This window comes from Clostridium sp. UBA6640, assembly GCF_002455975.1.
In the GTDB taxonomy this organism is placed as follows: domain Bacteria; phylum Bacillota; class Clostridia; order Clostridiales; family Clostridiaceae; genus Clostridium_J.
In genome coordinates, this window is sequence record NZ_DKLM01000143.1 from 1 (window position 1) to 57,671 (window position 57,671).

Genomic DNA, 57,671 nt, shown 5'->3' on the forward strand with positions numbered 1-57,671 from the left:
CGAATCCCTTAAAACGCACCATTTTTTATTAATATATTAATTGAGTGATAAATTCAAATATCGGGGTGTGGCGCAGATGGGAGCGCGCGTGGTTTGGGACCATGAGGTCGCAGGTTCAATCCCTGTCACCCCGACCACTTAATTTTAAACTTGATATGCGGGTGTAACTCAATGGTAGAGTGCTAGCCTTCCAAGCTAGTTACGAGGGTTCGATTCCCTTCACCCGCTCCAATTATTTTTTGTACTAAAGATAAATTTTAAAGCATACCAATTACTAAATAGTGTTCATAAAAACACAAATATATTTAGTAATTTTTTTGTATAAACTAAAAATTATGCACCTATAGCTCAGCTGGATAGAGTGGTGGACTTCGAATCCAACGGTCGCAGGTTCAAATCCTGTTAGGTGTACCAAAATCATTGAAAATGGGGGATTTATGAAAAGATAAATTTCCTATTTTTTTATTTTCACACACTTTTCCCACATTAAAAGTTAAAAAAACAAAAGCATTATCAGAGGAATTAAAGTTAAGTATTGACTCTATATATGACTTAATATATTCAAAATTAACGCTTTTTATAGACAAGGTTACAAAGGAATATTAGCAGACAGAAGAATATAAAACCCATGAAAAACATGAAAATATAATTAAAAAATATTGGGAGAATAAAAAAAGCATTTGAAAATAAATATAGTAAGGATACTTATGATAATTACCATGATGTGTTTGGAGTATTAGGGGAAGAGGAAAAGCTAAAAGAGTTTAAGAAACAATATAGAAAAACAGGAATGTCAAAGTAGTTACTATGAGAACTACCAAAGTAATTACAGCTATAATAATAGCAGTTACTGCATATCAGAACAAAGTAACTACACAGATAAAGAGAAAGAATATCTAAAAAAGATTTATAAAGCATCAGCAATGAAATTACACCCCTATATTGTTAAAGATGATGGCGAAGCAATGAAGTTCTTAAATCAACTAAAAGAAAAATGGGATATATAAATTTAATTAATAGATTCTTTGAATAAAAAATATAAAAGAGGTTCAAATTTACACATGAACCTCTTTAAATTGCACATTATCTAATATAACTGCTAAATAGCCATACAATTAGCAAGTATAATTTAAGCTTCTATATTCAATTGTTTATTATTATTATCATTTTTTTCATTTGATGTATTATTTTCTTCTTGATTTTCAATATTAATTTCTTTATTATAAACTTTATTTGTATTTGATTTACTAATTTCAGAATTAATTTTTTTATCTAGCCCTGATATTCCATGTCTAAGCTTTTTCATTTGCTTAGCTATATATGAGTCTTCAGCAATGTCTATATTCTCAATGGTTTCTAAATAGCTTAATTCTAATTTTAAAGTAGCTTTTGTTGATTTTAGTGCTTTTGCATTTTCTAACTTACTATTTGACTCTATAAGTTCAATAAGTGAGCCAGATACTATAACACCGTCTTTTTCTTCATCATTATATTCATTTTTGGTATTCGCTTTATTTTTTTCCTCTAACTTTTGTTTTTCTTTCTCTTCTTCAATAATTTGAGCCTCTAGAATTTCTCGTTCTATGTCCCTTATTTCTTCATTTAGAGATTTTAATTTTTCTTTTAACTCTTCAGGTTCTAATTGTTTCTCTTGTAATTCTTGTTTTTGCTTTAATAAGTTTTCTTTTACTTTATTTAGGTTGTCAAGAATACTATTCCTATTTTTAGTATTCATTTTAAGTGATTTTGAATTATGTTCGTCATTATCATTTAACTTCTTAGTGTCATCATTATATTTATGTCCAAATTTTGTGTAATTGTTTAAATTTAAATTTAAATCTATTCCTCTAATATTCATAAATACTCACCTCCATAGATATTTTCGTATATATTCCTTTTAAATTAATGCATTTAATATATTTATACTAAATTATTCAAATGTATAAATAGCTTTCTAAGAATCTTATAATGCAATTGAATTATTTAAGAAAAATAAAGTGTAAAAGTGTTGGCTAAAATTATTAGCTATAATCATAGATAAAACAATAGTAGATTAATTGATTTAGGTATACAAATATGTACAATAAAAGAAAACCATAAGTGTGAGGATATTCTAGTTTTATAAATTAAATGTATGAAGGTATGTTAATTATTGACAGGTATGATATCCAGATATATAATAAAACTAATCTATATCAAAAAAAGTTGATATAGATTAGGAGGTGTAGATATGCATCAAGATAAATGTACCACAGGGGCACCTAGAATATTTAAAAATGATGTTAGTTATTTTGATATAAATAAGCTAAAGCAGGTGTCAAGGATAACAAATGCTTTAAGTGACCCTATTAGATTACAAATGATTTATTTACTAGAGCAACGGGAAGATATTTGTACTTGCGAGTTTCAAGAATTACTAGATTTGACCCAACCAAAGGTTTCATATCATCTTAAGGTTTTAATGGATGTTGGCATAATTGAAAGAAAGGTCGTAGGGAACTGGAGATATTATAGCTTAATTAAAAAAGACATATTAAAAAAAGTAAAACTTCTATTAGATTAATTTTTTAAAGTCTATATCAAAAAAAATTGATACAGACTAGGATACTACTATAGTTATTCTTTTATGGAGGGGTAATAAAATGAAAGAAAATATTTATATTAAAGGCATTAAAGAAAGCATACAAATGGCTATAGAGCTTCCAAAGTGTAGAAAATGTGGTTGCATGAAAGAATCTTTAGAGAATATGAAAAATAAGCTTTCAAATACTAAGAAAAATGAACTTTCGGAGCTTTTAAAGGAGGTGGAAAATTCAATAAATAAAATGGAGCCTACCAAATATACTTGACTAGGATGCAAACAATGCTGGTCAGCAGATATTATAAATGCTTTCGATGAAACTTTTACCGAATTAATTAGTATCTATTCCATAGAAACTAATTTAATTAATGGTGATGAATTGGATATACTTCCTGCTGTTGGTGAGTATCATGTATTGTCATTAGAGCTAAGCAATACTATAGCAATATCTACATTGGGAAACGCAGAATTAGCAGACAAGATAGCTAGATTAAAACCAAATGGATTAAGTATCGTAGGAAAAACAGAAACAGAAAATATAGGTGTTGAAAAGATTATAAAAAATGCACTTTCTGTACCTTCAATAAAGTACCTAATACTTTGTGGAAAGGATTCCGAAGGACATTATAGTGGAAATACAATAGTATCTCTTTTAAATAATGGTATCGATAATAATATGAGAGTTATTGGTGCTAAGGGAAAGAAACCGGTGTTATCTAATACAACAAAAGAACAAGTAAATGCTTTCAGAAAACAAATAGAGGTTACTGATATGATTGAATGTGAAGATTTAAATAAAATTTTAGAAAAAATACAAGAGCTTTCTGAAAAAGTCATATCTAATTGTTGTTGCGAGGGAAAGTATCCTTTATATAATAAAAAGCCAATAATCTCAACAGTTGATATAATAAACGCTGAAGAAAAGGACCCTAATAAAGTTAAATTAGACAAAGAAGGATATTTTGTAATTGTGCCTAAAGTCGAAAATAATGCAATTCTAGTTGAACATTACAGTTACAACAATCAATTACTTCGTATAATCAAAGGAAAAGATGCAAGAAATATCTATTGGACTATAATTGAAAATAGATGGGTAAGTGAAATGAGCCATGCAGCTTATCTAGGCAAAGAACTTACAAAAGCTGAATTATCAATTGAGTTAGGGTTTAAATATATTCAGGATAAAGCATAACTTAAAACTAATAATACATAATTTGCTAAAATTATTCCATAATATGGATTAGAATAAAATATTATTTAGTTAGGAGCATGAATAGTGAATAAGATAGCAAATATTAAAATGTTGGAGATAATAAATGTTAAAATTATAGAGTGAGTTATAAAGGAAGTTGAAAATAATTGTAAATATAAAAATAATCAATGGAGGCAAAAAAGATGAGTGATTTTAAAAAGGTAGATGTTAGAGATGCTGTTCGTGATAGTTATAAGAAAATAGCTATAGGAAATTTAAAAGAGAATGGCTGCTGTAGTGGAGGCCTTAATATTAAAAAATCTTCGATAGAGATATCACGTAAAATTGGATATTCTGATGAAGAAATATCAACTGCTCCAGAGGAAGCTAATATGGGATTGGGCTGTGGAAATCCACAGTTGATAGCTAATCTTAAAGAAGGTGAAACTGTTATAGACCTTGGAAGTGGAGGAGGATTCGACTGTTTTTTAGCTTCAAAGAAAGTTGGGGCTAAGGGATATATTATTGGAGTTGACATGACTCCAGAGATGATTAATAAATCAAGAGTTATGTCTAAGAAGTATAAATATAGAAATGTAGACTTTAGATTAGGAGAAATTGAAAATCTTCCTATAGCAGATAATACTGCAGATGCAATTATTTCAAATTGCGTTATAAATTTATCTCCAAATAAACAAAGGGTATATAATGAAGTTTATCGTGTATTAAAAAATGGTGGTAGAATTGCTATTTCTGATATAGTTCTTATTAGAGAATTAACAGAGGAAATGAAGCAAGATGAGAAACTTTATTGTGGATGAGTTACTGGAGCATCTTCAGTTGAAGAATTAGAATCATATTTAGAAAAGGCTGGCTTTAATGATATTAAAATTGAAACTCAAGAAGTACCAAAAGAATATGCTGAAAAATGGGCACATAACTTAAAAGTTGGAGAATATATTATGTCTGCATCAGTAAGAGCAATAAAATTATAAAATTTGATATTAGTTATATTTATGATAAGAACTAAAAACTGAATAATTTACTTGAACACCACAAAATTCAAATATGAATTTTGTGGTGTTTTTATGTCGTATTTCAAATATTTTGTGAAGCAAGAAAGGAAAATATAAAGTGAATAAGATAAAAAGATAAACTAAAGAGCTAGTCTATGAATTAGCACATGAAGAAGCTAATAAAACAGGTAAAAGCTATAGTGGATGTATATCTAGAGATCTATGTAGCCCAAATAAACTTAGTTCTATTTTAAGAAAATAATACTTATATTATAGAAAATATACCCAAAAGCAAATAATTATAGGATTATATCTTAAATGGCTATAGAAGGAGTATCTACTTTAGAAAAATTTAAATAGAAAAGATAAATAGTTAGAGGTAGTAAAGAAATATAATTTTACTATCCCTACATTTTTGTTATCAATAATCAATTACTTACATAATATAAAAATATATAGATAATGATGTATGTATTTAAATTTTATATACTAATTTTCAATATATATATTGACAACATATAGATAATAGTCTATATTATACACATAGACAGTCATCTATATGTAACTAATTAAAATTAATTTAGTGTATGAATAATACTCAAAAATAGCTAAAGTATTATCTTATTTAAACAAACATTGCTACTTACAGATGAAAATACATCTGTAAAAATAAATTTTATTTAATAGAAGGAGTGAATTAATATGAAAAAAATGATTATATTTGATCCAGCTATGTGCTGTTCAACAGGAGTTTGTGGCCCAAGTGTAGATCCAGAATTATTAAGAGTTGCAACTGTATTAAACAATTTGAAAGACAAAGGAATATTAGTTGAGAGGTATAACCTTACTAGCAATCCGCAGATATTTGTTGATAATAAAGTAATAAATGAAATTTTAAACAAACATGGAGTAGAAGTGCTTCCAGTAATAATGGTGGATGGTGAGATTGTAAAAACAAAAGCTTATCCAACTAATCAGGAATTTTCTAAATTACTAGATATACCAGAGGATTATTTAAAAACTACAATCAAAATAAAATCTAATAATTGTTGTTGTGACGGTGGATGTTGTTAGTATAGAAAAGAGGGATACGAATGTTTAAGGATTTTAATATATCAGATATAAATTTAACTAAATATTTATTTTTTACTGGAAAAGGTGGAGTTGGAAAAACTTCGACAGCTTGTGCAACAGCTGTTTCATTAGCCGATGAAGGCAAGAAAATTATGCTTATAAGTACCGATCTAGCTTCAAATCTTCAAGATGTGTTTAACACTAAACTTACCAATAAAGGTGTTGCTATAAAAGAAATACCAAATCTAGTAGTAGCAAATTTTGATCCTGAGGAAGCGGCAACTGAATATAGAGAAAGTGTAATTGCTCCATACAAAGGTAAATTACCACAAGCTGCTATAAATAATATGGAGGAACAACTTTCAGGATCATGTACTGTTGAAATAGCTGCATTTAATGAGTTTTCAAGTTTTATAACAGATGAAAAAGCAGCAAAAGAATATGATCATATTATATTCGATACAGCTCCAACAGGTCATACACTTAGGATGCTACAACTTCCTTCTGCTTGGAGTAATTTTATTAGCGAAAACGTCCATGGTGCATCATGTCTTGGACAACTTTCAGGCTTAGAAAGTAAAAAAGAGATTTATAAAAATGCTGTTGCTACTTTAGCTGATAAGGAAAAAACTACCCTTATTCTTGTATCACGTCCAGAGGTTTCGCCATTAAAAGAAGCCGAAAGAGCATCTATAGAACTTCAGGATATAGGGGTCAACAATCAAATTTTAGTTATAAATGGACTTCTTAAAGAACATGATGACTCCCTTTCAGCTGCTATTTATAATAAACAACAGGATGCATTAAAGGATATACCTGAAGGAATTAAAAATATCGAAACCCTTGAAATTCCATTAAGGCCTTATAATGTAACAGGTATTGAAAATGTAAGAGCATTTTTAAAAGAAAGCAATGTTAGATTTAACAGTGAAGAGTTAAATGTTACTGATATTTCTAATTTAAATAATGTAATAGAGGACTTATATACTAGTGATAAAAAAGTAATATTTACGATGGGGAAAGGTGGAGTAGGTAAAACTACTATAGCTGCTACAATTGCATTAGGACTTGCTAAAAAAGGTAAAAAAGTTCATTTGACAACTACTGATCCAGNNTCCAGCAGCACATCTAAAATTTGTATTAGAAGAAAGTCATGGCATTACATTAAGTAATATTGATGAAAAGGAAGAACTTGAAAAGTATAAGGAAGAAGTACTAAGTAAAGCTAGGGAAACCATGGGTGAAGATGATCTTGCTTATATACAAGAAGATTTAAGATCTCCTTGTACTCAAGAGATTGCAGTGTTTAGGGCTTTTGCTGAAATAGTAGAAAGATCAGAAAATGAAGTTGTAGTTATTGATACTGCACCAACTGGTCACACACTATTACTATTAGATTCAACTCAAAGCTACCATAAAGAGATACAACGCTCACAAGGAGATATTCCAGAGTCTGTTAAGAAACTTTTACCTAAATTAAGAGATGAGAAGGAAACAGAGGTTATTATTGTAACACTTGCTGAAACAACTCCAGTTTATGAGGCTATGAGATTGCAAAAGGACTTGGAAAGAGCTGACATATATAGTAAGTGGTGGATAATTAATTCAAGTTTCTATGCAGCTAATACAACTAATAATATTTTAAAAGTAAAAGCAAGTAATGAGGTGCAATGGATAAATAAAGTTAATGAAATATCAAAAGGAAATTTTGCACTTATAGAATGGAAACCGGGAGAAATAAAAGGAGATAAACTTTATCAGTTAATCGATTAGAACCAAAATTCCACTACAAAACAATAAAAAATCTTTGTAGTGGAATTTTAAAAATAATAAATCAGATAGGAATTATTTTATAGGAATATAATTATATAAAAAATAAAATGTTTGAGTAAAAGGAGTGATAAGTATGAGTAAAGAGAACGCATCTGGAATAGGATTTTTTGAAAGATATCTAACAGTATGGGTTATAGCTTGTATGGTTTTAGGTGTGCTTATTGGAAAGTTTATTCCTGCTATTCCAGACTTTTTAAATAAGTTTGAGTATGCTAATGTCTCTATTCCGATAGCAATACTTATTTGGTTAATGATTTATCCTATGATGATGAAAGTAGACTTTCAAAGTATTAAAAATGTGAGAAAAAATCCGAAGGGGCTATTTGTAACATGGGTTACTAATTGGCTTATTAAGCCATTTACTATGTTTGGTATAGCATCACTGTTTTTTTATGTAATATTTAAAGGATTAATTCCTGCAAATCTTGCAAAGGATTATCTTGCAGGAGCAGTATTATTAGGAGCAGCACCATGTACCGCTATGGTTTTTGTATGGAGCCACCTTACAAAAGGAGATCCTGCATATACAGTTGTGCAAGTAGCAACTAATGATCTTATTATTCTTATCGCATTTATACCTATTGTTAAATTCCTACTAGGAATAAGTGATATATCAGTACCATGGAATACACTTATTTTATCAGTTGTTCTTTTTGTAGTTATTCCATTATTGGGAGGTATTTTAACAAGAGTATTCACTACTAAAAACAAGGGAAAAGAGTATTTTGAAAAGGAGTTTATTCCTAAATTCAATAATGTAACAGTGATAGGATTACTTTTAACTTTAATAATTATATTCTCATTCCAAGGGGATGTAATTATTGAAAATCCATTACACATTATTTTAATTGCAATACCACTTATTATACAGACTTTTTTAATTTTCTTTATTGCTTATATAGCAAGTAGAATACTAAAGCTACCACATAATGTTGCAGCACCTGCAGGTATGATTGGAGCATCTAATTTCTTTGAGTTATCTGTAGCAGTAGCAATTGCATTATTTGGAACAACATCACCAGTAGCACTTGCTACAATTGTGGGAGTTCTTGTAGAAGTACCTGTAATGTTGATACTTGTTAGGATTGCTAATAATACAACTGAATGGTTCCCCAAATAAGTAGGTCATAACAAATAAGATATAAATTATAATTAAAAGCCCCCTGTTTAATACAGTGGGGTTTTATCCAAGGATTATTGACACAATATATATGAAAGTATATATTGTGAATAGACAAACATCTATATAAGGAGTGATTAAATGAGTTTAAATTACGAAGAAAATTCAAAGATTATGAAGGCTGTGTCTGATCCAAATAGATTAAAAATAATTGATATTCTATCCTGCGGAGAGAGATGTGCTTGTGATATATTAGAGTACTTTAATTTTACACAACCAACACTATCACACCATATGAAAGTATTAATTGATTGTGGTATTGTAGATTCTAGAAAAGAAGGTATATGGAATTATTATTCATTAAATAGGTCTAATTGTAATAAATTAGTGCTATTCCTTATGAATCTTGTAACAGATACAGACGATTGTATATGTAAAGATAAATCAAAGTGTGAATGTAAATAAAAGGAGGAGAATTCTATGAGGATTTTAGTTATAGGGGCTGTAGCAGCAGGAACTTCAGCAGCAGCAAAGGCTCGTAGAAACGATGATAAAGCCGAAATAATTATATACGAAAAAGATAAAGATATATCTTTTTCAGGCTGTGGACTTCCTTATTACATAGGTGGAGAAATAGAAGACATTGCTGAACTTACGCCAAGAGATTCAATATTCTTTAAGAAGAAATATAATATTGATATCTTTACAGAGCATGAAGTATTAGATATAAATTCGCAAACTAAAGAAATTACAATTAGAAACTTGCACACAAATAAAGTGTTTATAGATAACTATGATAAGTTAGTTATTGCTACAGGTGCAGAACCTTTTATGCCTAATATAAAAGGTATAGATAGAGAGAATGTATTTTTCTTAAGAAATGTTCAAAGCGCTAGAAATATTAAGAGCTTTATAGAGGCAAAAAAACCACAACATGCAATAATTGCTGGAACAGGTTTTATTGGCTTTGAAATGCTAGAAAATTTAATGTCTGATGGGATAAATGTAACTATTGTAGAAAAGGAAAATAAAATAACACCTAGTCTTGATGAAGATATGGCTGCTTTTTTAGAGAACACTTTAAAGAAAAGAAATATTAATATTATAAAAAATGCTAGCATTGTTGAAATAAGTGAAGGTAAAGCTATTTTAGATAATGGAAAAGAATTAAAATGTAATATGACCATTATGGCTACAGGTGTAAAACCTAATATTAAATTAGCAAAGGATACTGGAATCGAAATCGGGATTACTGGCGCCATCAAAGTGACCACGAAAATGGAAACAAATGTAAAAGATATATATGCCTGCGGTGATTGTATAGAAACTTTTTCAATGGTTACAGGGAAGCCAATTTATAGACCATTAGGTTCAACGGCTAATAAGACAGGAAGAATTGCAGGAGATGTAGTTACAGATGGTACTTTAGAATATAGAGGAAATTTAAGTACAGGGATATTTAAAATTTTTGATGTCACAATTGCAAATACAGGATTATCTGAAAAGGAAGCAATATGTGAAGGATATGATATAGCTATATGTCATAATATTAAGCCTGATAAACCAACATATTTTAATGGTAGAGAAATGATTATTAAAGCCATTGCAGATAAGAAAACAGAGAGAATATTAGGAGTACAAATTATAGGTTATGAGGGTGTTGATAAGAGAATAGATGTATTTGCCACATTAATAACATATGGAGCAAAGATTGATGAACTTTTCCACTTAGATTTAGCTTATGCACCGCCTTTCTCAACTACTAAAGATCCTGTTCACTATACAGGTATGATATTAGATAATGCAATTAATAAGGGAAGACCGATTATTACTAGTAAAGAGGTTGAAAATCTAATAAATAAGGGAGAAAGGGTTCAGATTATTGATGCAAGAGTACATAAACAATATAATGAGGCGCATGTAGATACAGCAATAAACATATCACATAATAATCTTAGAGAAGAACTTCACACATTAGACAAGGATGTTTTAACTATAACATATTGTAATAAAGGTGTAACTGGAAATGCAGCTCAAAATATATTGCTTAATCATGAATTTAAAAAAGTTTATAATCTTTCAGGAGGACATAAATTTTATAATGCAATTAAAAATAAACAGTAACTTATATTAATGCGAGTTAACCTATATTATCTTATAATATGGGTGTTTATAGAATATAATCTCAGTGCTAAATAATGATTTAGGGGGTAAAGTAATGAATAGTATTGATTTTGATAAGGTAAGAGAAATTGCTGAAAACTATTATAGAAATGGAGATTTTTATTGCTCAGAGGCAGTAGTTAAAACTATTAGAGATGAATTTGAGCTAGAAATTTCGGATGATGCTATAGCTATGGCATCAGGGTTTCCAGTAGGAATGGGAGGATCAGGATGTACTTGTGGGGCTATAACAGGTGGAATAATGGCACTTGGGATGGTGTTCGGAAGAAAAGAAGCAAAAGACCCAAGAGTTGGAAAGGCTATGGAACTTAGTAAAAAGCTACATGATGATTTTAAAGGAAAACACAATAGTCTTTGCTGTAGATTTTTAACAAAAGGTATGGAATTAGGGTCAAGAGAGCATATGAATCAATGCATAGCCTTTACAGGAGAAGTAGCGGAAAAAGTAGCAAGAATAATAGTAGAAAATAGATAAGTAATATAAAAAAATATTATATCTATAGATGAAGAAGTTATTGATGATAAGAAAAATTAATCACATTAATTTATAGCTATGATGAAAATATAGAGGGGGATAAATAAAATGGTTGGGGATAAAATTAACTTATATGTTTTAACTGGATTTTTAGGTTCTGGTAAGACTACTCTTCTTTTAAGGTTACTGGAGCTTTTAAAAGAAGAGAAAGTTGGAGTTATTCAAAATGAATTTGGAAAGCTAGGTATTGATGGAACTATATTAAAAAGAGATAATATTGAAATGGTGGAAGTAAATAGAGGCTCAATATTTTGTTCTTGTTTAAAGGCATCTTTTACACAGGCATTAGCTGAGATGTCTAAATTAAATTTAAAATATTTATTTGTAGAGAGTTCAGGACTTGCAGATCCTTCTAATGTAGAAGAAATACTTGAACAGGTTAAGGTTTTAGAAGGAGATGTTTATAATTTTAAAGGGGTACTATGCTTAATTGATGGAGTTAACTTTATAGAACAACTTCAAGATTTAGAAACTGTTAATCGTCAATTAAAGCATTGTCATATGGCTGTAATAAATAAAGTAGATTTAATTAGTGAAAGTGAATTGCAGAAAGTAATAGAAGAGATTAGAAAAATAAATCCAATATGTGATATAGTAATATGTTCATTTGGAGAATTTAGTATGGACTTTTTAAAGAAAGATTTATTAAAAAATAAATGGATTGAAGGAGAAGAAAGTACTAACACTGTAGAGACTAAGCCTAAAAGCTTAACTATGAATTTTAATGGAATAGTTAAAAAGGGTGAGCTTGAGAAATTCTTAGATATTATAAAAGTAGACAGTTATCGAATTAAAGGTTTTTTTCACTTAGAAGAAGGATGGAATCAAGTGGACGTAGTTGGTAAAAACATAGATTATAAATCCTGTGAAGCTAAAGAAAGTTCGCAATTGGTATTTATATCAAAAATAGGGCCTAATATAATTAAACCTATAATTAATAATTGGAATGAGATTATAGGAGAAAAAATGGAATTAAAGAATTAAATCTCAGAATTATTATATAGAAACAGAAGTTGGAAGCGGCTTCTGTTTTTTATTTTCCAATAAATATTTGCATAATTGTTTCTAATGTACTTAAAAATGATAAAGATATTACAATTAACAGAAATATTTTTTAAGATACTATATGATTATAAATTATTCACATAGGAGGATGTAATATGGATTTAATACAAGTGATAAAGTCACTTGGTGATGAAACGCGTATGAGAATATTAAATATACTTAAAGACGGTGAACTATGTGTATGTGAAATAGAAGTCTTATTGGAGATTAATCAATCTAATGCATCAAGGCATTTAAATAAGTTAACTAATGCAAAAATACTTGATTATTATAAAGTAGCTAAATATGTTTATTATAAATTAAATGAAAATACTACAAAGGAATATGAGTTTATAAAAGAAATTATAGAAAAATATGCACTAGAATCAAAGGATTGCCAAAACGATTATAAAAGATTAAATAAATATCGAGATAGTGGTCTAAATTGTGATGAATTAAAAGAAGGAAAATTAATCTTTGATAAATAAAGATATATATTAACAAAAAGTCAGGTTATACTGACTTTTTTTATTTAAATAAGCTAATAATAAATTAACTAAATAAAAATATAATACTAAGATATAAATTAATTATGGATATTTACAAGTATTTCCTTAAAAAATATAATGTTAAAAAATAAATAAAGGGAGGATATTTAAATGAAGTGGGAATATAAGGTTATAAAGATTGAAGAATTTCAATCTTTAAAAGACTCTACTCAATTACAACAAACACTCAATAATTATGGTTCAGAAGGATGGGAACTTATAGGTATCTTACAGCAAAAGGATGGTGGAGGATGGGTATCAAAACCACATACTGATATGGTAACTTTCAAAAAACAAATAGAAGATTATTAATAATTTTTATATAATATATGGTATTGTTAAGGTCAATAATAATTAAAAGGAAACTAATAATATCTTTAAGATGTAAAAGTTATAATAGTCAAAAAAGATTAATAAACGCTAAAAAAGTAAAGATAAGTATAACTGCATATAGGTAACTAGGTGCTTCTTTATTTCCCTTTTCTATAGTACTTAGAAAACTAGGTGTTATTTTTAGAAAAGTGTAAAAGCTTAAAGGAACAAAAGTCATTATAGCTTGAGCAGAGCAATGCAAGTATAAATAATACATAATTTAATAAAATAGTTAGCATACTAATGCATAAAAAGAGGTGAGCATATGCCAAGTGAAGATAAATGGGAATTTTATAAAGATAATGATGGAAAATGGAGATGGAAAAGAACTGCTCCCAATGGAAGAATAGTCGGTGCTTCTGATGAGGGATATGTAAATAGATTAGATTGCATAGGAAATGCTAAAAGACATGGTTACAAAGGTTAAGTATTAAAAGGGATTTTAAGAAAGCTCTTTTTTAGTGCATAAAATGAGCTAATAGATAAGGAAAATTATAAAGATGTTATTGTAAAAGATACTATATATATGAAAAGATAAATTAATAGCAATATATAGCATTAAATAGAGAGTCGATAGAATAGAAGTTAAGTTGCATTATGAAGTAAATACATTAGAGTGCATTGAAGAGCACCCAGATATGTTTAAGGATAAAATAGAGTTAAACAGAAATAATTATACGCTATGACCCTCCTATATTTTTAGTAGTATAGCTATTATGAATATAATTGGACATTGATGAATAGTATGTTATAGAAATACTTTATAGGAGGATTGAATGAGTTATACTAATCCACATGGGCAACCACAGGGAGTTGCTATACTTGATACAAATAGATTAAGAGAGATATTGATAGCTGAAATTTATGCGATAAATGGATACGCTCACCATATTGCCAATTCAAATATGGAAGATGTCAATGAAGCGTGGAGAAGTATTATGAGAGATGAGAAAAAACATTATGGTATGATTCTTTCATTGCTTCGTAAATATGATCCAGCACAATACCAAGCATATTTAGATCATATTAACGATGAGTCAGGACCTAAATCGCCTATGCAAACATATAAACCAAACTATGATAAGCAGATAATCTTAAATAATATAAGAGAAGACATAAAAGGTGAACTTGAAGCTATTGTCTTATATGAACAGCATTTAGCTATTATACCCTATGAGGATGTAAGGCGTGCATTGTACTCAATAATCAATGAAGAGAAGGGTCATGTTGAGCATTTAACACAACTATTGCTAAAATATGATACAGACAAATATGATGGTCTTAAATAAGATATATTAAATTAGATGGAGTCCCTAACAAGGCTCTTTTTTGTAAAAAATAAACGAATAGCAATTAGCAATAGGATGGTGGCATGACAGATATTAGAGTTCTAAATATGAAGGAATAGGATAAAAGGATTATTTAAATGATATAAAATATAAAGATAGCTTAAAAAGTTTATCAGTACCTAATTTTAAAAACCGTTTAAAAATCAGATAAAGGATATATGTATAATACACCCCTTATCATATTATTTAATAATAGCTTTTAGTCAGTAAAATAAGAAAAACACATTAAAGATTTCACTATTATAAGTGAATACAAATTTATATCTTTTTAATTTATTTTTAGTTGCAATCAATTGCAGGTGGTATACTTTGTGGGAATCTAAAGACATTCTCTGGATCGTATTTAGCTTTCACTTGAGTTAATTGATAGAAGTTTTTACCGTAATAGGCGTCAGGCCAGTTCACGATAGAAAGATCAGGTGTATTGACGTAAACGCCTTTGGTATATGGTAACATAGCTCGATGAAAGTCCTCGACCCAACGTATGCCAGCAGCAGCTTCTTCAGGCTTACTCCAAGTAGCAAATAATGACATGTTCGAAAAAGCACGACGATAAAAATAGGCTGTACACCAATTCGGCACCCTGGCCACTGCTCCTCCTAAGCCATGGAAAAAAACAAAAGCAGAGGAGGTGGCTGGATGGTCGATGAAACTACGAATTACTTCAATGCCTTTATCTGGTAGTAGATCATAAACGTATGGCCCAACACTCTTGAAAGGTAAAGGTGTTGCTGGCTGAAGAGCTGTTATTCTGTCTACAGCTTCAAGCCAGGGCATTTCTTCAATGGTCACTTTCTGTGGGGAACCAGCTTGAAGTAAAGGCTGAAGTAAGTGACGTAGCTCTTTAGCTGAGCCGAGGAAAACTCCTTGCATTATAAGTGCAGATTGTTGTCCTGAGCCAATAAATAGTGTTGGAGTGAGTCGTTCATCAGCACTAGGTGTGGTATAGTTCTGCCAAGTTCTAAGAACTGGCTCCAAGTCTTTTAGATCCCAGCTGATTTCAGCAAATCCAACTGTATCAATACGGTGTGTACGGAAACAGAAAGAGGTACATACACCGAAGTTGCCGCCACCACCTCCACGAGAGGCCCAGAATAGATCGGCATTGTAATCGGCACTGGCGTGGAGTACGCAGCCATCAGCGTTAACCAATTCCAGTTCAAGCAGATGGTCGAGAGTTAATCCCCATTGTCTTGATAGAATGCTGTGTCCACCACCTAGAGTTACCCCACCAATGCCTGGAGTCGGACACACGCCACTTGGCACAACTAACCCTTCAGCTCCAAGTATCTGATATAAGGCAAAGTTCCTTATACCAGTTTGCACTGTGACAGTACCTAACTTATGATTTATTTCAACTTTGTTCATATCGCTTACATCGATTACTATACCGGCATCAAGAACTGACAAAGCCTCATAGCTATGACCACCAGAACGTATACGTATAGGTACTTTCCAATAACGTGCCCATTGCACGGCATTTACTACTTCTTGCGTCTCTTGGGCATAGACAATAACTAATGGAAATTTATTAAAAAAGATATTAAAATCTTGACGATCTACGTTATATTGAGGATCTTCGGGTGTAACAATACGCCCTGCAAGTTTAGGCTCTTTACAGTGGTACATAAAACATCTCTCCTTATCTCTTGTATAATTTGTTTGGTAATCATAGAATATATTATGCTAATAAAGATATAGATGACTCGAATATAGCAAAAAATTAGATAAAGCAAAGCAGCAATAATCTATTATTATCTAACTTATAGTATTTTTAGGGTATATTTCTTTTTTATAAATCTACATTATAGAATTAAGTTAATCTTCTAATAGATGAATTAAGTATATTTAGATGTGGAATCGATGATTAAATCCAAATTAATTGTATGGGGTTTATATGAATAAAAGTAAGCATATTGAATAGTTAAAATCAGAATATGAGAAGGCAGAACAGAAGATATGAATAAAATTTTTAAATTAATAGAAAGTAAAAAATGTCCTTATGCCCTAAATTTTTGATATTAAACGTATACTATATATAGCTGTGCTTCAAATAGCTCCTCTGGAGCTTTTATTTGAGTATTTTTCTAGAGCGTGTGTTCATTCAATTTTCTATAAATGCAATATCATCGGAACTATAATTTTACATATGTTTTCACTTTGGGATAAATCAACGGAAGATCGTTATGACGTTCATTAGTTCCTTTCTCAAAGTGTGATATAAGGATGAGTAAATGTATACCTTTGTATTAGTATTAGTTTCAATTGTAGATAGATTGGCAAATTCAGGGTCATTGTCACTAGTTATTGTTTTGAATACTTGGTTAAAGTAGCCTCTGTATAAGCTACGGACACTTTTAAGATTGGAATCATTATATTAAAAGCATATAAATATAGGATTTATCTAAATGAGCAACAAAAACTATATTTATCAAAGATTTTCCATTGTATTAGATTTATTTATAATAAAATGTTAGGACATAGGATAGAACATTATAACTAAACTAGTGAAATGCTTAAAAGTTCTCTTTTAGAGAATAAATTTGTCCAAACTATAGAACACATCATGATAGAGATTATAATGCCAGTAAGAACTTAGAAAACTTGATGGCCTAATTAGGCAACGTTGAGGTAAGGACTACCTTGTAAGCTTGGACAAACTTGTTTTGTGAAGAATATTGACCAAGAAGCTCACACTTCTAAAGTGGGAGTAGTTCACTATAAAAATAGCCAATAGATACGGAGGAATATATTATGAAATCAACAGGAATAGTAAGAAAAGTAGATGAGTTAGGTAGAATGGTAATACCGAAGGAGTTAAGAAGAACTTTAGATATTAATATTAAAGATGGCTTAGAGATATATGTAGATGGAGAACAAATTATATTAAAAAAATATGAGCCAGCATGTGTATTTTGCGGAGAAGCTAGCAACATTAAAAATTATAAAGATAAAAATATTTGTAGTGGCTGCTTGGATAATTTAAGAAGTAGATGTTAATAGAAATCTTTTAATCCAAAGGTCGTGAGTTCCAATCTCGCTAGGTGCATAATAGATAAAGCTAGAGAAACCAATGGTTTTCTAGCTTTATTATTTTGTAAAAAACTAAGAAAATTTTTAGAAAGCATCTAGGTAACTAGATGCTTTCTAAATGTTATCAACTATTTATATTTTTAAATGAGGATAAAAAGATCTCTCCATTATATTATTAACTCGACGGAGCTTCAATAAGAGTAGTAAAAATAAAATGATGAATATGTCCATCATCTAATGTTGTAGTACCTGTTGTTAAGTGAATATGTTTACCATTGCCAACATCGATAGCTGGTCCTGTAACTACATCTATTTCATGATAGTGATCTGAGAAAAAATCAGTATTAGCTAAGATAGCATGAACGTGAGAATTACCCATAGGAATAACTGGCCCTGAAACACCAGCAAATCTATGATTATGTCTATCATTTCCTTGTTCAGCTAATTTATCGCTTCCTAAGAACTCGTGAACATGAGTTTTACGACTATTAAGATTTTCAGCTCTTAAGTATTCATCTAACATAATAACACCCCCTTATACAAAATATTCAGGAGGTCAAATATTTATACTATGCAATAATTTTCAAAAAGGTAAGTGCATGAATGTAAGAAAACACAAGGCTTTATTAGAGCCAAAAATAGGGAAATCATTTTGAATCAATTCATAACCGTATAGCTTTTGATAGAAGGGTAACAGAGACACTTTGTATGTTAAGAAGATAAAATTAGTAGTTCAAAGTTATATTAAAGCAGTTACTTATGTAGATGTTTTTTACGCTTAAAAAGAATTAGAGAAGCAGAGTGTAAATAATAGTTTAAAAGAGTAAATGTAACTTTTAGAAGAAGTAATTTAGAATTATATATTGCTAAAATCACCAATTGTTAAAGAGCTGAGTACAATAATCATATAACTACTAAAAAGGAAGAGATTAACATAATGAATGATTTTTATTACAAATTATGGGATGATTATCTAGGAAGTTATAGAATCAGTCCAAAAGAAGCTGTTCAAATTGCGTTACAATATATTCCCTATCAATTGGTGGAAATTGGTTTAGGTTCCGAGAACGAAATATTAATTTATAAAGTTACTGTAAGAACTCCTATTGGAGTGTATGAGGTAAAAGTAGATACTAGGACCGGGGAGGTACTTGGAGTCAGCAAGAAGCGTGGATAAAGTTAAAGACCTTAGGAATTTAATAGAAAATACTAATATAAAAATTATTAAAGAAACGTATTATTCTAATAGTATCATAAAGAAATATCCATTAGGATATCTAGATGCTTTTAAAATTTTATTAAGCATTTATATTTAAAAAGGGAGATAAAAAATCTCCCCCATTTTATTATTAAGTCAACGGACTTAGAATAAGAGTTGCAAAAATAAATTGATGATTATGACCATCAACTAATGTTGTAACACCTGTTGCTAAGTGAACATGCTTGCCATTACCAACATCGATAGCTAGTCCTGTAATTACACCTATTTCATGATGATGGTTTAAGAAAAAGTCAGTATTAACTAAGATAGCGTGAACGTGAGAATTACCCATAGGAATAACTTCGCTTGTAACGCCAGCAAATCTATGATTATGCCTATCATCGCCTTGCTCAGCTAACTTGACACTCCCTAAGAATTCATGAGTGTGAGTTTGAATTTGGCAATTGTTAGGGTCTTCAGGTTTTAAGCATTCATTTACCATAATAGCACCTCCTTATATACAATATTCAATAAAGGAAATACTGACATCATGTAAAAAATTAGAAAAGAGTGAAGTATATGAATGTAAAAAAAGAAGAAAAACTTTATTAGAGCTAAATAAAAGCTAGATAGCTATGTGCTTTTCATTTACATATGAAACAACATTTATATACATTTATGAATAAGCTTTATATTATATTTATAGAAAGCCAAGTCCTTTAAGAAAAACATTAAAAAACTTGACTTGAGAAATAATAGTGGCAATAGGAATTAGAGGTTTTTGTGAACTTTGTGGTGAATTTATTAGAAAAATAATGGAAATATTTTACTTATTAAGAAGATAAAAGAGCAATTTTAAATTATATTAAAGCACTTACTTATGTAGGTGCTTTTTTTAGTCGTCTTCTTATAGTACTTAGGAAACTAGGTGCTATTTTATTTTGATGTAATAGGTACTCTGTGCATTATTAACTTAATCAAAATAAAAAAGGAGAGATACAAATGTTAAAACCACTTATTTGTCGTATGGGATAAAAGAGTAAATTATAAAATGAAATTAAGAAAATTATATATTAAATTAGCTTTTTTTTTATTATAATATTTTTTAAATCACAATTTTTCATAATATTTATATATTATAATTAGGAGCAATTAAGAATGTACAAGCTATTGATAAATTTGACATTTAAGATAAAAATTATAAAATAATTGGGGGAATTAATAATGAGTAATCAAGATTTATTTAGCCTTTTTGATTCCAATAATGATTTTGATGATTTCTGTGATAGAGATGGAAGAGACGATTGTAGAAGAGAACCAGATAGGTGCAGAAGAGAATTAGCAGAGTGCAGAAGAGAATTAGCAGAGTGTAGAAGAGAACTAGAGAAGTGTAGAAAAGAACTAGAAGAGTGTAGAAGAGAACATTGTAGAAGAGAATGCAGAAGAAGATGTGAAAGAGAGTGCAGAAGAGACCATTGTAGAAGAGATGATTGGTAATACTCTTAATGAGATCAAATAATAAAATTTTATATGTTATAGTAATAGATTTAAATAATTTATAACTCCCTAGAATTGGCATTTAAATACCAATCCCTTTAAAGATTCTATTGATTCTTTAAAAATATTTACTTGCAGAAATTTCTGAAGAAAACTACGAAGTAAGATAATTTAGTTCTGCGGAAGAGTTTTATAGTAAGTAGGGTACCAGCCAAACAGATTACAATGTTAATGCATTAAGCTAGATTTAAGACGCTCATTTAGATGGGTGTCTTTTTCTTATATCCAAAACGACACAATTATGGTGATGTGGTGGTAATGAACTAATAGCAAAACAGATAAGCCACAACAGAGATAAGGCTAGGAAGATGTACTTAGAATCTAATGGAACTATGAAATTAATTGATATTGCAGCAACATTAAATCTTAAAGATTCTCAGATTAGAAAATGGAAGTTACAAGATAAATGGAAAGATAAATTAAAAGAAATGTTACCAAAAGTTAATAATAACGTTACTAAAAGGGTAAGAGCCTCAAAAAGTAATAAAAATGCTTTAGGTAATTGTGGAGGGGATCCATTAAAAAGTAAAAGTGTGAAACTCATGTTTTTTCTAAGTACTTTCCAGAGGAAACATTAGAGCTTATAGAGATAATAAAAGAAAAGAGTCCATTACATATACTTTAGGAATTTATATTTAAAAAGGGAGATAAAAAATCTCCCTCATTTTATTAAGTCAACGGACTCTCAATAAGAGTCGTGAAAATAAACGGATGATTATGACCATCAACTAATGTTGTAACACCTGTTGTTAAGTGAACATGCTTGCCATTACCAACATCGATAGCTAGTCCTGTAATTACACCTATTTCATGATGATGGTTTAAGAAAAAGTCAGTATTAACTAAGATAGCATGAACGTGAGAATTACCCATAGGAATAACTTCACTTGTAACACCAGCAAATCTATGATTATGCCTATCATCGCCTTGTTCAGCTAACTTGACACTTCCTAAGAATTCGTGAGTGTGAGTTAGGCAATTGTTAGAGTCTTCAGGTTTTAAGCATTTATCTGCCATAATAGCACCTCCTTATATACAATATTCAATAAAGGAAATCTTGACATCATGTAAAAAATTAGAGAATAGTGAAATATATGAATATAGAAGAAGAAAAACTTTATTAGAGTCAAATAAAAGCTAGATAGCTATGTGTTTTTCATTTGAATATGAAACAACATTTATATACATTTATGAATAAGCTTCATATTATATTTATAGAAGGTCAAGTCCTTTAAGGAAAATATTAAAAAACTTGATTTGAAAAATAATAGTGGGAATAGGAATTAGAGGTTTTTTTGAACTTTGTGGTGAATTTATTAGAAAAATAATAGAAGCAATTTGCTTATTAAGAAGATAAAAGAGCAATTTTAAATTATATTAAGGTACTTACTTATGTAGGTGCTTTTTAAGTCGTCTTTTTATAGCACTTAGGAAACTAGGTGCTATTTTATTTTGATGTGACAGGTACTGTGTATATTATTAACCTAATCAAAATAAAAAAGGAGAGATACAAATGTTAAAATCACCCATTTGCCCTATGGGTGGAAAGAATAAATTACGAAATGAAATCAAGAAAATTATGTATTAATCTAGTTTTTTTTTATTATGTATTTTTTTTATTATAATGTTTTTTTAATCACAATTTTTCATAATATTTATATATTATAATTAGAAGTAATTAAAAAATGTACAAGCTATTGATAAATTTGACATTGCAGGCAATAATTATAAATTAATAGGGGGATTAGTAATGAGTAATCAAGATTTATTTAACTTTTTAGATTTCAATAATGATTTTGATGAATTCCGTGATGGAGATGAAAGAGACGATCATAGAGGACATCGAGATGAGTGCAGAAAAGACTTAAGAGAGTGCAGAAGAGAACTAGGAGAGTGTAGAAGAGAACTAGATGAGTGCAGAAGAGACCAAGATGATTGTAGAAAAGATCAAGATGAGTGCAGAAGAAGATGTGAGAGAGAGTGCAGAAGAAGGTGCGAAAGAAAGTGTTGTAGAAGAGACCATTGTAGAAGAGAACGCTGTGATGAAGATGATGGACTACTCTTTTTATTATTTCTTCTCTTCTTCTTATAATATTGATTTAATAAAATCAATATAGGGCTTACCAATAATACTTTTACTAAGATTAAGTAATAAAAGTTTATATGTTATAATAATAAATTTAAATAATTTATAATTATCTAGGATTGGTATTTAAATGCCAATCCTTTTAAATGTTTTATTGATTTTTTAAAAATATTTACTTGCAGAAATTTTTAAAGAAAAGTTACGAAGTAAGATAATTAAGTTCTACAAAAGAGTTTTATGGTAAATAGGTTACAATGTTAATGCATTAGGCTAGATTTAAGACGCTTATTTAGACGGGGCCTTTTTTCATGTCCCAAACAATATAATTATGGTGAGGTGGCGATAATAAACTAATGGCAAAACAAATAAGCCACAACAGAGATAAGGCTAGGAAGATGTACTTAGAATCTAATGGAACTATGAAATTAATTAATATTACGGCAATATTAAATCTTAAATATTCTCAGATTAGAAAATGGAAGTCACAAGATAAACGGAAAGATGAATTAAAAGGAGCATTACCGTTAAATAAAAGCTAGATAGCTATGTGCTTTTTAGTCGGATATGAAACAATATGTACACACATTTACAGACAAGCTTCATATTATATTTATAGAAAGCCAAGTTTTTTTAGAAAAATACTGAAAAACTTGACTTTAAAAAAGTAATGGAAATGGGAAATAGGAAATAGAGGTTTTTACGAATTTTGTAATGAATTATTAGAAAAGTAAAAGAAGCACTTTGTATATTAGGAAGATAAAATAGCAATTTAAAATTATATTAAAGCACTTACTNNAGGTTGTATTATTAACTGTGGAAATTGAAAAGAGTGCATGGCGTAAAGTAGCTATAAAAAATTAGCAGAAATTTAAGGCTTAAATAGTCGAATTTTCAATAAAGGAAAAGCTTTTGAAGTGTAGAAGTAATTATGTATGAAGGAGGTAATGATATGGCAAAAAAACGTGTTTCTAGAGGTAGTGTAATCATTAATAAACAAGAAAAATTAGAGGCTGTTTTTAATGAGATACAAAAAGACATTAGCGAAGAAAATTTTAAAAATAAATTTAAGGAGATGTTTCCAGAAGCATGGGATAGGATAATTAAAAAATACAATGAATATGAAAAGATTACAAAATCAAATAAATCTCATCCTATGCCTGAGCCAGAGAAGTATTTATCAAATTTATATAAAACAAATATAGAAAAATATAAGAGTTTATAATAGAACTTTTCTAAATATAAATAAAGATATATTTGCAAGATGTAGAAATGTTTATTAATTAAAAATCATAGATTTACTACAATGTAATTAGTACTTAATTATACGAAATATTTTAAAGCCATGAGTTACTTTAGATTAACTCATGGCTTTTTTATTAAAACTGCCAAATAAAAAAGCATTTTTAATAATTTTCTCAGCTTTAGCCAAATCATTTTTAAGTTGTTTTTGTGGAGTAGCATAAGCAGGATAACATCCTCTGCTTATTACTATATTAGATAATTTAAAATGATTATTAATGCAAGAATTAAGCTGACTAGTTAACAGTTATTTAAGTTGAGGATTAGTTACTTCACCTATAACTTTACTTAATAAAGATATATCTACCTTTGGTGTTGTTAAACTACTTAAATCTATATCTTTATCATCTATAAAATCTATAATTTTTACATCCTAAAATATTATAGATATNNAGAAATTTACAGATATTTTAGTAGATGAACATATTAATGCAAAAAGGTATAAAAAACCATTTATAAATAATAATAGAACAATAGGGGTGATTATTAGAAGTGAAACTTTATTTAAGATATTGTAGAGCTCCTTTTGTTTTGTAAATAGTAAATTAATATAAACCTAATTATATATGTAAATTAAAGGTTTAGCATAAAAGCAAAGGAAGGTATGGAATTAAATATTTTATTAAGCTGTAAATAAAGGATAGGAGGTATATTAAAATGAGTGAAACTATATTAGAAAAAACTGAAGGACGTGTTAGTTATCACGATTCTGTAGAAGAAATGCTAATAAGGATTAGAGAAGATGGCATGTCAAACGTATTTGATAGATGGGCATCTCAAGAAAAAATTAGATGTAAGTTTTGCCTAGAGGGATTAAGTTGCCAATTATGCTCTCACGGCCCATGTAGAATTAATCTTAAAGGGGAACAGGGTAAAGGTGTTTGTGGTATTGGGCCAGATGCCATGGCAATGAGAAATATGTTATTAAGAAATATTATGGGAGCTGGTACATATGGACACCATGCCTATGAAGCTTTTAGAACATTAAGGGCAACTGGAGAAGGAAAAACTCCATTCACAATTAAAGATGTAGATAAGCTTAGATGGATGTGTGACAAGGTTGGAATTAATACAAATCAAGATATTAATAAAATGGCTATAGACTTAGCTAATTTTTTAGAAGCTGAAATGGGTAAGGATATTGAAGAACCGAGTGTTATGGTAGATGTATTTGCACCAAGAAAGAGAAAAAAGGTTTGGAAAGATCTTGGAATATATCCTTCAGGGGTAGTTCATGAAGAACAAAATGCAGTAGCAAGCTGTCTAACAAATGTTGACGGAGATTATGTATCTCTAGCAAAAAAATCATTAAGTTTAGGGTTAGCCACTATTTATACAGCACAAATAGGCCTTGAAATGGTGCAGGATATATTATTTGGAACTCCTACTCCCCATGAGGTAGATGTTGATTTAGGAATTATGGACCCAGAATACGTAAATATTGTATTTAATGGGCATCAACCTTGGCCTGGGGTAGCTACTCTACAAAAGGCAAAGATGCAGGAAGTACAGGAGAGAGCAAAAGCAGCTGGTGCAAAAGGGCTTAGAATAGTTGGCTCAATTGAAACAGGTCAGGAATTATTGCAAAGATTTGAAGTAGATGATGTATTTGTAGGGCTTATGGGGAACTGGTTAGCAATAGAGCCACTTTTGGCTACTGGTACAGTTGATGTTTTGGCAATGGAGGAAAACTGCTCTCCACCTGCAATAGATCATTATGCTGAAAAATACCAAGTAACATTAGTAGGAGTAAGTACTATCATTGGTATTCCTGGGCTAAATCATATGATTCCTTATAGTCCTTCAAAAGTAGATGAAATGGCGGATAAACTAATAGATCTAGCGATAGAAAACTTTAAAAAAAGAAAAGACAATATTGTGCCTAAGGTTCCTAAAATGAAACAGAAGGCAATAGCAGGATTTTCTACTGAAGCTGTTGTAAAAGCTTTAGGAAATAGATTAGATCCATTAGTAGATGTTATTGCAGCAGGTAAAATTAAAGGAATAGTAGCTTTAGCCAATTGTTCCACTTTAAGAAATGGTCCTCAAGATTGGAACACAATTAATTTAGTAAAAGAATTGATTAAAAAAGACATCTTAGTTGTAGCAGGTGGATGTGGTAATCATGCACTTGAAGTAGCAGGACTATGTAATTTAGATGCAATAAATATGGCTGGTGAAGGACTAAAAGAAGTATGTAATGGGCTGAAAATTCCTCCAGTTTTAAGTTTTGGAACCTGCACTGATACAGGAAGAATATCTATGCTTGTTACAGAACTGGCTAACCATCTTGATGTTGATATACCAGAGCTTCCTATTGCTGTAACAGCTCCTGAGTGGATGGAGCAAAAAGCTACCATAGATGGTGTATTTGCTGTAGCTTATGGGGCCTATACACATTTATCTCCAACTCCATTTTTAACAGGTGCAAAACAACTTGTAAAACTACTTACTGAAGATGTAGAGGGATTAACAGGTGGTAAAATTGCATTAGGTGATGACCCAAGAGAAGTAGCTAATAATATTGAGAAACATATATTAAATAAGAGAAAAGGTTTGGGGTTAGATTAATTAATATATAAAGTTAAAGTATATCTAATATTAAATTTTTTATATAGTAAATATAGTTAACTAAAAGCATTATAAAATACAGAAAGCATAAGACTTTGATATATGTCATAAGTATATAAAAGACCTACAGTGTAACGGCACTGTAGGTCTTTTGAGGATATATTTTGTAAAATAGTGGCTAACCATGTAGGAGAGTTTTCCCATTTTTCCTATCACTATTTAAGAGCTTGTATTGTAAGCAATCTTTAAGAATATATCTAAAAATGCCTGAACTCTATTAGAATTATATATTGTTTAAGGTATTGATATATAAGTTTCAGCAAAATGTAGAAAGTTTTAAGTATATAGATTCGAATCCAAAGGTATTAATTCAGAATTTTGCTAGTACACCATAAATAAAGCTAGAGAGATTAATAGTTCTCTAGCTTTTTTATCTTTAACAATTTTGAATTATTCAGATTGCTTTTGGTCTATTCGTAAGAGTAAAAAGACAGATTAGTTCTATTTTTATAATTTTTCATTTTTAAGCTCTTTTAAAATGACTTCAATTTCGACTGCCATATCTCTATATTTTATTATATCGACAATTTATTGAAATAATGTGGATTTAATGGTATAATATTACTTAATTTCAAGAATTTTAAATTATAATGTAGTAAAGGGTCATATCAGGAAATAGTTGTTAATGAATTTATACATTAAGGGGGAAGTTATGAAAGAGAAAAAAGGGCTGATAATATTTTCAATTTTATTTGCTATATTATGTATTGGTATTCCTATTCTAGCTAGAATTTTTAGAGAAACAATAGAATTATACAGATTTGATTTCTCTTTATTTCCAAGTAACTACATAAAAGCGATAATTTTAAGTTTAGAAACCTATAGAAGCTTTCTAAACTTAAAAAATCCAATTAATGGATTAGGACTGGTTGTAATTATTATATTTTTGATTTCTTACATTATCAATAGATTAGGATTGTTTAAGGTTAAAGACAAATTTGAACAATTTGAAGGTTATGGATCTCATGGTACAAGTAGATGGCAAAGTGATAAAGAAATTAAAGATAACTATTATAAAGATAATTTAGGTTGGTTTTTAGGAACTATAGAAAAGAATAAAACTTATGATATTGGTATGAGAGCGGCCTATCATCCTGTAAATGGTGAGCTAAATATGCAGCAAGTAGTAATTGGGCCACCAGGTTCAAATAAAACTACGGGATTTGTATTAAACAATATATTTCATATATGTAATGTATATAAGGATAAAAAAGAAAAAGCAGATATTATAATAACAGATCCTAAAAGTGAATTATATTCCCTTACCGCAGATTATTTAGAGAAAAATGGATATGATGTTAAAGTTCTTGATTTTATACACTTAACATATGGTGATTGCCTAAATCCTTTAGATTTTATAAATGATGATAAATCACTAATGGAAATAGCAAAAGGATATATTGATTCTGTTGAAAGTTCTAATGGAGACAAATCTAGTGGTGATATGGCCTTTTGGAACAATCAAGAAGCTCAGTTATTAGCAGCTCTTATAGGTTTTGTAAAACAAGCTTACCCAAAAGAAAAGCAAACTTTTTCAGAGATTGCTCAAATATTAACTAGTGAAGATGTCAGTGATATAGATAATGCTAGATATTTTTTTGAGGATAACAATATAAAAGGAGCAGCAAGACAACTTTGGAATAACTTTTTAATGTTAGCTGAAAGTGAAAGAACTAGATCCAATATATTAGGAGGATTATCCGAAAAATTAAAATTATTTTCAATAAAAGGAATACAAAATATAACAAGTAGAACTACCGTAGATATAGGCGAAATAGGGACAATGAAGGATAAACCTATAACTTTATTTATTTTAATTCCTGATAGCGATAGAACTTTTGCACCGATTATAAATGTAGTAGTAAATACCTTATTTAAGCAGCTATATAAAACAGCTTATAATACTAAAAATAAGCTGGAATTTCCAGTATATTTTTTACTAGAGGAAATGGCTAACATAGGAAAAATTCCAGGAATTCAAGAAATGCTTGGAACTATGAGAGGAAGACGAATATATCCTATGATGATATGGCAATCACTTTCACAAATGAAAGATCGTTATGGTGATAAAGGCTTTGAAGATATCATGTCCATGTGTGATACCCATGTTTACTTAGGGGTGAACGATCAATTTACAGCAAAGTATTGTAGTGATAGTTTAGGAAACACAACTATTAAAGTTCAAGGATTATCTCAAAAGAGTGAAGGTGGGCTATTTAGCATTAATGAAAAATCCGGTAGTGAAAACTATCAGCAAAGAAATTTGCTAATGATTGATGAATGTATGAGATTAGATAATAAAAAAATGATAATAAGGCAGAGAGCTAAAAATCCTATACTACTCAATAAAGTTCAATATAAATATTGGGAATATAATCTTTGCGAAAGTAAAGAAATATTTGATTTAAAAACTATAGAAGAAAATGAAGAAATTAAAGAGGATAACTTTTGTAAAAGTGTGTAGAGACAGTATAAATATAAAAGTAATATGACTTAGAGATAAGAAATAACATAAATACATTTGAAATAGTAGATTAAGCTTATACAAAAAGATTATTTACAATTTGAAATAATGTAATTTACTTAAAGGAGAAGTTTATGTTAAAAATTATACCTTTAATAAAATCGGAAGATAGTTATAGGAGAATAAAGTCAGAGTTTAATTCTATTGATTTTGAAGAGCAAATAACATCATTAGAAAATCTTCAAGAAAAGATGGTTATATGTGATTATGATATAGCTATTGTAGATATTAGAATATCGTGGTATGAACAGGCTTTGGATTTACTAAAAAGAAGTGAAATTTGTATAGTTTTATTCAAGGGAGATTTTCAAGATTTAGCCAATAAATTGAATGATGCTATAAATGAAGTGAAAATAAAAATATCTAAATTAGAAGAAAATAAAGGCACAAATAAAAAAAGTGAACCAGAGATTAAATATGTCTATTTAGATAGGCCTTCTGTTGAAAATGAGCCTAAGATTGAAATTAAAGAAGTTGAGAAAATAGTTGAAAAAATAATTGAAGTAGAAAAACCTATTATTATTGAAAAGGAAGTAGAAAGAGAAGTAGAAATTGAAGTAATAGATACTGCAACTATAGCAGTTGTGTCTAGCTGTAGTAATGGGAAATCATTTATTACTTGGAATGTAGCACATGGTTTTGCCAGCAGAGGATACAATACTTCAGTTATAAATTTAGATAAAGGATATAGTGCTAATATCTACTATTCAATAGATGGGGAAGAAGAAAGTGCTTTAAAACATGTAAGTAAAGTCAAAAACTTTAATAAAATTCTGGACAAGGCTTATTATGTTAATGAAAATCTTAGAATATTTACAAGTGAATTATGTAGTGAAGAAGAGTTGAATAATGAAGAGTTTCTCAAAATTTTGAACTTAGTACAAGCTGATAGTCAAATTACAATTATAGATTGTAATTCAGAAATAAATGATTTATTAAAATCAGCTATATCATACAGTTCTTCTATATTATTTATTTTTGATAATGATAACATGCATTACAATTTGAATGAAAGAATGGTTAAAAAAATAAATGATATATTTAATCCTCGAAAAACTGTTGTAGTATTAAACAACATATTTTATGAAGGATCAGAATTAAAAAATACCATAAGATTTATTAAAAATATGAAGTTGAATTTTAAGGATATAGTAACTATAAAAAATTGTGGAGCAGCTGCTACGGATATGATGTTTACAAATACTTGTCCTTATATCTCTAGCAAAGATGAAAAATTTAAAAATGATATGGATGAATTAATGAATAGTTTAAAGTCTAAGGGGAAAAAGAAGACTTTATTTCAGAAACTATTTAGAAAGTAGTACAAGAAGGGAGTAGTTATGTTAAAAAAGACTTATTTAACTAAGGAACAACAAATTAAAAGAAGTTTTAAAAAAGGACTAATAGTAAGTTTTATAATTGCAATTGGTGTAGTTATAGTATACCAATTTTATATAATCCCAGAAGTGAAAAAGTCAGAAAAATCTAAATTGTTAGCTGATTTATCGAAGAAAGAGAATCAAATGGGTATTATAGCACTAAATAAGGATATTAATCAAGGAGAATTAATAACAGAAGATATGATTAAGACGGTAACCTATGATAAAGAATTATTACCCACAGATATTTTAAAAGATAGAGAAGAAATAGAAGATAAAGTAGCCAGAATGAATTTAAAGGCTAATACAATAGTGACTAATTCAATGTTACTAGAAAGAGAAGATATTCTAACTACAGATCTAAGAAAGCAAGATTTTGATCACATTTTACTTAATGTAAATTTACAACCAGGAAATTTTATAGATATAAGATATAGAAAAAAGGATGGTAGTGATTTTGTAGTGGCTTCCAAGAAAAAAATACTTGATAGAAATGATGGAATAATGATAACTAATATTACAGAAAAGGAAAGAAATTATATTAACAATTCTACAGTATTAGCATCATTAACGGGAGCAGTATTATATACAACTATATATGTAGATCCAGAAAATCAGCCGCCAGCTAAAATTACTTATGAAATAAATAAAAACGTAAAAGAGATTATAGAAAAGGATCCTAATGTAATTAGAAGTTCGCAGGAAGAGTTAAAAAACAGAATAAATCAAGAAAATAATAATGGAAACAATAAGGAAGAGATAGATATCACTAAAAATCATAGTGATAAATCAAAAGATGAGTTTAAACCTATGTTTATAGAGTAGGAGGAACAGGAATATGGATATCAGTTTATTTATAGGGGCAAATGGTACAGGTAGAAGTCATACAATGATCATATTAGCTAAAATATTAGCTAAGTTAGGTAATATTATATTAGTTATAGATACAACTAATAGTCAGGGGATATTTAACTATTTTGAATATAATACTGATGTAGAAAGTGAGGTGTCCTTAACAGAATTTAATCCAATTATTAGGGAGGAAATATCGATATTAGTTGATAATCCTTTAAACTGTAATAGGTTAGATATAGATTATAAAATTTTATTAGAAAATGTAGAACTAAATAAATATAATTATATATTTATTGAAGTTGATGGGGTAGTGGATAATAGATTGGTAAAAGAAAGTAGCAGGATTTTTATCACTCAGAATAGTGATAAGGATAAACTAATAAGAAACAAAAAAATTTTAAAGGAACTAAATATAAATTCTACTAAACTCCATTTTATATTTAATCAAATTGTTGATAGTAGATATGACAAAAGGTATTTATTAGAGGAGTTACTCTCTAGTTTGAATAATAAAATAGCAGTCTTAAATAATGAAGACGTAGAAATTCCATTTTTAGAAGAAGATTTAATATGGAGCTATGAAAATAAATTAGATGGAAAAATATCACTCAAAGGATATTCAGAGTATTTCAAAAAGGCAATGTATGAGCTCACTAATATAATTACTTTTGTGGATAGTAAAACATTTAAAAAGATAACCAGTGAAAGGCGGGTTTAGAGATGCAAATAGCATTTTGGAGTAATTATCATGGACAAGCAGGAGTAACTTCAAATACTATAGCTACAGCCATTTATATAGCAATGAATTATGATTTTAAAATATTACTTACCCATACTCAATATAGTAAATCTAATATGGAAAATGCATTTTTTAGTGACAGCGAAAATAAAAGCTCCATTAATTTTGATGATATAGGAATAGATTCTATTGAAAGACTAAGTAAATCAGGTAGATTAAGCTCTAATGAATTTAGTAGCTATACTAAAACATTAATTGATAATAGATTAGATATTCTAACCGGAAGTAGTAAATGCAAAAAAGAACTATTTGAGGACATGTCTAATAGCATTATAAAGATTTTAGATTGTGCTAATGAAGCTTATGATTTAGTTCTAGTAGATTTAAATTCTGGAATGGAAAATGATATAACTAATAAAGTTCTAAAACAATCAGATATTATAGTTGTAAATTTGTCTCAAAATGAAAGAGTTATAAGAGAGTACTTTAATAAAAAGGAATTGAAAGAAGTTTTAGAAAGTAAAAAGATTATTATAGCTTTAGGTAGATATGATTTTAATAGTAAGTGTAGTAGTAGATATGTAAAAAAGGTTTATAACTATAAGGATAACATATATTGTATACCATATAGTTCGGAATTCATGGATTCTAATAATAACCATAGTGTATTAAATTTTTTTCTTTCAAATAGGAAAGTGAAAAGTAATAGTAATAATTATTTATTTTTTAAAGAGGTAGAAATGCTATGCAATAATATATTAGAAAATATTAATACTGATATTGAAAATTTAGAAAAGCCAATAGAACATTACGGAATATTAAAGCAATTTAAATTACTTTTAGGAATGAGTTCATAGGTGGAGATATGTTAAAAGATAATAGGGATATGCAAAGATATAAGATAGAGAATGTAAAGATTTTTATAAGAGATACAATAGATGAGCTTTTAAAAAATACTATTGAGGAAAGGAATTTAACTATAGAAGAATATGAGAAAAAGAAAGTAAGAAAGGAAAAGCTTAATCAATGCTTAAAAAGATGCGGAATAGGTGATTTAGGTGCTAAAGAATTTGTAAAAAGTTATATAGAAGATTTAATAACAAAAGTGTATGGGATTAATGAAGAAAATATAAACTTTATAATTAATTTTAATAAAGCTACAAGCCTTACAATACAAGATAAGTTTGAAATAATATTGCATCATTATAAAAAGAGATATGGATACAACGGCTTAAAGATATTAATAAAGGAATATAATTTGGATACCTTAAGATATTGGGAAGAAGAGCGAATGTATTTTATTTCACATAATGATATAGAGCTTATATTTAACAAAGAAAGCATAGAATTATGTTTTGAAGATAAATTAAAAATTATAACCCAAAGAGTTTATTCAATTTATAAAGGATTAGGTGTAATTGATGAAATTAGAGACATGAGAGTCAATGGCCTATCTTTAGGCGTTTCAGGAATACCAGAAGACTTTTTATCAAATTCACAAATAGATTTAAGTTCTTTAAGAAGCAGGCTAGAATATATACCAAAAAGTTATGATAGCATCTGGCTCTATTATGAAGGTAAAGAAATACATCTAAATTTTATGAGCTTTGGAAGCTATAAAGAGCTTGAAAGAGTGTGTAAAAACTCATATAAATTTAATAATCCAGGTCAATTTTCTCAATCGGATGGTTATATATTTAATACAACTGCTGATAATTGTAGGGTTGTTGTGTTTAGACCACCATTTTGTGAAAGCTGGGTTTGTTTTATACGTAAATATGATGTTGATGGCAATTTAAAAGAAATCATAAAAGGTGGAAATGCAGAGAAAGTAATAGAGCTAAGTAAATATATGATAAAAGGTTGTACTAATATTTCAATAACCGGCCAACAAGGAAGTGGTAAGACAACTCTTTTAATAGGACTCGTTAGAGAGATATTACCTACATACACCTTAAGAGTTGCTGAAAAATTTTTTGAAACTCATTTAAGAATAAAAATGCCTAATAGGAATATTGTAACTATACAAGAAACACCAGATATATCAGGAGATAGGGCTTTGGATGTATTAAAGAAAACCAATGGATTAGTAACAATAGTTGGAGAAGTTGCTGAAGACTCAGATGTAAAATACATCGTTAAAGTTGCACAAGTAGCAAGCAAATTTACATTATTTACTCATCATGCTAAAAAATTTTCAGACTTAGTTAAATCATTAAGAAATTCCTTATTAAATATTAATATGTTCACCAATGAAAGTGTCGCAGAAGAACAAATTATAAGTGTTTTAGATTTTGATATTCATCTAGAAATCACCGCAGAAGGACAAAGATATATAGAAAGAATTACAGAATGCATCCCTGTTGAAGAAGAAAATTTTTCAATGGATTTTCAAAGTTATGGTAACATGAATGAAAAATTAAATGCTTTTATGAAAACTACTGTAGAGTTTTTTGAAAAGATAACTATGAAGAAGAAGTATAGAGCTGTTAATATAGTTGAATATAACATAGATAAAGCTAAATATGAGTTTAAAAATAGCATCAGTGAAGAAAGAATAAGAGAAATGTATAAAAATATGTTAAAAGAAGATAGGGAATCCTTTAAAAAGTTTATTGAAGAATTTTTTAATGAGGAGGTAACATAAATTCTATGCTAAAAAATTATTTAATAATACTATGTATGGTATTAGCTATATTAGCAGTTTGGATACCGATATATTTAATTACAAAATCTAATTCTAACAAAAATAAAAAAAATAATGTTAAAAAATATAAGTTATTTCTTAAAGCATATGATGTATTAGTTACAATTCCTATAATAGGCAATTCAATATTAAATATAAAAAAATCACTATATGCAAATAGTGATAGCAATGAATATATATTGAGATACAAAGCCATAGTTTATTATCTTCTAGGATGGTTTATGACCCTAAGTGTATTTATAACATTATATATTATCTATGGTAAAAATCTATATATAACTTGTGTATTGCTTTTTATATCTTATTATTTAAAAACTATATCAATAGATAAACTTATAGGAGATGATACGAAGCTTTTAAAAGAATTAATTGAGTTTATTAGAGATTTAAAACACCAATTTCATATTAAAAGTGCAGTTAGCGAAGCTATGTATGAATCTATAAATAAGGCAGCACCACTTATGGCAGTACAGGGAAAGAAAATGTATGAAGCTATTGAGGATGAAGATGCACTACAAAATTATTATGAGGAATGTTCTAATAAGTACTTGAAAATTGTAGCAGGATACATTTTCTTAACAAATGAATATGGAGATAAAAGAATAAATGGAATGTCAGTATTCATAAAAAATATGAATTATATTATGAAAGAAGTAATGCTAGAAATTTTAAAAAGAGATCAGCTTCGTTATTGGTTAAAAGCTCTTACAGGAATATCTTTAATTCCAATAATATTCCCTAATATAATGGAAAAATGGATGAAAAATAATTTTCCTCAGGCCAATTTTTTTTATAATAGTTCTTTGGATATTATAGCTAGAATAATTATATTAACTGTTGCTTTAGTATGTTTTATTGGATTAAGACAATTGGAAAAATATAATGATAAACAAATTAAGCTAACAGTAAAAGAAAAAAGTTGGGAAAAAGCCTTATTAAAAATTAAACCTATAGAAAGAATAGTTCACATATCAATGCCTAAACCAAATTCAAGCTATCATCATAAAGCAATAAATCTATTACAACAAGCGGGAAGCTATTTAACTATTGAGTGGTTATATCTTAGAAGAATAATTTCAGGACTTTTAGGTTTTATTTTTGTTATTATATCAGTTGTAGCTTTGCAAAGAATCCATATAGACAATGTTTTAAATAACTCTTCTTATAGATTTATAACTCCTTCTTTTAATAATGTGATAGTTATTGGGAAAGATCAAGTGGATGTAGGAAAATTTGATAGTGAAATTATAGCTAAAGTTAAAAATGAAGATAAAATATATAAAACTACAACAAAAAATTTAATCAAATATATGAGGGAGTATGGAATTGATGATGACGAGATATTAAAGGAGGCTATTATAAGAGTTGAAAATAAGTTAAATTACTTAAATAATCAATATTTTAAGTGGTATCACATCATTTTAGCAATAGTAGTAGGATTTTTTGCTACAGATATACCTATATGGGTACTAAAATTTCAAAAAAAGCTTAGGCAAGCTGATATGGATACTGAGGTTTTTCAATTTTATACAATTATATTACTTTTAATGCATCATGAAAAAGCTTCTATTGAAATGATACTTGAATGGATGGAGAGATTTTCAGATGTATTTAAAAATCCTATAAGAAAGTGCCAAAATAATTTACAAAATGGGATTGTTGAAGCTTTAGAGCAATTAAAGGAAGATGTAAAATATAAGCCATTTAATAAGATTATTGATAATTTAATTATAAGTGAAAAAATAAAATTATGGGAAGCATTTGAATCATTAGAAAGTGAAAGAGAATTTTTTGAAGAAGAAAGAAAAGAGCTTAATAAAAGAATAGTCCATGAAAGAGTAAGTTTGGGAGAACTTTTGGGATTTATTCCAATGTATGTTACTGTAGTAATTTACTTTGTTTTGCCATTGGTGTGGACAAGCTATATAGAATTAGACAATATATTAAACAATTTTAAGATTTGAGGGGGACAATATAATGGATAATATTAAAAAAGCAATTATGTTTGCTGTAGGAATTTTAATAACAGTAGGAATTATAGCTATGGGACTTTCCTTCTATGGAAAAGCAAATAATATGACCAAATCTGCAGATACGAGTCTTAATGATATAACTCAAACCATAAGTAATTCCAAATATACTGAATATGATGGAACAACAGTTTCAGGAACACAAGCTATAAATGCCATAAGGCTTTATGCTGACAGCAATTTTACGGTTTCGGTTTCCACAAAAAAAACCACAACAAGCTATAATTCAGCTACATCTTATAATATAACTGATATTAGTAAATCTGATTATATTGAACCTACGGGAAAGTTTAAATCTAAATTAGAAAAGACAGATAATGATACAGTTAACAAAATTAAATTAACACAAGAATAGCTTTATAATTTACTTCCCTCACTTTAAAAGTGAGGGAAATTTATAAGGAGGATTTATGAACAATTCGATTTCCAAGGTAGTTAGTATAATTATTGCTGTAATTTTAATGGTGATGATTACTTATGATATGTTTTGGATTATAGATAGAATGGTATATAACCAGGTAAATGTAATTAATAATAGATTTCAGAAGGAAGTAAGAACTAGAGGTTATATAGATAGAGAAATGTATGATAGTTTTATGAGGGAACTTACAAATACGGGCAGGATTTATGACGTAGAGATGCTTCACAGGAGTATTAAATATTATCCATTAAGTGAAGATTTAAAAGAATATACACCTGAAAAGCCTTATAGTATTGAATATTTTAAACATAATGAAAATGAAATATTAAATGAAATTTATAACAAGGACAAAAGATATTTGATGAGAATCGGTGATGATTTTACTGTAACTGTTAGAGATAAAGGCACTAGAGGAAGTAGGGTACTTTGGAATGTAATGGGTGGAACTAAGGAAAATAATACATTAATATTCTCCACATACGGGGGGATGGTAGAAAATGAAATTAACTGATTTATTTGTGGTTATTTTAATAGTTATAGGAGTTGTATCAATTCCAGTTGGAGTTAAACAAAAGAGAATGATAGAATCAGAAGCGTTGAAAGTAAGATACAACGAAATAATTGATAATGCAGTAAAAGACTCAGCAAAGACATTATTAGATCCAATAGATAATGAATCAATAGAAACTTTAGGAGAAGGAAAAAATATAAATTTTAAAACTACTAATTTAAATTTAGATAAAGCTCTATGGAGATTTTATCAGAGTATGTTTTTAAATCTTAATATTGAAAACGACTATATGAAGCAGCAGGCTTTTTTAGATAAAGTGCCTATAAAGTTAACTGTAGGCTATGATGGGTACTATATAAATACTTGGACAGAAGTTATTGAAAATGGTAAAAACAAAGTTAAAGAAATATGGCAACCTAAAAAAGAATTTTTATATTACGATAATAAGAATAATATAAAAGTTAACCTTACATTAGATGATTTTGTTTATGTTACAGATATGAATACAAATGAAAAATTACAAGGTAAACAAGAAGAATTTAAAGATAAATATAAAAATATGCTTTTTAGTGATAAATTTGATCAAATGCGAAGGCAAATAATAGTTGATTCCATAAGAAAGGACTTAGAATATTATAGTAGTTTAAATAATGAGATAGCATTAAAGAATGGATGGGGTTATACTCTTAAACTACCACTAATAGATGAAAAAGCAATTAATGATATAACTTTTATAGCTTTTTTTCAAGGGCTGCCGCTTAATGGAATTGAGCTTTATAATACCTATGGCTTTGGTGTAGCTAGAGTAGTAAGAAATCATAATGTTTATGGAAACGAAGAAAGTGGAGTCAAATATTATCATACTGACAAATGTAATAATAAAACTAATTCAGATGTAATATTTGATAGTCCTATTGATGCTTGTAAAAATGGTTATTATCCCCATCCTTTATGTAATTAGATTGGGATATATAAAATAGAGAGAAATGAGAGGGATATGTTATGTTAAATAAAAAAAATTTTACTAAATTAATAGCATTAGGACTTTTAGGAGTGTCTTTATTAGGATTTGCTCCAGAAGTAAAGGCAGAAGCAAATGATGGATTTACTAAGTCATCCTATGGATACAATATAAAAAGATTAGAGGGGAAAGATAGATTTGAGACTGCAATATCAGTATCAAATGAATTTAAAAGATTATCAGACAAAAATAATGAGAAGGTAGAAAATGTAGTTCTTGCAAACGCATTTGATTATCCAGACTCAATAGCTTCAGCACCATTATCTAAGATTTATAATGCACCATTACTTTTAACTGAAAAAGATAAGTTAAATATTAAAACAGAGGTACAACTTAAAAAGCTTAAAATCAAAAAAGTATTTATAGTAGGCGGGACTGGTGTAGTTTCTCAAAATGTAGAAAATAAACTTAAATCAATGGGAATTACAGTAGAAAGATTAGCAGGAGAGAATAGATACCAAACATCTTTAAAAATAGCAAATAAGGTTTTAGATTATCGTTTAGCAAATGCACCAATAGATTTTACAGGATACAAATATAAATCTATATTTTTAGTAGATGGATATAGATTTACTGATGCTTTAACATTAGCAGGAATGTCAGGACGTAATGATACAGCTATAGTATTGTTACCTTCAAATGAAGTAAAAATAGATGATGTTAAAGGGTTAAGAGAACTTATAGATAAAGCAGCAGAAGGTCAAAACTATAAAGAAATCCCTACAGAAAAATTAGGAATATATTCTTTTTTACCGTACTTTAATGAGGATTTTTTAGAGAATCTTCCTAATTGTTATATGCATGGAGCAAATGAAAATAAATATACTTCAAATCTTGGGATAAATAATCTGAATGAAGCTATGCTAAGAAATGATGATAATGTGATGATGGCTACAGGTGAAAATTTTCCAGATGCCCTAGCTGGTGGAGCTTTAGCCGCCAAACTAAATATGCCGGTTGTTTTTACAGGAGATAATCTAAAAGAAACTTTTAAAAATGATGCTAGTGGGAATCTTAAAAAGAATTTATTAGACCAATATAGGGATACTAAAAATGTTTATTTAGTTGGTGGAAAAGCTATAGTTAAGGATGGAGCAGAGAAAAAATTAAAAGGGGTTGACTAGAAACGTGAAAAAAAGGTCAAAATTTTTGTTTTTAGTTTTATCCTTAGTATTTTTAATAAATATTTTCGGAACTACTCAGGTGTTTGCTTCAGATGACTTTGGTTATATAGACATAGAATATCTTGATATAGATACAGGACAGCATGTAGCACCATTTAGAACACAACCAGTAAAATTAGATGGAAAGTCTTATGTAGATGAGACAGCAAGTCCTGCTTCAGTATCAGGGTATGTTTGTCAATATGCAATTCAAGATGGTATTAAAAAAAGTCCTCAAGACGCGGTTGTACATGTAACGGAAGGCTCTCGGTCGAAAGTAACTTTTTATTATAAAGCAAGTTCTAAAACTAGAACTGTAAAATATTATGGAGTGCTAATTGGAACAGGTGAAATTTTCAATGTTAAACAGAAATCTGTTGAGATTATCGGAAGCACTGTAAATGTAGAAACTGCTGCACCTACACCAACTAATCCTAACTGGAAGTTTAAATATTCTACGATTGGTAAAGGTGGTAGTAAAAGTAGTTCAGAGAATGTTACAGTTGAAGTTAAAGACAATGATGTAGAAGTTTACTATTGGTTTGAACCGTCATATGGAGAAGCCGAAGTAATGCTTACTATAGTAAATAATGAACTTGATAGCTCAGGTAAATTTGTTAAAAATCAAGAAAATGGTAAGGATTTCTTCGGAAGGGAGGACAAAAAATTCAAAGTAGATGGAAGTGAAAATATAACTGTATCTTCTCCAAAAGATAGAAAAGAGGGATTAGAATTTGTGTATGCAGTAGTTGAGCATAATCAAGGAAATCCAAACGATGCTATTAATAATCATATAGACAAGTTCTATTCACAAACAATTAATTTCGAAATAACAACAATATCCACAAATTGGTACGTACACTTCTATTATATACTTAAAGGAAGTAACCCAGGTGATGGGGGTGTAACTACAGATCCTAATGGTGGGAAAATAATATTCAATCCAAACGAAACCGATTGGGTAAATTTAGGAAAGACAGGTGAGGGTACTGGTAGATATCCTATAGAAGTCAAATATGATGGTGAAAACCCTGCTATTGGACAAGGGAGTGTTGTTTGGCATCACTATGAGGAAGGTGAACCTGAAACAATTTTAGTAGGAAATCCACCAGTTGAAGTACAAGTTCCAGGAACGCCAATAGAAATGGATCATTCTGAAACATTTGATGTTAGATTTCCACTGGATAACATTACAGTAACAGGAGATGGCAACGGAAGTTTCGGAGGTGATGGAGGAACTGTATATATTGAAAAAGAAGGAGAAGGTCTAAAATTAGAAGCTACAGGAAGATGGGGACAAGCCGAATATAGTGAGCCTTCACCACCTGATGGACATGATACTCTTTCAGGCATGGATATTCCTAATGCACCACCTGATCCAAAAGGTCAATCAGGATTATATAATATAGACTGGACAAAGCCTGAAATTCATATTGATAATCCACAATCAAAGTGGGTTAAAGATCCAGTACCTTATCCAGTAAAGGTAGCTGTAGATGATGACCTTTCAGGATTTGCAAATGGTAGTGTAGATGTTACTGACTCTAGCCATTATGGTAGAAATAATAGTGATAGCCTACCACATGCAGAAAAGAGTTATAGTAAAACTGTAATGTTACATGATGGAATGTATAAAATTGCTGTAAATGCAGTTGATAGAGCTACAAATGATAATGCAGATAGTAAGAGTACCTATTATATTGATGGAACAGATCCAGAGGTAGAGTTTAATATTAAGCCAGGAATATTTTCAGTAGAAAATGGAGCTGTAAGGAAACCTAGTAAAAAGGGTATAGATGACGGATTCTATGGAGAGTTAACAGCCTCTGATAATCTTTCAGGAGTAGCTAAAATTCAGTATGGATGGACATTTGAAAATAAAAAGAATGATGTAGAATACGAAGTAATCTACACAAGCCCATATACTTATACTGATAGATACCAGGAAAGAATTAAAAAGGAAATAGAAAAACCTGTTGGAGACAATTTGTATCTTCATATAGAGCTATGGGATACAGCAGGTAACTATACTTATAAAGTATTCGGACCATATGAAGATCCTATAAAACTAAGAGATTTTCAAGTTACAGATGTTAGAGATCCTAAATGGCAAGAAGTATTTTGGAAGGATACTAAGCCTACAGGAGTACATTTTAAAGCAGATAAATTACCACTTGATAATACAAGTAATCCTATATATAAAAATGCTGATATGAAAAAAGGATATGCCTTTTATTTTGACGTGACCAGTGAATACTTATATAGGGAAGAAGATAAAATTGTAATTACACCTACCTTATATTGGGTAAAAGATGATAAAAGAATTCCAGTAGATATGTATTATCAGCTTAATAATAATCCTTTTATAAAAATGGGAAGTGATGAAGATACAATAAAGCTTCATATGAAAGTTAAGGGAAAGAAAACTGCTATAGGAGAACTTTCAGAACTTATTCTTAAAAAGCCAGTGCGAATATGCAAAGGTAGAGAATGGTTAGGTATAGGTGGATGGAAACATAAATATCCTGCTGATGTTCAATATAAGGATGGTAAAGAACAATATTGGTATGGTAGTGCGACACGTTTCTAACTGAAAAGGTTAGACACTAATTAAAATAATTATATTTTATTAGTAGAACTAATAGTTTGAGAAGTAGAATGATAGGGTAACGCCTTGAAATGCTTCCTATAATACTCCTAGTGGCATGGATATTAATAAGGATTGAAGTGTCATAAGCTAGGTGAAGTCGACTGAAGATTACCCTAACAGTTTAAGCTGAGGAAATCTACTTAGCGATAAGTAGTGTAATTGATAGGGCGGTAGTCCATAAAATATCTATGGTAAGAATGTTTTATATAAAATATAACTGACGAAGTTCTGAATGTACGAGTCTAAAACCAGAAACAATAGAAATGTTGTTACTACAAATGTAGGGTTTGTGAGGTAGAGTAAAATTTTCCGTTATGAAATACCTTATACTGTTATAGGCAGTATCAAGCAAACAGGCTTATAGGAACTACCTAAGGATATATGTAAGGATAGAACTATTGGAACGTGGAAAGCGTTGAACATGGAGAGCTTATTATCTAGGAAGTGTTGATATGGAAAAAGAAAAAAATAATTATAACATATCTTAATCAACGTGAGAGCGGTGGCACAGTACTTATGAAACCCCGATAATAAAGGGTGGAGGGATAGCCACTAGTCGGAAATATACAAATTAATAATCAATTAATTCATTAGGTTCGAGTATGACTAAGAGAGGTAAAATTCCGTTAGGGAGTGATTAACCGACTAATGACAGAAATCAACCAAAGAAAAACTAAAAAGAAAGCTAAAATTAGATATAATGAATACTATGATACACAAGAAATATTTGACGATTTATATGCAAAATCAAAAAATAACTGTATATTCAAAGACTTGATGTCATTGATAAGCAGTGAAGAAAATATAAAACTAGCATACAGAAACATAAAAAAGAATAAAGGTAGCAAAACTAGTGGAATTAATGGAAAAAATATATTGGATATAGGTGAAAAAGATACTAAGAAATTAATAAACTATATACAAAATAGACTTAACAATTTTATGCCACATAGTGTGAGGCGAGTAGAGATACCAAAAGACAATGGTAAAACTAGACCATTAGGTATACCAACTATAGAAGATAGGATAATACAACAATGTATTAAACAAATATTAGAGCCTATATGCGAAGCAAAATTTCATCCACATAGTTATGGATTTAGACCAAATAGAAATACACATCATGCTATAGCAAAATGTATGCTATTCATACACGCTAACAATCTGCATTATACAGTTGATATTGATTTGAAAGGATTCTTCGATAATGTTGACCATGGAAAACTAATCAAACAAATGTGGACACAAGGAATTAGGGACAAAAACCTGTTGAGTGTAATAAAAAAGATGCTAAAGGCAGAAATCAAAGGTTTTGGTAAACCAACAAAAGGAACTCCACAAGATGGAATATTAAGTCCATTATTGTCCAATCTAGTTCTAAATGAACTAGATTGGTGGATAGATAGTCAATGGGAAGGATTTAAAACAGAATATGAATACTCTACAAATAGAAACAAATTCAGAGCCTTAAAAGGAGATTCAAATCTAAAGGAAATGTTTATTGTACGATATGCGGATGACTTTAAAATATTCTGTAGGGATTATAAAACTGCACATAAAGTTTTTAATGCAACTAGAAAATGGTTAATGGAAAGATTAAATCTTGAAATTAATACTGAAAAAAGTAAAGTAACTAATCTTAGAAGAAATTATACTAATTTTCTAGGAATAAAACTAAGAGTGAGACCCAAAGGAAAAAATTTTGTATGTAAATCAAAATTAACAGATAAAGCAAAAAGGAATTGTGTAAACAAGATAAAGAATAGAATAAATTTAATTAAAAAATATCCAAATCAACAAACAATAAATGAATATAATTCAACTATTCTAGGTTTACATGGGTATTATTGTGTAGCAACAGATGTCAGTAAAGACTTTAAAGATATAGCTTTCTTAGTCAAACGATACTCATATAACAGGCTTAAACAGTTATATAGCAAAAATGGAGAGAAAAGCAAAACATATATGAAATTTTATGGTAAATATAATTACAAATTATCATACATATACAAAATTGTATTATTTCCAATACAAGCTATAAAAACCAAACCACCTATGAATATGAACCAAGAAATTAATAGTTATACCCTAAATGGTAGAGCATTAATACATAAAAAACTTGGGAAAATAAATATTCGTATGCTAAAACATATAATGAATAATCCTGTAAAAGGAATGACAACAGAATATAATGACAATAGGATATCTTTATATGTTGGACAAAATGGATTATGTGGTATTACTAAAAACATATTAGAAACTAACAATATGGAAATACATCATATCATTCCAAAGGAAAAAGGCGGTTCGGATGAATATAAAAATTTAGTGTATATAATAAAACCAATTCATAAACTTATACACGCAACCACGAAAGAAATAATAGGAAAATATATGAGTATTTTAAGACCTAACAAAAAACAGTTAGAAAAAATAAATTATTATAGATTGAAGGCTGAAAATTGTATTATTAATTAAATATATTATCGATGGAAAGCCGTATGAGTAGGAAACTCTCATGTACGGTTTGGAGGAGGGGAAAAGGTGGAGATTAAATCAAAGCCTTACCTATTCCTATAATACCTTATACCTCAAACAGCTATATTTGTAAAAAAAGGTGACTCTCCAAGACCTGAAAATATTTTAGAAGATGGAGAAATACTTATTAATTTTCAAATTATAGCACATAAAAACGGAATTGAAACATTAAGTACAGACCAAATTTATGTATATATACCTGACCAGTGGAAGGCTGAAGGTGGTCCAAAATCAAACAAATATACAGAAGGTGATGTTATTCTTTATAATAACAAAAGAAGTACTTTAGATGATTTTAGAACTAATATAACACACTAAAAAAGTATTAGTTCTTGCTGTTAGGGAGGGAATTATGGCTAAATATATTCTTTTAATAGTAATATTTTTATTTATTTATATTACCTCATTTCTGTTTATGAAAAGAAAGTATGATAAAAAAATAGATGAGCTGAGAACAAGTTCATTTTCAACAAAAGAAAACAATATAATGAGAAGCATATTAGATTCAGGAATAAACAGCAATACCACATTTACATTAGAAAGTTCGGCGCTATCAATAGTAAATATACTTAGGAATAATTATAAATTAGATTATTGTAGTATTTTAATTGATAGGGATAAACTAATAAATATAGCTTCAAATGTGGAGAGTCAATATATATCCGATATTGAGCAGTATTGTAATGAAGCTATAAAAAGTATGAGTGGAGCAGGCAAAATTAGATCTTCAGAAAGTTATTTAAACTACAAATCTGCTAATAAAAGAAAGATTAAATTTTCTTATTTAATAGCTTTAAATCAGCAGGGTAAACAAATAGGAGCTATATTTATAGAAAACCATGAGGATTATAAAGAAAACCAATTTGAATTAGAATTTTTTAAATTGGTTATAAAAAATATAGCTATAGCTCTTCAAAATTGTATTTACCATGATGAGACAACATCTATGGCAATGAAAGATAATTTAACTCAAGTATATAACAGAAATTATATGAAAATGCATCTACAAAAACAAATTGATTCGAATAAAAAGTTTACACTAGCACTATTTGATATTGACTTTTTTAAGAAGTTCAATGATACCTATGGCCATGACTTTGGAGATGTTGTTTTGAAAGAAGTAAGTCAGTTTATCAAAAAGAGTATAAAGGAATATGATGAAATATATAGATGGGGTGGAGAAGAATTTATAGTATATTTTAATAATGCAGAAAGTAGTGGAATATATGAGAGATTAAACAATATAAGAGATAATCTTTCAAGATATAAAATAGGAAATGAAAAATCTGAAGAAGTTAGTGTAACTGCAAGTTTTGGGGCTGTAGATAGTGGAAGTGGAAAAACTATTGATGAGTTAATTTCCTTAGCAGATAAAGCTTTATACTATAGTAAGAAAACTGGAAGAAACAAAGTTACAGTATATGAAAAAATGTAAAATTGTACAAGGATTATGTAGCATAGTCTTTTAACTATACATAATATTTTAATATAGATATCTTAACCTATTATTTAATTTATAAATTTATTTAATTAATACATTATTAAAGTTGAGTATATGGTAAAGCTAATGTAAAATATAATAAGATATTTTATATTAGGGGGTTAATACATGAATTACGATGAGGCGATTAAATATATAAAGGAAACTGCGAAGTTCGGTAGCAAATATGGTCTTGATAGAACAGAAAAAATATTAGAGCTTTTAGGAAACCCACATAAACATATAAAAACTATACATGTGGCGGGGACAAATGGAAAAGGGTCAACTACTGCTATGCTTACTTCTATACTTATGGATGCGGGATATAATGTAGGGAGTTATACATCGCCGTACATAGAGGAATTTGAGGAAAGAATACAAATTAATAGAACTAATATTCCTAAAGAAGAGTTAGCAGAAGTAGTAACGGAGGTATCGAAGGCTGTTTCTAAAGTTGTAGACTTAGGATATATTAACCCTACAGAATTTGAAATAATAACCTGTGCAGGACTTTTGTATTTTTATAAAAAAAATATAGATTATGCAGTAATAGAAGTAGGATTAGGTGGTAGATTAGATTCTACAAATGTTATAACTCCTATTTTAAGTATTATTTCTTCTATAAGTTTAGACCATACTCAAATATTAGGAGATACTTTAGATAAAATAGCTTATGAAAAAGCAGGAATAATAAAGGAAAAGGTTCCAGTTGTATTGTTTCCACAGGAAGAAGTGGCAGAAGATGTTATAGAGAAAACTTGTAAGGAAAAAAATTCTAAACTTATAAAGGTTCCTAGAGATATTTCAGAATATGTTGCAGTAACTTCTAACACATTAGAAGGAAAAGAAATTAAAACTCAACAAATTAATTTAAAGAATGAATATATTGATAGTTATGAGCTATCATTGCTAGGCAAGCATCAAATACTAAATTCTACAGTAGTTGTTTATGCTGCTAGAGAGCTTATGAATTTAGGAGCAAAAATAAGTAAGGATAATATTATCAATGGTTTAAAAAGTGTTCAATGGCCAGGAAGATTAGAAATTATGAAAAATAATCCACTGGTTGTTATCGATGGGGCACATAATATTGATGGAATTAAAAAACTTACAGAAAGTATAGATTTATATTTTAAATATAATAAGTTAATATTGATTCTTGGAATATTAGCAGATAAACAGGTTGAAGATATGATTGGAACCATTGCACCTAAGGCAGAAAGAATAATTTCAGTGACTCCACATAGCGATAGGGCTGAGCTTGCAGAAGACTTAAAGATAGAAATAGAAAAGCTAGGAGTTAGCTGTGAAGCCATAGATAGTTATGAAGAAGCATATAAAAAGGCACTTTCATACTGTAATGATGATGATTTATTATTAATATCTGGTTCATTATATATGATAGGAGACATGAGAAAGATTATAAGAAATTTTAAATAATAGTTTTTTATAGGGTTTTTGGAAAATCATGACTTTTTAATCGTAGCATAAATTATCACCTCCTCATAGTATATTGTGAGGAGGTGATTCACGTGAGGTATCTTTATGTGTGTAATGCCACTAAAGATAGAATTGAGAAAATAGAGTTAGATAATTTTGAAGAAGTTGAGTCCATATATATTAAGGATTCAGAAGGTGAGAAATTATCACCCCGTGGAGTATATCTATACGAGGATATGCTCATAACTTCGAATTACAGCAATAGCTCTATTTCTTTTTTGTATAAAGAGGGAACTAGCGAAAAATTCTACTTAGGCGGTGGATGTACAGAGGCTTCTGTTTTAGACAAATACGCTTATGTAATTTGCGAAGACTCTAATACAGTGGTATGCTTTGATATTAAAGCTAAGAATGTGGTAGAAATAATACCTTGTGGAAGTTCACCTCACAGCTTGGATATTTGTAAAAAGAGTAATAGGATATTAATTTCTAATATGTATAGTGATAATTTAAGTATTATAGATGCAACTAAGGGAGGAGAAATCAAAAATATATCCGTAGGAGCATATCCTACAAAAGCTCTATGGTCATCAGATGGTAATTATATATTAGTTTGTGAAAGTAATTTAGGATATTGTGGAAAGGGATGTGTGACTATTATATCTTTAAGGAATAATAGTATCCTTCATAAAATTCCTGTAGGAAATGCTCCTATGGATATGTATTGTGATGGACGATACTGCTATGTATCTAATTATGGTGATGGAAGTATAAGTATAGTAGATATAAATAAATATGAAGAGATTAAAAAAGTTCGTATAGGCGGAATGGTAAAAGCCATAACCACAGATGAAAAGTATATATATGTAGGTGATATATATAATAATTCTCTTATTAGAGTAAATAAAATAGATGAAAGTAAAAAAGTCATTCCGATGAGTGGAGAACCCATGGGAATGATTGTTAATTGATTTTTCGTGATTAGCTTATGTAAATTTATTCACTAGCTAATATGTTTATAATTTTATTATAAAGCTCTGATGAATTGGATTTCCATTTATAACATAATTCACGAGCTTGCTTATTTGATGCAACACTTATTTTAATATCGATAAGTGTTGTGTCATTTTCTGAAGCTATTAAATTAACCAGGTAGCTATTTTTGTTTTCAATAGTATAATCAGCAGTAACTGTTAATTCTTTTTTTATTTTAGATAGGCTACTTTCTAAATAGTCATTTACTTTCTCAATTTTACTTTCTGAAATTCTATTTTCAAATAGTGATAATACCTTCTGTCCATCATCTGTTATAACTAATCTGTCTTTTTCATGTTCAAGTGTATGTCTTAACAAATTTGAAGAAGTTAATTCCACTATGTATTGCTGAAGCGTAAAATAGTTCATAAAATTATTTTCTAAAACAATTTCAGTAATTTGAATGTTTGAAATTGGAAGCTTTATTTTATTAAATATATATAACAGAAGAAGTTTATTTTCTGCTAAATCCAGAGAATCTTCAAACATATTTCATCCCCCTTTGAATTTTAGAATGAATTAAATTCATACTTATTATAACATAAAAAATAACAACTTTAATTAGAATTTTATTTTAAATATATTTTACTATAAAAGAGAACATAGTTTTAAAATATTCCTCATTACATAAAATACTGCATTTGCTTTCTAAAAAATAGCTTGGGTCCTTAGAAATTAAGAGTTAATAATTAAGAAATCATGTATAAGTTAAAATTCTATTATGAAACCCTGCAAATAGAATCTGTTATCAATAATTTCATTAGCTTTTATATGTAATATAACCATAAAGATGTGAATATTATTTATGGAATAGAAATATTATTTTAGGGGGAAATATGGAATTTGTAAAAAAACATAAAAAGGTATTTTTAAGCGTTGCCTTATTGCTTATTGCATCTATATTAACAATGACCATAAGTAGTAAGGGAACTTTTGCAGTCTTTTCTCGAGGTAAAAAGATGCCTATATACTGTGTAGACACAGAGGAAAAGAAGGTAGCTATAACTTTTGATACTACTTGGGGTGAAAGCAATACTATGGAGTTATTGGACATACTTGATAAGTATAATGCAAAAGCAACTTTTTTTGTTATAGGATTATGGGCAGATGATTTTCCTGATATTGTTAAAGAAATAGATAAAAGAGGACATGAGATTGGAAATCATAGTAATAAGCATCCTAACATGACTACAATTTCAAAAGAAAGAATATTAAAGGACACTGAAATTGCAGATGCTAAAATTTTAGATCTTACAGGAAAAAATACTAAGTTATTTAGGTTTCCAGAAGGTGCATATAATGATTTAGCTATTGAAACAGTAGAATCTACAGGAAGAAAGTGTATTCAATGGGATGTGGATAGTATAGATTGGAAAGCACAGGGGACTGACATTGAGTATGAAAGAGTTATGAAAAAAACAAAGCCAGGTTCTATAATATTATTTCATACTGATGTAAAATATACACCTCAATCATTGCCAAAGACATTAGAAAGCTTGAGTTCACAGGGTTATAAATTTGTCACAGTTTCTGAACTTATGCATAAAGATAACTACAATATAAATAGTGAAGGAAAGCAGATAAAAAGCAAATAATCCATTGCATAAGTGTATAATTTGTATTATAATGGAAACATGTGTTAAGGCTTTGAAATTGTTTGGGAAGAATTATAAGAATTTTCATAATATTAGTTATAGTTCGCTGATTTAGTGAATATATTATGGTATATGAAAATGAACAAAAAACTAAGGGAAAGAGGGGTTACGATGGACAATACTATGTTGAACAACAAAATTTACTTGGAGGGAAAAGTTATTTCAGAATTAGAATTTAGCCATGAAATGTATGGAGAAGGCTTTTACAATTTTGATTTTGAAGTACCAAGGTTAAGTGATGCTACTGATGTTTTAACTATAACTGTTTCAGAAAGATTGATAACAGGTATGAATGTTAGTGAAGGTAGTGAACTTATAGTAGAAGGACAATTAAGATCCTATAATAAGTTTGTTGATGGATCAAACAGACTTATATTAACAGTATTTGCAAGAGATATTAAGGAATTAAAAGAAAGAAGTAAAAATCCAAACCAAATTTATTTAGATGGCTATATATGTAAAGCGCCAGTATATAGAACAACTCCTTTTGGACGTGAGATTGCAGACATGCTTTTAGCGGTTAATAGATTATATAAAAAATCCGACTATATCCCTACAATTGCTTGGGGAAGAAATTCTAGATTCTGCAGGAGTTTAGAAATAGGAGATAACATAAGGATTTGGGGAAGAGTACAAAGTAGAGAATATCAAAAAAGAATCTCTGAAACTGAAGTTATTAAAAAAATAGCATATGAAGTTTCAATATCCAAAATGGAAAGAGTAGATGATGAAGGTGAAGAGGAGAATGCAGAAAATACAGCAACTGATTTAGTTGAGGAAAATGCAGAATCCAATGTCAATATAGAATCAGATATTAATATAAATGATGCAGTTTAAATTTTGCAATAAAACAGCTAGTTAAATATGACTTGTGTAAGGTGAGCTATAGATTTAGATTATAATGATGTATTAGCTGGCTTAAGTATTGGAGAAAATAGGTTAGTATACTTATTATTCATTTATTTGATAATATCATAAAAATGGTGGTCATTGACCACCATTTTATTTCTCTATTTTCTTAAATCATCCAATAATTCAGTTTTGCCTTTGGTCTTAACATCAACAGTTTTAATTATTTTTGCAGGGCATCCTGCTACTACTACATTCTCAGGCACATCTTCAGTAACGATTGATCCAGCAGCAACTACTGAATTATCACCTATTTTAACACCTTCTAATATAACTGCATTTGCACCTATTAAAACATTGTCACCAATCTCACAAGGTGATTTACTTGGTGGTTCTAAAACTCCTGCCACTACAGCACCAGCTCCTAGATGAACTCTTTTTCCAAGTTTTCCTCTAGCGCCAACAACGGCATTCATATCTACCATGGTTTCTTCACCAATTTCAGCACCTATATTTATAACTGCACCCATCATAATAACTGCATTTTTACCGATACTAACCATGTCTCTTATAATAGCACCAGGCTCAATTCTAGCATCTATGTTTTTAATGTCCAGCATTGGAATTGCAGAATTTCTTCTATCGTTTTCTATTCTGCAACTCTTAACTTTTTCATTGTTTTTTTCTAGGAAATTTTGTACCTCATCATAATTTCCAAATAATATGTAGAAATTTCCTTCACCATAGCATTCTATGTTATTGAAATCGCAATCTTTAATATTACCATTTACATAAGCTTTAACAGGAGTAGCTTTCTTAGATTCTTTAATATATCTTGCTATTTCATATGGATCTGTTAAATTGTAATTCATGTTCAATCTCCTTTCTAAGTGTACTTTGAATATGAACATATAACTTTTGTTCATACACTAAATAATATAATATTAAGGTTATATTTGCAATACTTAACCAATTGGGAGTTAAGGAGTTCTATTGGCATTCAAAATTAAAATTAATTCTTATTTAATTTATTTTTTACCAAGAGCTTATAAATTAATACAAAAATAAATTTTATATTTTTATAAGGAAGAAATACTAAATAATTTACCATTATCTCTTGTAAATCTTCAATTATATAAGTACTTTTAATAATTTGGTATAATTTATAGAGAATGATATAATAAAATCAACGTATAGGAAAGGGGTAGTGATACCATGGGAAAACTAAAAGAAGGATATATACAAATATATACAGGTAATGGAAAAGGAAAAACTACTGCTGCAGTAGGTCTTGCAACAAGAGCAGCAGGAAATGAATTTAAGGTTACTATGGTACAATTTTTAAAGAGTGGATCAACTGGAGAATTAGAAAGCGCTAAAAAACTTTCTCCACATTTTAATATATATAGATTTGAAAAACCACGAGGATTTTTCTGGACGTTAAATGATGATCAAAAGGCTGAATTAAAAGAAGAAATACAAGAAGCTTATAGATTTTGCTTAAAAGTTATGGCAGATAAACAGTGTGATATATTAATTATGGATGAAATCATGGGAGCTTTGGGTAATGAATTGGTTTCAGAGGAACAATTATTAGAACTTATGGATAAGAAACCAAAAGATATGGAACTTATTATGACAGGTAGAAATGTTCCAGAAAGAATTATGGAAAAAGCTAACCTTGTTACAGAAATGAAAGATGTAAAACATTATTTTAATGAAGGTGTACCAGCTAGAAAAGGTGTAGAGTTTTAAGTGCTGGATGAAATTTAAATCATTATTTAATAATTAAAAAGGACTGATTATATGAATAATATATTCTCAAAAAATGTAGAGAGTATAGAGATATCTGGAATAAGAAAATTTTTTAATCAGGTATCAAAAATACCTGATGCAATATCCTTAACATTAGGCCAACCGGATTTTTATACGCCTAAAGCAGTTAAAGATGGAGTTATTAAAGCGATAAATGAGAATAGAACAGTGTATACTCCTAATGCGGGAATATTAGAGCTTAGAGAGGAAATATCTAATTTTTTAAAAGACTTCAAAATTCACTACAATGCTGATGAAATTTGTGTCACTGTGGGCGGTAGTGAGGGATTAATGTGCGTATTTGCTACACTATTAAATAGTGGTGATAAAGTATTAGTTCCTCAAATAGCATATCCTGCCTATGAAAGCTTAGCGAAGATGTTAGGAGGAGAGGTTATTAATTATCCTTTAAAAGAAGATTTTTCTATAGATTTTAATAAATTAAGGGAATTAATAATAACTGAAAAACCTAAAGTTTTAGTAGTTTCATATCCTAGCAATCCAACAGGTAGTATACTTTCTAAAGAGGAGAGAGATGAATTTTATAAAATAATAAAAGAAAATGATATAATTGCTATATCTGATGAGATATATTCTTCTCTTTGTTATGATGATTACTATTCCATATGCCAATGTAAAGATATAAAAGATAAAATAATTTTAGTAAGTGGATTTTCAAAAATGTTTTCTATGACAGGACTTAGAGTAGGGTATGTTGCGTCAAGTGAATACATAATGAAAAATATAATTAAAGTTCATCAATATAATGTTTCTTCAGCTACTTCTATAAGCCAATATGGTGCCTTAGAAGGATTGAAAAGTTCTTTAACCGATGTTGCATATATGAAAGAGCAATTCAAAAAAAGAAGAGATTATGTATATAATAGATTAAAGGATATGGGACTTCAGGTTCATATTCCTAAAGGTGCTTTTTATATATTTCCATCCATAAAAAGCTTTAATATGAGTAGTGAGGAATTTTGTCATAGACTTCTACATGAAGAAAAGGTAGCTATAGTACCTGGTTCAGCTTTTGGAGAAGGTGGGGAAGGCTATGTAAGAATATCCTACTGTTATAATGAAAGTGAGCTTAAAGAAGCTTTAGATAGAATGGAAAAGTATATTGGAAGGCTTCGTAGTGGAGAAATATACACAAGTTAGAACAATTCACAGGTCACAATGCACAATTCACAATTATGGATATTTCTCAGTTATCACTGAGAAATTCTAAATTCATTTTAAAAAGTTACAAGTAATTTTCTTTCTAGCTGCGAACAATGTTCGTCATATACTGACTAGCAATTGTATTACTAATCAAAAATATGTTTAAAGAAATTATTTTGTTAAAAAATAATTTCCACCATAATTGTGAACTGTGAATTTTGCATTGTGCATTGTTTTAAGTTGTTAATTCACAATTAAAATAAAAGTGGTGATTTATATCACCACTTTTTATTTGAATTTATTTTACTACATCATCCATTGAGTATATACCTTTTCCTTTATTATAAACAAAGGCACATGCTCTTAAGGCACCTACTGCAAAAACTTCTCTGGAAATTGCAGAATGTTTAATTTCTATAACTTCACCTTGACCAGCAAATATTATTTCATGGTCTCCAACTATATTTCCACCACGAATAGCATGAATACCTATTTCTTGTTTCTCTCTTTTAGCAATTCCTTCTCTTCCAAAGATAAATTTTGTTTCATCTTTTATAGAGTCTTTAATAGTATTTGCTAATAGAAGAGCAGTTCCGCTAGGGGCATCTACTTTTTGATTGTGATGCTTTTCTATAATTTCTATATCAAAGTCATTATAAAGTGTATTACTTATATTCTTTAATATATTATTTATTATATTTATTCCTATGGACATATTAGCAGAGAAAAACACAGGAATAGTATTACTTAAAGCATGAATATAAGCTTTTTGTTCTTCATTATATCCTGTAGTACAAAATACAACAGGTTTATTTTTATTAATTGCAAACTGAGAAATTTGCTTTAATGTATCTGGTCTTGAGAAATCTAGAATAACATCTATTTCTTCATTACATTCATCTATATTATCATAAATTGGATATTTAAGAGATTCTTCTTTAAATCTATCCACTCCAGCTACAATAGATAAGTTTTCAAATTTTTCAACGGTAGAAGAAATCATTCTTCCCATTTTTCCACTACATCCAACTAAAAGGATTTTAACCATATTAGTCCTCCTATTTAATTAAGTTATAAGCTTTTAATTCATATTGTAAAGGCTTAAGATTTTTTTCTTCCATATCTATAAGAGGTAATCTTAAAGAACCTACTTCCATACCCATTAAATTAAGTGCAGTTTTAACAGGGATAGGATTTGTCTCTACAAAAAGAGAATTAGCTAATGGTAAAGTTTTAAGCTGTAAATCTAAAGCATCCTTTACATTGCCATTTAAATAGTATTCACAGATATTGTGAACATCTTTAGGAATTACATTAGCAAGTACAGAAATAACTCCTATACCGCCCATTGCCATTATAGGAACAATTTGATCGTCATTTCCAGAATATATGTCTAATTTGTCTTTACATAATGATTTTATTTTTATAATTTGGCTCATGTCCCCACTAGCTTCTTTCACAGCAACTATATTATCAAGTTCGCATAATTCTGCTAGAGCAGAAGGTGGAATATTCATTCCTGTTCTAGAAGGCACATTATAAACTACTATAGGTGTTTTTACACTATTAGCAATGGCTTTAAAATGTGCTATAAGTCCTTTAGAACTAGTTTTATTATAGTAAGGATTTATAACTAGTAGTCCATCTGCTCCAACTTCTTCTGCGTATTTACTCATTTCAATTGAAGCTCGTGTATCATTTGTACCAGTACCAGCAATAACAGGAATTCTTTTATTTACTACATCTATAACAAACTTAATAGTTTCCTTTTTCTCATTTGTTGACATTGTAGAAGCTTCACCAGTAGTTCCACAAACTATAATAGCATCAGTCTTATTTTCAATGTGCCATTCTATAAGCTCTCTTAACTTATTAAAGTCAACACCAGTTTCGTTAAAAGGAGTAACAATTGCTACACCTGAGCCCCTAAAAATACTCATAATATTATCTTCCTTTCAAAAATATAATAAAAGATCATACTTATTTAGTAATTTATTTGTCAATTTTTTATATAATTCTAAATTAAATCTTTTTCTATAAAGGCTTCTGCAATTTGAACTGCATTAAGGGCAGCTCCTTTTCTTATGTTGTCAGCAACAACCCATAAATTTAAACCTTTATCTACACTAAAATCTCTTCTTATTCTGCCAATATAAACTTCATCTTTTCCAGCAATATTTATTGGCATTGGATAGATTTCCTCCTTAGTATTATCCATTACAACTATACCTTCGGATTTTTTATAAAGTTCAAAAATATCTTCTATATTAAAGTCTTTTTTAAGTTCAACATTAATACTTTCACTATGACCATGGTAAACAGGCACTCTAACTGTAGTAGCGGTGATTCTTAAATCACTATCATGAAGTATTTTCTTACTTTCATCAATCATTTTTATCTCCTCTTTAGTGTAACCATTATCTAAGAATACATCAATTTGAGGAATTACATTATAAGCAATTGGAGAAGTGAATTTTTTAGGTGCTTCCCCTTTAACACCATTCTCTAAATCACTATACCCATTCATTCCGGCACCAGATACTGCTTGATAAGTAGAGTAAATAACTCTTTCAATACCATAAGCATCATATAGTGGTTTTAAAGCTACCATAGCTTGTATGGTAGAGCAATTAGGGTTTGCTATTATACCATTATGATTTCTGATATCTTCTCCGTTAACTTCTGGCACTACTAGAGGAACATCCTCCTTCATCCTAAAAGCACTGCTGTTATCAATAACTATAGCTCCATATTTAACGAATATCTTTGCATATTCTAAACTAGTGCTTCCACCAGCAGAAAAAAGAGCAAAGTGTATTTTTTTATTACATATATTCTCTTCTTTTAATTCTTCAACAACAATTTCTTTTTCTTTATAGTTAACACGAGAGCCAGCAGAACGTTTAGAAGCAAAGAGATAAAGATTTTCTATCGGAAAGTTTCTCTCTTTTAAAATTTCAATAAATTGTCTTCCAACCATACCTGTGGCTCCAACAATAGCTACATTATAAGCCAATTAAATCACTCCTTAAAGGTTCTT

The 57,671-nt window shown here is 29.0% G+C and carries 52 protein-coding genes, 3 tRNA genes and 3 pseudogenes; 47 read left to right on the forward strand and 11 right to left on the reverse strand.

Annotated elements, in window-relative coordinates:
* Positions 1–61: 61 nt before the first annotated feature.
* The 3 genes from B2W91_RS15825 (at position 62) to B2W91_RS15835 (ending at position 414) form a co-directional block, all read left to right on the forward strand.
* Positions 62–137, forward strand: a tRNA-Pro gene (locus tag B2W91_RS15825).
* Between the two features lie 20 nt (positions 138–157).
* Positions 158–231, forward strand: a tRNA-Gly gene (locus B2W91_RS15830).
* Between the two features lie 106 nt (positions 232–337).
* Positions 338–414, forward strand: a tRNA-Arg gene (locus B2W91_RS15835).
* Between the two features lie 715 nt (positions 415–1,129).
* On the opposite strand, the gene B2W91_RS15840 is transcribed toward B2W91_RS15835, so the two are convergent.
* Positions 1,130–1,858, reverse strand: coding sequence for a hypothetical protein (locus B2W91_RS15840; protein ID WP_291582680.1), 729 nt, complete (start codon positions 1,856–1,858; stop codon positions 1,130–1,132).
* 372 nt (positions 1,859–2,230) lie between these two features.
* Here B2W91_RS15840 and B2W91_RS15845 point away from each other — a divergent pair, with 372 nt between their 5' ends.
* The 15 genes and pseudogenes from B2W91_RS15845 (at position 2,231) to B2W91_RS15915 (ending at position 14,788) form a co-directional block, all read left to right on the forward strand.
* Complete coding sequence (locus B2W91_RS15845; RefSeq protein ID WP_291582682.1) at positions 2,231–2,563, forward strand: ArsR/SmtB family transcription factor; 333 nt, start codon at positions 2,231–2,233, stop codon at positions 2,561–2,563.
* A 79-nt stretch (positions 2,564–2,642) separates the two neighbouring features.
* Positions 2,643–2,849 (forward strand): hypothetical protein, encoded by a 207-nt coding sequence (locus B2W91_RS15850; RefSeq protein WP_291582684.1) that lies wholly within the window; start codon positions 2,643–2,645, stop codon positions 2,847–2,849.
* 111 nt (positions 2,850–2,960) lie between these two features.
* Entirely contained in the window at positions 2,961–3,773 is an 813-nt protein-coding gene (locus B2W91_RS15855) for a DUF4346 domain-containing protein (protein ID WP_291582686.1), read from the forward strand.
* Positions 3,774–3,976: 203 nt separating this feature from the next.
* On the forward strand, positions 3,977–4,768 hold the full coding sequence (gene arsM, locus B2W91_RS15860) for an arsenite methyltransferase (protein ID WP_291582688.1): 792 nt from the start codon (positions 3,977–3,979) through the stop codon (positions 4,766–4,768).
* 723 nt (positions 4,769–5,491) lie between these two features.
* On the forward strand, positions 5,492–5,863 hold the full coding sequence (gene arsD, locus B2W91_RS15865) for an arsenite efflux transporter metallochaperone ArsD (RefSeq protein WP_291582690.1): 372 nt from the start codon (positions 5,492–5,494) through the stop codon (positions 5,861–5,863).
* A 20-nt stretch (positions 5,864–5,883) separates the two neighbouring features.
* Positions 5,884–7,636, forward strand: a pseudogene (arsA, locus tag B2W91_RS15870) (arsenical pump-driving ATPase).
* Between the two features lie 133 nt (positions 7,637–7,769).
* On the forward strand, positions 7,770–8,816 hold the full coding sequence (arsB, locus tag B2W91_RS15875; RefSeq protein WP_291582692.1) for an ACR3 family arsenite efflux transporter: 1,047 nt from the start codon (positions 7,770–7,772) through the stop codon (positions 8,814–8,816).
* 141 nt (positions 8,817–8,957) lie between these two features.
* A complete protein-coding gene (locus B2W91_RS15880) occupies positions 8,958–9,281 on the forward strand; it encodes an ArsR/SmtB family transcription factor (RefSeq protein WP_291582694.1) in 324 nt (107 codons plus the stop codon).
* Positions 9,282–9,296: 15 nt separating this feature from the next.
* On the forward strand, positions 9,297–10,940 hold the full coding sequence (locus B2W91_RS15885; RefSeq protein ID WP_291582696.1) for an FAD-dependent oxidoreductase: 1,644 nt from the start codon (positions 9,297–9,299) through the stop codon (positions 10,938–10,940).
* Positions 10,941–11,034: 94 nt separating this feature from the next.
* Positions 11,035–11,475, forward strand: a complete 441-nt coding sequence (locus B2W91_RS15890; RefSeq protein ID WP_291582698.1) for a C-GCAxxG-C-C family protein — start codon at positions 11,035–11,037, stop codon at positions 11,473–11,475.
* Positions 11,476–11,583: 108 nt separating this feature from the next.
* Positions 11,584–12,519, forward strand: coding sequence for a CobW family GTP-binding protein (locus tag B2W91_RS15895; RefSeq protein WP_291582700.1), 936 nt, complete (start codon positions 11,584–11,586; stop codon positions 12,517–12,519).
* Positions 12,520–12,695: 176 nt separating this feature from the next.
* Entirely contained in the window at positions 12,696–13,067 is a 372-nt protein-coding gene (locus tag B2W91_RS15900; protein WP_291582702.1) for an ArsR/SmtB family transcription factor, read from the forward strand.
* A 171-nt stretch (positions 13,068–13,238) separates the two neighbouring features.
* The gene (locus B2W91_RS15905) at positions 13,239–13,439 is read left to right on the forward strand and encodes a DUF4177 domain-containing protein (RefSeq protein WP_291582705.1); all 201 of its coding nucleotides are present in this window, start codon (positions 13,239–13,241) and stop codon (positions 13,437–13,439) included.
* Between the two features lie 325 nt (positions 13,440–13,764).
* Positions 13,765–13,926 carry a YegP family protein gene (locus B2W91_RS15910; RefSeq protein ID WP_291582707.1) on the forward strand — a complete coding sequence of 54 codons (162 nt, stop codon included), beginning with the start codon at positions 13,765–13,767 and terminating at the stop codon, positions 13,924–13,926.
* Between the two features lie 349 nt (positions 13,927–14,275).
* Positions 14,276–14,788 carry a ferritin-like domain-containing protein gene (locus B2W91_RS15915; RefSeq protein WP_291582709.1) on the forward strand — a complete coding sequence of 171 codons (513 nt, stop codon included), beginning with the start codon at positions 14,276–14,278 and terminating at the stop codon, positions 14,786–14,788.
* A gap of 339 nt (positions 14,789–15,127) precedes the next feature.
* On the opposite strand, the gene B2W91_RS15920 is transcribed toward B2W91_RS15915, so the two are convergent.
* Together B2W91_RS15920 and B2W91_RS21135 are read right to left on the reverse strand one after the other, a co-directional pair.
* Positions 15,128–16,477, reverse strand: coding sequence for an FAD-binding oxidoreductase (locus tag B2W91_RS15920; RefSeq protein ID WP_291582711.1), 1,350 nt, complete (start codon positions 16,475–16,477; stop codon positions 15,128–15,130).
* 392 nt (positions 16,478–16,869) lie between these two features.
* Positions 16,870–17,210, reverse strand: a pseudogene (locus B2W91_RS21135) (transposase); the annotation flags it as partial.
* A gap of 12 nt (positions 17,211–17,222) precedes the next feature.
* On the opposite strand from B2W91_RS21135, the pseudogene B2W91_RS15930 reads away from it, so the two are divergent.
* Positions 17,223–17,345 (forward strand): annotated as a pseudogene (locus B2W91_RS15930) (helix-turn-helix domain-containing protein); the annotation flags it as partial.
* Positions 17,346–17,602: 257 nt separating this feature from the next.
* Positions 17,603–17,848, forward strand: a complete 246-nt coding sequence (locus B2W91_RS15935) for an AbrB/MazE/SpoVT family DNA-binding domain-containing protein (protein WP_291582713.1) — start codon at positions 17,603–17,605, stop codon at positions 17,846–17,848.
* Positions 17,849–18,056: 208 nt separating this feature from the next.
* Here B2W91_RS15935 and B2W91_RS15940 read toward each other — a convergent pair whose 3' ends face one another.
* Entirely contained in the window at positions 18,057–18,404 is a 348-nt protein-coding gene (locus B2W91_RS15940; protein WP_291582715.1) for a YmaF family protein, read from the reverse strand.
* A gap of 414 nt (positions 18,405–18,818) precedes the next feature.
* On the opposite strand from B2W91_RS15940, the gene B2W91_RS15945 reads away from it, so the two are divergent.
* Positions 18,819–19,058, forward strand: coding sequence for a PepSY domain-containing protein (locus tag B2W91_RS15945; RefSeq protein ID WP_291582717.1), 240 nt, complete (start codon positions 18,819–18,821; stop codon positions 19,056–19,058).
* A gap of 172 nt (positions 19,059–19,230) precedes the next feature.
* Here the strand turns inward: B2W91_RS15945 and B2W91_RS15950 are convergent, their stop codons facing one another.
* Positions 19,231–19,584, reverse strand: a complete 354-nt coding sequence (locus tag B2W91_RS15950; protein WP_291582719.1) for a YmaF family protein — start codon at positions 19,582–19,584, stop codon at positions 19,231–19,233.
* A gap of 722 nt (positions 19,585–20,306) precedes the next feature.
* Here B2W91_RS15950 and B2W91_RS15955 point away from each other — a divergent pair.
* Together B2W91_RS15955 and B2W91_RS15960 are read left to right on the forward strand one after the other, a co-directional pair.
* Positions 20,307–20,579, forward strand: a complete 273-nt coding sequence (locus B2W91_RS15955) for a hypothetical protein (protein WP_291582721.1) — start codon at positions 20,307–20,309, stop codon at positions 20,577–20,579.
* 338 nt (positions 20,580–20,917) lie between these two features.
* Entirely contained in the window at positions 20,918–21,217 is a 300-nt protein-coding gene (locus B2W91_RS15960) for a phage terminase small subunit-related protein (protein WP_291582790.1), read from the forward strand.
* Positions 21,218–21,308: 91 nt separating this feature from the next.
* On the opposite strand, the gene B2W91_RS15965 is transcribed toward B2W91_RS15960, so the two are convergent.
* A complete protein-coding gene (locus tag B2W91_RS15965; protein WP_291582722.1) occupies positions 21,309–21,656 on the reverse strand; it encodes a YmaF family protein in 348 nt (115 codons plus the stop codon).
* Between the two features lie 733 nt (positions 21,657–22,389).
* Here B2W91_RS15965 and B2W91_RS15970 point away from each other — a divergent pair.
* The 20 genes from B2W91_RS15970 to B2W91_RS16065 all read left to right on the forward strand — a co-directional run bounded on the left by B2W91_RS15970 (position 22,390) and on the right by B2W91_RS16065 (position 49,084).
* Entirely contained in the window at positions 22,390–22,731 is a 342-nt protein-coding gene (locus B2W91_RS15970) for a hypothetical protein (RefSeq protein ID WP_291582724.1), read from the forward strand.
* Between the two features lie 347 nt (positions 22,732–23,078).
* The gene (locus B2W91_RS15975) at positions 23,079–23,264 is read left to right on the forward strand and encodes a phage terminase small subunit-related protein (protein ID WP_291582727.1); all 186 of its coding nucleotides are present in this window, start codon (positions 23,079–23,081) and stop codon (positions 23,262–23,264) included.
* A gap of 410 nt (positions 23,265–23,674) precedes the next feature.
* On the forward strand, positions 23,675–23,947 hold the full coding sequence (locus tag B2W91_RS15980; RefSeq protein WP_291582729.1) for a hypothetical protein: 273 nt from the start codon (positions 23,675–23,677) through the stop codon (positions 23,945–23,947).
* A 734-nt stretch (positions 23,948–24,681) separates the two neighbouring features.
* Positions 24,682–26,595, forward strand: coding sequence for an anaerobic carbon-monoxide dehydrogenase catalytic subunit (cooS, locus tag B2W91_RS15985; RefSeq protein ID WP_291582731.1), 1,914 nt, complete (start codon positions 24,682–24,684; stop codon positions 26,593–26,595).
* Between the two features lie 712 nt (positions 26,596–27,307).
* The gene (locus B2W91_RS15990; RefSeq protein ID WP_291582733.1) at positions 27,308–29,119 is read left to right on the forward strand and encodes a VirD4-like conjugal transfer protein, CD1115 family; all 1,812 of its coding nucleotides are present in this window, start codon (positions 27,308–27,310) and stop codon (positions 29,117–29,119) included.
* Positions 29,120–29,253: 134 nt separating this feature from the next.
* Positions 29,254–30,501, forward strand: coding sequence for a ParA family protein (locus tag B2W91_RS15995; RefSeq protein ID WP_291582734.1), 1,248 nt, complete (start codon positions 29,254–29,256; stop codon positions 30,499–30,501).
* An 18-nt stretch (positions 30,502–30,519) separates the two neighbouring features.
* A complete protein-coding gene (locus B2W91_RS16000; protein WP_291582736.1) occupies positions 30,520–31,383 on the forward strand; it encodes an SAF domain-containing protein in 864 nt (287 codons plus the stop codon).
* Between the two features lie 13 nt (positions 31,384–31,396).
* The gene (locus B2W91_RS16005; RefSeq protein WP_291582738.1) at positions 31,397–32,131 is read left to right on the forward strand and encodes a hypothetical protein; all 735 of its coding nucleotides are present in this window, start codon (positions 31,397–31,399) and stop codon (positions 32,129–32,131) included.
* A 2-nt stretch (positions 32,132–32,133) separates the two neighbouring features.
* Positions 32,134–33,009 (forward strand): hypothetical protein, encoded by an 876-nt coding sequence (locus B2W91_RS16010; RefSeq protein WP_291582740.1) that lies wholly within the window; start codon positions 32,134–32,136, stop codon positions 33,007–33,009.
* Between the two features lie 8 nt (positions 33,010–33,017).
* On the forward strand, positions 33,018–34,799 hold the full coding sequence (locus B2W91_RS16015; protein WP_291582742.1) for a pilus assembly protein CpaF: 1,782 nt from the start codon (positions 33,018–33,020) through the stop codon (positions 34,797–34,799).
* Positions 34,800–34,804: 5 nt separating this feature from the next.
* Positions 34,805–36,823 carry a hypothetical protein gene (locus tag B2W91_RS16020; RefSeq protein WP_291582743.1) on the forward strand — a complete coding sequence of 673 codons (2,019 nt, stop codon included), beginning with the start codon at positions 34,805–34,807 and terminating at the stop codon, positions 36,821–36,823.
* 13 nt (positions 36,824–36,836) lie between these two features.
* The gene (locus B2W91_RS16025) at positions 36,837–37,244 is read left to right on the forward strand and encodes a hypothetical protein (protein WP_291582744.1); all 408 of its coding nucleotides are present in this window, start codon (positions 36,837–36,839) and stop codon (positions 37,242–37,244) included.
* Positions 37,245–37,299: 55 nt separating this feature from the next.
* Positions 37,300–37,821 carry a hypothetical protein gene (locus B2W91_RS16030; RefSeq protein WP_291582746.1) on the forward strand — a complete coding sequence of 174 codons (522 nt, stop codon included), beginning with the start codon at positions 37,300–37,302 and terminating at the stop codon, positions 37,819–37,821.
* Positions 37,808–38,782: a hypothetical protein gene (locus B2W91_RS16035; RefSeq protein WP_291582747.1), complete on the forward strand. Its 975-nt coding sequence runs from the start codon at positions 37,808–37,810 to the stop codon at positions 38,780–38,782. Before B2W91_RS16030 ends, B2W91_RS16035 begins: the two co-directional genes overlap by 14 nt.
* A 41-nt stretch (positions 38,783–38,823) precedes the next feature.
* Positions 38,824–39,966, forward strand: a complete 1,143-nt coding sequence (locus B2W91_RS16040; RefSeq protein WP_291582749.1) for a cell wall-binding repeat-containing protein — start codon at positions 38,824–38,826, stop codon at positions 39,964–39,966.
* 4 nt (positions 39,967–39,970) lie between these two features.
* Positions 39,971–42,595, forward strand: a complete 2,625-nt coding sequence (locus B2W91_RS16045; protein ID WP_291582751.1) for a hypothetical protein — start codon at positions 39,971–39,973, stop codon at positions 42,593–42,595.
* 708 nt (positions 42,596–43,303) lie between these two features.
* Positions 43,304–45,133, forward strand: coding sequence for a group II intron reverse transcriptase/maturase (ltrA, locus tag B2W91_RS16050; RefSeq protein ID WP_291582753.1), 1,830 nt, complete (start codon positions 43,304–43,306; stop codon positions 45,131–45,133).
* Positions 45,134–45,545: 412 nt separating this feature from the next.
* Positions 45,546–46,628, forward strand: coding sequence for a GGDEF domain-containing protein (locus tag B2W91_RS16055; RefSeq protein WP_291582755.1), 1,083 nt, complete (start codon positions 45,546–45,548; stop codon positions 46,626–46,628).
* Between the two features lie 174 nt (positions 46,629–46,802).
* Positions 46,803–48,113 carry a bifunctional folylpolyglutamate synthase/dihydrofolate synthase gene (locus B2W91_RS16060; RefSeq protein WP_291582757.1) on the forward strand — a complete coding sequence of 437 codons (1,311 nt, stop codon included), beginning with the start codon at positions 46,803–46,805 and terminating at the stop codon, positions 48,111–48,113.
* 92 nt (positions 48,114–48,205) lie between these two features.
* Positions 48,206–49,084 carry a YncE family protein gene (locus B2W91_RS16065; RefSeq protein ID WP_291582759.1) on the forward strand — a complete coding sequence of 293 codons (879 nt, stop codon included), beginning with the start codon at positions 48,206–48,208 and terminating at the stop codon, positions 49,082–49,084.
* 25 nt (positions 49,085–49,109) lie between these two features.
* Here B2W91_RS16065 and B2W91_RS16070 read toward each other — a convergent pair whose 3' ends face one another.
* On the reverse strand, positions 49,110–49,637 hold the full coding sequence (locus B2W91_RS16070; protein WP_291582760.1) for a DUF4364 family protein: 528 nt from the start codon (positions 49,635–49,637) through the stop codon (positions 49,110–49,112).
* A 347-nt stretch (positions 49,638–49,984) separates the two neighbouring features.
* Between B2W91_RS16070 and pdaB the strand changes: the two genes are divergently transcribed.
* Complete coding sequence (gene pdaB / locus B2W91_RS16075) at positions 49,985–50,743, forward strand: polysaccharide deacetylase family sporulation protein PdaB (RefSeq protein ID WP_291582762.1); 759 nt, start codon at positions 49,985–49,987, stop codon at positions 50,741–50,743.
* A 171-nt stretch (positions 50,744–50,914) separates the two neighbouring features.
* A complete protein-coding gene (locus B2W91_RS16080; RefSeq protein ID WP_291582764.1) occupies positions 50,915–51,640 on the forward strand; it encodes a single-stranded DNA-binding protein in 726 nt (241 codons plus the stop codon).
* A gap of 173 nt (positions 51,641–51,813) precedes the next feature.
* Here the strand turns inward: B2W91_RS16080 and dapD are convergent, their stop codons facing one another.
* A complete protein-coding gene (dapD, locus tag B2W91_RS16085; protein ID WP_291582766.1) occupies positions 51,814–52,524 on the reverse strand; it encodes a 2,3,4,5-tetrahydropyridine-2,6-dicarboxylate N-acetyltransferase in 711 nt (236 codons plus the stop codon).
* A 343-nt stretch (positions 52,525–52,867) separates the two neighbouring features.
* On the opposite strand from dapD, the gene B2W91_RS16090 reads away from it, so the two are divergent.
* Together B2W91_RS16090 and B2W91_RS16095 are read left to right on the forward strand one after the other, a co-directional pair.
* Positions 52,868–53,407, forward strand: coding sequence for a cob(I)yrinic acid a,c-diamide adenosyltransferase (locus B2W91_RS16090; RefSeq protein ID WP_291582768.1), 540 nt, complete (start codon positions 52,868–52,870; stop codon positions 53,405–53,407).
* 51 nt (positions 53,408–53,458) lie between these two features.
* Entirely contained in the window at positions 53,459–54,628 is a 1,170-nt protein-coding gene (locus B2W91_RS16095; RefSeq protein WP_291582770.1) for a pyridoxal phosphate-dependent aminotransferase, read from the forward strand.
* Between the two features lie 301 nt (positions 54,629–54,929).
* Here the strand turns inward: B2W91_RS16095 and dapB are convergent, their stop codons facing one another.
* The 3 genes from dapB to B2W91_RS16110 form a co-directional block, all read right to left on the reverse strand.
* Positions 54,930–55,679, reverse strand: coding sequence for a 4-hydroxy-tetrahydrodipicolinate reductase (gene dapB, locus B2W91_RS16100; RefSeq protein ID WP_291582773.1), 750 nt, complete (start codon positions 55,677–55,679; stop codon positions 54,930–54,932).
* 10 nt (positions 55,680–55,689) lie between these two features.
* Entirely contained in the window at positions 55,690–56,571 is an 882-nt protein-coding gene (gene dapA, locus B2W91_RS16105) for a 4-hydroxy-tetrahydrodipicolinate synthase (RefSeq protein WP_291582775.1), read from the reverse strand.
* A gap of 77 nt (positions 56,572–56,648) precedes the next feature.
* The gene (locus B2W91_RS16110) at positions 56,649–57,647 is read right to left on the reverse strand and encodes an aspartate-semialdehyde dehydrogenase (RefSeq protein ID WP_291582776.1); all 999 of its coding nucleotides are present in this window, start codon (positions 57,645–57,647) and stop codon (positions 56,649–56,651) included.
* Positions 57,648–57,671 lie beyond the last annotated feature (24 nt).

What these genes read in the sequence shown, in the direction of transcription:
- B2W91_RS16010 (WP_291582740.1), top strand. Translation starts at nt 32,134, where the DNA reads ATGCAAATAGCATTTTGGAGTAATTATCATGGACAAGCAGGAGTAACT.
- B2W91_RS16030 (WP_291582746.1), top strand. Translation starts at nt 37,300, where the DNA reads ATGAACAATTCGATTTCCAAGGTAGTTAGTATAATTATTGCTGTAATT.
- B2W91_RS15890 (WP_291582698.1), top strand. Translation starts at nt 11,035, where the DNA reads ATGAATAGTATTGATTTTGATAAGGTAAGAGAAATTGCTGAAAACTAT.
- B2W91_RS15880 (WP_291582694.1), top strand. Translation starts at nt 8,958, where the DNA reads ATGAGTTTAAATTACGAAGAAAATTCAAAGATTATGAAGGCTGTGTCT.
- B2W91_RS16020 (WP_291582743.1), top strand. Translation starts at nt 34,805, where the DNA reads ATGCTAAAAAATTATTTAATAATACTATGTATGGTATTAGCTATATTA.
- dapA (WP_291582775.1), bottom strand. Translation starts at nt 56,571, where the DNA reads ATGAGTATTTTTAGGGGCTCAGGTGTAGCAATTGTTACTCCTTTTAAC.
- B2W91_RS15940 (WP_291582715.1), bottom strand. Translation starts at nt 18,404, where the DNA reads ATGTTAGATGAATACTTAAGAGCTGAAAATCTTAATAGTCGTAAAACT.
- B2W91_RS16000 (WP_291582736.1), top strand. Translation starts at nt 30,520, where the DNA reads ATGTTAAAAAAGACTTATTTAACTAAGGAACAACAAATTAAAAGAAGT.
- B2W91_RS15915 (WP_291582709.1), top strand. Translation starts at nt 14,276, where the DNA reads ATGAGTTATACTAATCCACATGGGCAACCACAGGGAGTTGCTATACTT.
- B2W91_RS15845 (WP_291582682.1), top strand. Translation starts at nt 2,231, where the DNA reads ATGCATCAAGATAAATGTACCACAGGGGCACCTAGAATATTTAAAAAT.
- B2W91_RS15900 (WP_291582702.1), top strand. Translation starts at nt 12,696, where the DNA reads ATGGATTTAATACAAGTGATAAAGTCACTTGGTGATGAAACGCGTATG.
- B2W91_RS15970 (WP_291582724.1), top strand. Translation starts at nt 22,390, where the DNA reads ATGAGTAATCAAGATTTATTTAACTTTTTAGATTTCAATAATGATTTT.
- B2W91_RS15840 (WP_291582680.1), bottom strand. Translation starts at nt 1,858, where the DNA reads ATGAATATTAGAGGAATAGATTTAAATTTAAATTTAAACAATTACACA.
- B2W91_RS15975 (WP_291582727.1), top strand. Translation starts at nt 23,079, where the DNA reads ATGGCAAAACAAATAAGCCACAACAGAGATAAGGCTAGGAAGATGTAC.
- B2W91_RS16005 (WP_291582738.1), top strand. Translation starts at nt 31,397, where the DNA reads ATGGATATCAGTTTATTTATAGGGGCAAATGGTACAGGTAGAAGTCAT.
- B2W91_RS16015 (WP_291582742.1), top strand. Translation starts at nt 33,018, where the DNA reads ATGTTAAAAGATAATAGGGATATGCAAAGATATAAGATAGAGAATGTA.
- B2W91_RS16035 (WP_291582747.1), top strand. Translation starts at nt 37,808, where the DNA reads ATGAAATTAACTGATTTATTTGTGGTTATTTTAATAGTTATAGGAGTT.
- B2W91_RS16095 (WP_291582770.1), top strand. Translation starts at nt 53,459, where the DNA reads ATGAATAATATATTCTCAAAAAATGTAGAGAGTATAGAGATATCTGGA.
- B2W91_RS15885 (WP_291582696.1), top strand. Translation starts at nt 9,297, where the DNA reads ATGAGGATTTTAGTTATAGGGGCTGTAGCAGCAGGAACTTCAGCAGCA.
- B2W91_RS15990 (WP_291582733.1), top strand. Translation starts at nt 27,308, where the DNA reads ATGAAAGAGAAAAAAGGGCTGATAATATTTTCAATTTTATTTGCTATA.
- B2W91_RS15945 (WP_291582717.1), top strand. Translation starts at nt 18,819, where the DNA reads ATGAATGATTTTTATTACAAATTATGGGATGATTATCTAGGAAGTTAT.
- B2W91_RS16040 (WP_291582749.1), top strand. Translation starts at nt 38,824, where the DNA reads ATGTTAAATAAAAAAAATTTTACTAAATTAATAGCATTAGGACTTTTA.
- B2W91_RS15895 (WP_291582700.1), top strand. Translation starts at nt 11,584, where the DNA reads ATGGTTGGGGATAAAATTAACTTATATGTTTTAACTGGATTTTTAGGT.
- B2W91_RS15935 (WP_291582713.1), top strand. Translation starts at nt 17,603, where the DNA reads ATGAAATCAACAGGAATAGTAAGAAAAGTAGATGAGTTAGGTAGAATG.
- cooS (WP_291582731.1), top strand. Translation starts at nt 24,682, where the DNA reads ATGAGTGAAACTATATTAGAAAAAACTGAAGGACGTGTTAGTTATCAC.
- B2W91_RS16090 (WP_291582768.1), top strand. Translation starts at nt 52,868, where the DNA reads ATGGGAAAACTAAAAGAAGGATATATACAAATATATACAGGTAATGGA.
- B2W91_RS15955 (WP_291582721.1), top strand. Translation starts at nt 20,307, where the DNA reads ATGAGTAATCAAGATTTATTTAGCCTTTTTGATTCCAATAATGATTTT.
- B2W91_RS15965 (WP_291582722.1), bottom strand. Translation starts at nt 21,656, where the DNA reads ATGGCAGATAAATGCTTAAAACCTGAAGACTCTAACAATTGCCTAACT.
- B2W91_RS16055 (WP_291582755.1), top strand. Translation starts at nt 45,546, where the DNA reads ATGGCTAAATATATTCTTTTAATAGTAATATTTTTATTTATTTATATT.
- arsD (WP_291582690.1), top strand. Translation starts at nt 5,492, where the DNA reads ATGAAAAAAATGATTATATTTGATCCAGCTATGTGCTGTTCAACAGGA.
- B2W91_RS16025 (WP_291582744.1), top strand. Translation starts at nt 36,837, where the DNA reads ATGGATAATATTAAAAAAGCAATTATGTTTGCTGTAGGAATTTTAATA.
- B2W91_RS15910 (WP_291582707.1), top strand. Translation starts at nt 13,765, where the DNA reads ATGCCAAGTGAAGATAAATGGGAATTTTATAAAGATAATGATGGAAAA.
- B2W91_RS15920 (WP_291582711.1), bottom strand. Translation starts at nt 16,477, where the DNA reads ATGTACCACTGTAAAGAGCCTAAACTTGCAGGGCGTATTGTTACACCC.
- B2W91_RS15850 (WP_291582684.1), top strand. Translation starts at nt 2,643, where the DNA reads ATGAAAGAAAATATTTATATTAAAGGCATTAAAGAAAGCATACAAATG.
- B2W91_RS16080 (WP_291582764.1), top strand. Translation starts at nt 50,915, where the DNA reads ATGGACAATACTATGTTGAACAACAAAATTTACTTGGAGGGAAAAGTT.
- ltrA (WP_291582753.1), top strand. Translation starts at nt 43,304, where the DNA reads ATGACAGAAATCAACCAAAGAAAAACTAAAAAGAAAGCTAAAATTAGA.
- arsB (WP_291582692.1), top strand. Translation starts at nt 7,770, where the DNA reads ATGAGTAAAGAGAACGCATCTGGAATAGGATTTTTTGAAAGATATCTA.
- B2W91_RS16070 (WP_291582760.1), bottom strand. Translation starts at nt 49,637, where the DNA reads ATGTTTGAAGATTCTCTGGATTTAGCAGAAAATAAACTTCTTCTGTTA.
- B2W91_RS16060 (WP_291582757.1), top strand. Translation starts at nt 46,803, where the DNA reads ATGAATTACGATGAGGCGATTAAATATATAAAGGAAACTGCGAAGTTC.
- B2W91_RS15980 (WP_291582729.1), top strand. Translation starts at nt 23,675, where the DNA reads ATGGCAAAAAAACGTGTTTCTAGAGGTAGTGTAATCATTAATAAACAA.
- dapB (WP_291582773.1), bottom strand. Translation starts at nt 55,679, where the DNA reads ATGGTTAAAATCCTTTTAGTTGGATGTAGTGGAAAAATGGGAAGAATG.
- dapD (WP_291582766.1), bottom strand. Translation starts at nt 52,524, where the DNA reads ATGAATTACAATTTAACAGATCCATATGAAATAGCAAGATATATTAAA.
- B2W91_RS15905 (WP_291582705.1), top strand. Translation starts at nt 13,239, where the DNA reads ATGAAGTGGGAATATAAGGTTATAAAGATTGAAGAATTTCAATCTTTA.
- B2W91_RS15995 (WP_291582734.1), top strand. Translation starts at nt 29,254, where the DNA reads ATGTTAAAAATTATACCTTTAATAAAATCGGAAGATAGTTATAGGAGA.
- B2W91_RS15950 (WP_291582719.1), bottom strand. Translation starts at nt 19,584, where the DNA reads ATGGTAAATGAATGCTTAAAACCTGAAGACCCTAACAATTGCCAAATT.
- pdaB (WP_291582762.1), top strand. Translation starts at nt 49,985, where the DNA reads ATGGAATTTGTAAAAAAACATAAAAAGGTATTTTTAAGCGTTGCCTTA.